The organism is Nonomuraea sp. NPDC001699, from assembly GCF_053596455.1.
The window spans coordinates 1-56,676 of sequence record NZ_JBSFGF010000005.1; the positions used below are offsets into that span (position 1 = coordinate 1).

Consider the following 56,676-nt stretch of genomic DNA (forward strand, 5'->3'; position numbering starts at 1 on the left):
CCTTGTTGCCGCCAGACGCTAAGCGCTTGTTGACGGCGCGAAAATACGTATGTTCATCGGTAGGCATACCGACATTTCCGTTACCGCTGGTCACATCAGTCCACGTGCGGGTAGTACGCGCGATGCTGGACAATCGAGCACGTGCAGTTCGGCATCCTGGGCCCCTTGGAGGTGCGGTCGTCCGGCGGCGACGCGATCGCCGTGGGCGGTCCGCGACCGCGTGCCCTGCTCGCCCTGCTGCTGCTGGAGGCCGGCCGCACGGTCGGCGTCGACCGGCTCATCGACGCCCAGTACGGCGAGAGCCCACCGGCGGGCGCGGCCAACGCCGTACAGGCGCAGATCTCCCGGCTGCGGCGCAACCTGCCGGCCGACCTGATCGAGTTCCACGGCGCCGGCTACCGGCTGGCGGTCCCGCCCGAGGACGTCGACGCCCACCGCTTCGAGCGCCTGGCCCGCGAGGGCCGACGGCTGCTCGCGGCGGGCCGGCACGCGGCGGCGGCGGACACGCTCAAGGAGTGCCTGGACCTGTGGCGCGGCCCGGCGCTCGCGGACGTGCGCGAGGCCGCGTACGCGCCGGGGCAGGCCGACCGGCTGGAGGAGCTGCGCCTGGCGGCCCAGGAGGACCTGTACGAGGCCGACCTCCACCTGCCCGAGGCCGAGCCCGCGGCGGGCCTGCGCGAGCTGGTCGCCGCCCACCCGCTCCGGGAGCGTCCGCGCGCGCTGCTGATGCGCGCCCTGCACGCGGCCGGACGGCAGGCCGAGGCGCTGGCCGTCTACGACGAGGCGCGGCGGCTGCTGGCCGACGAGCTGGGGGCCGACCCGTCGCCCGAGCTGGCGGCGCTGCACCTGGCGATCCTGCGGGGCGAGCAGCGGCGGGCCCGCCCCACGCGGTCGGCGCCGCCGCCCCAGCTCACCACGTTCGTGGGCCGGGAGGAGGAGCTGGCGCGCCTGGCCGCGCTGCGCGGGGAGCGTCTGGTGACGATCACCGGCCCCGGCGGCACCGGCAAGACCCGCCTCGCCGTCGAGGCCGCCACCCGCGACCAGGGGACGCAGACGTGCTTCGCGGACCTGTCGCCCGCCGGCGGCGAAGGGCAGGTGCCGCTGCTGGTGCTGAACGCGCTCGGGTTGCGCGAGTCGGCGCTCGGCCCGAGCGTCCCCGGCCTGGCCGACCCCGCCGAACGCCTGGTCGCCGCCCTGGCCGAGCAGGACCTGCTGCTCATCCTGGACAACTGCGAGCACGTCGTCGCCGAGGCCGCCACGCTGGCCCGCCGCCTCCTGGGCGGCTGCCCCGGCGTGCGCGTCCTGGCGACCAGCAGGGAGCCGTTGGGCATCACCGGCGAGCACCTGGTCCCGCTCCCGCCGCTCGGCACCCCGCCGCCGGGCGTCCCGGCCGGGGACGCGCTCGCCTACCCGGCGGTCAGGCTGTTCGCCGACCGCGCCGCCGCCGTACGACCGGGGCTGGAGCTCGACCTCGGCGCGACGCTGAGCATCTGCGCCGCGCTGGACGGCCTGCCGCTGGCCATCGAGCTGGCCGCGGCGCGAGTGCGCACGTTCCCCGTGGAGGAGATCGCCGCGCGGCTGGCCGAGCACGGCCGGTTCCGGCTGCTCTCGCGCGGCGACCGCACGGCCGCCGCCCGGCACCGGACACTGCACGCCGTCGTCGAGTGGAGCTGGGACCTGCTGGACGCCGAGGAGCAGGTGCTGGCCCGGCGGTTCTCGGTGTTCTCCGGCGGCGCCCGGCTGGAGGCGGTCGAGCGGGTGTGCGGCGAGGACAGCGCTGTGCTCCTGGCCGACCTGGTGGACAAGTCGCTCGTCGAGACCGCCGGCGACCGCTACCGCATGCTGGACACCATCCGGCTGTTCTGCGCCGAACGGCTGGCCGAGGCCGGCGAGGAGGAAGGGCTGCGCGCCGCGCACGCCGCCTGGCACCTGGAGCACGCCCAGCGCGCCGAACCCCACCTCTACCGGGCCGAGCAGCTCGAATGGCTGGCCGTGCTCAGGGCCGACGACGCCGACCTGCGGGCCGCGCTGCGCTGGGGCGTCGAGCACGACCCGCCGCTCGCGCTGCGGCTCATCGCCGCCCTGGCCATGTACTGGTGGCTGAGCGGGAGCCGCGGCCAGGCCGTCCAGCCGGCCAGGCGGCTGCTCGACGCGATCGGCCACGAGCCGCCCGCGGACCTGGCCGACGAGTACGTGCTCGCCGTCCTGCACGCCGCCCTCGACGCCGGGTCACCGCACTGGGCGCGGGCCCGCGCGATCATGTCGGAGACCGGCCGGCCGATGCGGCACCGGTTCGCCGCCGCGCTGTGGGGCATGACCGCGGGCCCGCCCGAGGCCGGCGCGGACGGTCCGCGGCGGCGCGGGCTCGGCGAGGACCCGTGGAGCGTGGCGCTCGGCCGGCTCAGCGAGGCGCTGCTCACGCTGCTGAACGGCGGGGTCGTGGCGGCCGAACGGGAGCTGGAGGCCGTGCTGGAGGCGTTCGGTGAGCTGGGCGAGCGCTGGGGCAAGGCGCAGGGGCTCGACTGGCTGGCGCTGGTCGCGGGCTGGCGCGGCGAATGGGCGCGGGCCATGGAGCTGTGGGAGGAGGCGGTCCGGCTGCTCGACGAGCTCGGGGCGCTGGACGAGCTGGCCGACGTGCTGTGCCGGCGGGCCGGCGCCCGGCTGCGCGCGGACGGCCCGGCGGCGGCCAGGGCCGACTACCTGCGGGCCCGCGACATCGCCCGCGAGGTGGGCCGTCCGGAGCTGACGGTGACCGTGCACGTGGGGCTGGCCGACCTGGCCAGGATCGAGGGGAACCTCGGCGAGGCCGCCGAACGGCTGCGGGACGCGCTGGCCGCCGCCGGTCAGGGCGGCCCGGCGGCCGGCGGCACCGGGTCGCAGGTGTCCACGGCGCTGGGCCGGCTGGCCCAGGCCAGAGGCGGGACGGTCGAGGCCGTGGCCCGGCACCGGGAGGCGGTGGCCGCCGCCCGGCGCTCGCCGATCGGCAGCGACCTCGCCGACGCCGCCGAGGGCCTGGCCGAGGCCGTCCTGCCCGACGCGCCGGAGCGGGCCGCGCTGCTGCTCGGCGTCGGCGTGGCGCTGCGCGGCATGGCGGTGACCGGCGACCCCGACGTGGCCGCCACGGCCGCCGCCGCCACGGCCGCGCTCGGCCCGGAGCGCTTCGCCGCCCTCTACGCCCGCGGCGCCGCGATGACCAGGGAAGAGGCCCTGTCCACGGCCCTGCTCTGAGGCGGCACTTCCCCTGACAGTCCGCGCGGCCCGGGACGGCGGTTGTCAGCCGGTCGTCGCCGGGCTGTCAGCGCTCCCGGCGAGGCTTGCCGACATGAGAGACCACCTGAAGAACACCAACATCCTCGTCTCCGGCGCCAGCATCGGCGGCCCCGCGCTCGCCCACCTGCTCGCCCGCCGCGGCTGCAACGTCACCGTCGTGGAGAGGGCGCCGGCCCTGCGCGAGGGCGGCCAGGCCGTGGACTTCAAGGGCGAGACCCACCGCACCGTCCTGACCCGCATGGGCATCCTGGACGACGTGCGCCGCCTCCAGACCGGCGGCACCGACCAGCATTTCGTGGACGCCTCCGGCCGCACGGTCGCGGTCATGCCCGGCGAGTTCAGCGGCGGCGACATCGAGATCCGCCGCGGCGACCTGGCCCGCCTGCTGTACGAGCGCACCGCCGGCTCCTGCGAGTACGTGTTCGGCGACTCCATCACCTCGCTCACCGAGACCCCGGGCGGCGTGCACGTCACCTTCGAGCGTTCGGCCCCCCGCACGTTCGACCTGGTCGTGGGCGCGGACGGCATCCACTCCAACGTCCGCAGGCTCGCCTTCGGCCCGGAGTCCGACTACGTGGACTTCCTCGGCCACTACTACGCCCTGGTGGAGCTGGACGCCGACTTCGGCCCCCACGGCCAGATGTACAACGAGCCCGGCAGGATGGTCGCGGTCGGCGGGCCGAAGGCGACGGCGTTCTTCGTCTTCGCCTCCGAGCGGCTCGACTACGACCGCTACGACACCGAGCAGCACAAGGCGATCCTGGCGCGGGCCTACGCCGGGATGGGCTGGCGCACCCCGCAGGTCCTCGACGCGCTGCGCGGCGCCAAGGAGGTCTACCTCGACTCGCTCAGCAGGGTGAACATCGACCGGTACTCGACGGGCCGGGTGGTGCTGCTGGGCGACGCGGCGTACGGCAACACGCTGGGCGGCTTCGGCACCGGGCTGGCGCTGGTGGGCGCGTACGTGCTGGCCGGGGAGCTGGCGGCGGCGGGCGGCGACCACCGCGCGGCCTTCGCCGAGTACGAGCGCCAGATGCGCGGCTACGCCAAGATCGCGAAGAGCGGCAACGCGGGCCCTTTCCTGGCTCCCGGCACCCCCGCCCGCATCCGCATGCGGAACTGGACCTTCAAGGTCGGCTTCCTGTTCCGCCTGATGATGAAGCTGACCGACAAGTTCGCCACGGACATCACGCTCAAGGACTACTGAGCGGCCACCCGGCCCACGCCGGCGTCGAGCCGGAGCCGGGGCGTGCCGTCCACCAGCGGGAGGTGGCCATCGTCGGCGAGCCGCCAGTCCTGGACGGGCACCAGGCCGGGCCCGATCAGCTCGAACCCGTCGAACAGCCGCAGCACTTCGCCGTGGCTGCGGAACACGCCCTGGGCGGGCGAGCCGGACGTGGCCAGGTGGAGCTGGGCGATGGCCTCGGGAGAGCTCTCGGCCATCGCGTGGGAGAGCACCAGATGGCTGCCGGGGGCCATGGGCTTCCTGAAGGCGGCCACGATGCCGGACGGGTCCTCGGCGTCCATGACGTAGTGCAGCACGCCGACCATCAGCACGCATACCGGCTGGTCGAAGTCGATCAGGCCGGTCACGTGCGGGTCGGCCAGGACGTCGGCCGGTCTGCGCAGGTCGGCCTGGATGCCGGCGACGCCCGGCTGGTCGGCGAGCAGCACCTGGGCGTGCAGGCGCACCATCGGATCGTGGTCCACGTAGATCACCCGGCAGGCCGGGCTCACCTCGCGGACGGCCTCGTGGATGCTGGGCGAGGTGGGGATGCCGGTGCCGAGGTCGATGAACTGGCGCACGCCCTGCCGGGCCACGTGGCGCACGGCCTCGATCTGGAAGCGGCGGTTGGCCCTGGCGACGGCGCGGGCGTCGGGCGCGACGGCCAGCAGCCTCTCGGCCACCGCGCGGTCAATGGCGACGTTGTCCTTGCCGCCGAGCAAATAGTCGTACACCCGGGCGGAGCTCGGTACGGTCGGGTCGACTCCGGGGGGAACGCGTTCCAGCTCAGACACGGCGGCTCATTTCCTCGCCTACCAATGTTCGACGGCCATACTACTCGGTAACTTCTGGCCCGGCCGGGAAGTTCCCGACATATCGGAACACGTTCTACTTCGCCGCGTAGCCGCAGGAGCGAGGGTCGTCGAGCTCGGGGTCCAGCTCGATCCGGCTCAGCACCGTCGCGTCGATCGGACGCCGGATCGTGCCGGCCGTGGCGCAGTCGTAGAACACGTACGCGCCGGAGTCCTGGCCGAGCACCAGCCAGCGTTCCCCCTTCGACAGGAGCCTGCCGCCGTCGTCGCGGACCTCGGCCCACTGGTTGGAGAAGCCGGTGAGCTGGAGCACGAGGTTGGCCTCGCCGCGGTCGTGCACCGCCTCGGCCCCCTGCGTCATCCAGCCCACGAGCACGAAGCCCAGGCCCACCCCCACCAGCGCGCCCGTCAGCACCCGCATCGCGGCCCGTCCCGTGGGCCTGGCCCGCAGCAGCCGGTACGGCACCAGCAGGCAGAACAGCCCGACCACCACGACCGTGATCAGCACCGGCGTGCCGGTGACGTCCAGGATGCCGAGCATCCCCCAGTACGCCACCCCCGACAGCGCCGCGCCGACCCCGGCGGCCAGCCACGGCTGCTCCCGTGCCCGGTCGAGGGCGCGTCCGGCCGCGCCGCGGGTGATCCGGTCGAGCAGCCACCAGACGCCCACGACCAGGCCGAGCAGCGGCAGCAGGGTCAGGAAGAGCAGCACCAGCGTCGCCACCAGATGGCCGAAGATGCTCGCCTGGGTGAGCCCGGCCTGCTCCGGGGTGATGCCGAAGGTGTCATAGACGCTCTCGAAGCCCAGGTAGAGCAGGGCGTACACGGCGACGGCGATCGGCACGACGACCGTACCGATCTTCTCCATCACCTCCAGCACGCTGCCCCTGGCGGGCGCGGTCTCCGGAGGCACGGTCCCGGAACGCGTCGCGGGCAACGTCTGATTCGTCATGGCACAAGAGGATGCATCAGGCGGGGACCGGCGTCATCCGTCGGGCGTGGCGAAGCGGCGCAGCAGCGTGGCCGCCTCGGCGAACCCGGCCACCACGTCGGCGGCCGTACGCTGCTCGCGCACCATCCCGACGGCCTGGCCCGCGTAGACGCAGGCGGTGTCGAAGTCGCCGTCGCGGCGGGCGGCGGCGATCCGCGCCGCGGCCTCCTCGTCGGCCGCCAGCTCCTCCTCGTGGCCGGCCCAGCGATCGAAGAAGGCGTTGCGCAGGGCCCGGCCGCCGTACTCCACCGGCCAGTCCAGACGCTGGGCCACGTCGAAGACGCGGCCGTAGACGGTGTCGGTCTCGGCCGCGGCCAGCACGCGGGCCGCCGCCGTCCCGGACAGGGTGGTCTCCGCGCAGCCCATGAACGCCGTGCCGGCCCACGCCCCCTCGGCCCCCGCCGCCAGCACGGCGGCCAGCCCGCGCGCGGTGGCGATGCCGCCGGCCGCCAGCACCGGGACGCGGACGGCGTCCAGCACGCTCTGGAGCAGCGGCAGCGTGCCCACGTCGGCGCGGCCGTGCCCGCCCGCCTCGGCCCCGCGCGCGACGACCGCGTCCACGCCGGCCTGCTCGGCGGCGCGGGCCTCGTCGGTGGTGCCCGCCTGGGTGACGACCGTGATGCCGGCCTGCCGCAGCTCCTCCACGTACCGCTCGTACGGCCCGAAGCTCACGGAGACGAGCCGGGGCCGGGCCGCGAGCACGGCCTCGAACTGGGCCGGGTTGCCGGGCAGCGCCCAGGCCATGAGCCCGATCCCGTACGGCCGCCCGCTCCCGGCGGCGACGGCGGCCTCGGCCTCGATCCAGGAGGCGGGCGCGGAGGAGGCGACCCCGATCACGCCGAGCGCGCCGGCCGCGGACACGGCGGCGGCCAGCCGGCCCGCCCCCACTCCGGCCATGGGCGCGCCCACCAGGGGCACCGTCAGCCCGAACCGCTCGGTCAACCACGTACGCACGCCGGTCCCCCTCCTCTGGCCCCTGCCGTTGCCAGTCTCGCAGCACGTCTTACGGAGGCTGGCGGGAGGGGGACAACGCAGGATCCGTACGAAAGTAGAGCCGGATGACCGATGCGCCGGAGGCGGAGGCTGTGCATCCTGGTGGGGACGGGTCCGGCGCGCGTGGCCTGTTGTGAACCCGAGAGGAGTCGCCAGCACATGGAAAGCGCTGCAACCCGCCCTACCGTGGTCCTGGACAACGGTGTCGTCGGCCGGATCATGCTGGCCCACCGGTCGAGGCGCGATCTCGTGCTCGTGATGGGCATGGACGGCACCCTGCTGAGCTGCGACCTCGACGGCATCGCCTGCGTGGTCGGCGGCCGCCCCCTGTGCCGCGACGGCTGATCCCCCGCTACGGTCAGGAGCGGGCCACCAGGGCGGCCAGTTCGCCGACGGCGGTGAAGTCGTTGGTGAGGCGGTTCTTGGTGAGGGCGACGGCGGTGCCGGTCGCCGTGTCGGCCCACGCGTAGCTGCCGCCCGCCCCGCCGATGCCGAACGCCGTCGCACCCTCCTCCGGCGAGCCGCCGGGAAGCCCGATGGTGAACCCCAGACCCCACGTCGAGGGCATGCCGAAGACCTCGTCCGGGCCGCTGTAGGCCACCGCGGTCGCCTCGCGCAGCCGCTCCGGCGAGATCAGCCGGACGCCGTCCACCTCGCCCAGCAGGGCGGCGTACATGCGCGCGACGGCCCTGGCCGAGGTCTTGCCGCCGGCCGGGATGTCGGCGGTCAGGTAGTCGGGCCTGCTGCCGAGGGCGGCGTTCGGCATCAGCTCCATCGGCCCGGCCTTGAACATCGGCAGGTCGGCCGGCATGTCCCCGAACGCCGACGGGTCCATCGGCACGTCCTCCAGCCGGGCCAGGCGGTGCTGCTCCTCCGGCGGCATCCCGAAGTAGAGCTCGCGGGCCACGCCCAGCGGGCCGGAGACCTCCTCCAGCAGCACCTGCGAGATGCGCTTGCCGGTGGTCCTGCGGACGATCTCGCCGACGAGGAAGCCGAAGGTGTAGGCGTGGTAGCCCATCTTCGTGCCGGGCTCCCACCACAGCTCGGCGTTCTCCAGGGCGGCGACCATCTTGTCCCAGTCGCAGACGTCCTCGGGGGTCGTGTCGAGCGGCACGCCGGGCACGCCGGCCGTGTGGGTCAGCACGTGGCGGACGGTCACGCCCTCCTTGCCGTGCCTGGCGAACTCGGGCCACAGGTCGGCGACCGGGGTGTCGTAGTCGTACAGGCCGCGCTCGGCCAGGATGTGGGCGACGGCCGAGGTGGCGCCCTTGCCGATGGAGAAGTTGTAGAACGGGGTGTCGGAGGTGACCGGCCGGCCGGTCTCGGGGTCGGCCACGCCCGCCACCACGTCGACGACCTGCGTGCCGTCCCGGTAGACGGCCACCTGCAACCCGCGCTCGACGCCCGACTCGACCAGCTTGTCGGCGGTCTCCTGCACCTGCTGCTGAAGATCTGTCATGAGGTCGTCACTCCTGTCGCTTTCGGGAACTAGACGGTACAGTACTCAGATCAGTACGGAACTGTCCAGTACTGTGGGAACACATGATCGAAAGATTGGTGGGTCAGTGCCGGAAGAGGACGGGCGGGCCGCCCGCAAACGCAGGCAGATCCTGGACGCGGCGCACGCCGTGTTCCTGCGCAACGGCTACGTGGGCGCCAGCATGGACGAGGTCGCCTCGATCGCCGCGGTCTCGAAACAGACGGTCTACAAGCACTTCAGCGACAAGGAACAGCTCTTCGCCACGATCGTCCTCGACACCGCGAACCAGATCCAGGGCCTGGCCGAGCTGATCGCGCAGTCGCTGGAGGGCAACCAGGACCTGGAGAAGGGGCTGCGCGAGCTGGCCCACGAGTTCCTCGACGCGATCATGCAGCCCGACGTGCTGCGGCTGCGGCGTCTGATCATCGCCGAGGCCGACCGGTTCCCCGACCTCGGCCGCACCTGGTACCGGCAGGGCTTCGAACGGTCGCTGGAGGCGATGGCCACCGCCTTCGGACGCCTGGCCGGGCACGGACTGCGTCCCGTGGACGATCCGCGGCTCGCCGCCGAGCACTTCGTCGGCCTGCTGCTGTGGATCCCGGTGAACAGGGTGATGTTCTCCGGGGGCGGCGACCACCACACCGAGGCCGAGCTCGACCGGCTCGCCGACGCCGCGGTGGAGGTGTTCCTGCGCGCCTACGGCGCCTAACCGGCCAGGAACTGCTTGAGCCCGGCGGCCAGCGCGCCGGCCATCTCCTCCCGGAACTCGCCGTCGGACATCTTGGCGGCGTCGCCCGGGTTGGCCATGTTGCCGCACTCGATGAACACCGCCGGGCGGGTGGACAGGTTGAGCCCGCCCAGGTCGGTGCGGGTCTGCAGGCCCTGCTCGCCGACGTAGGTGGCGTATGGGATGCCGGTGCCGTCGCGGAAGGCGTTCCGGACGGCCACGCCGAGCTTCCTGGACGGCTGGATGATCGCGTCGTTGTGCCCGGGCACCAGGCCCGGCATGATCACGTGGAAGCCGCGGCTGGCCGGCGGCGCGCCGTCGGCGTGGATCGACAGGACGGCGTCCGCCCGCGCCTTGTTGCCGATGGCCGCCCGCTCGTTGATGCAGGGGCCCACGCCGGTGTCGTCCGGTCGGGTCAGCACCACCTTGGCGCCCATGTCTTCGAGGCGCGGCTTCAGGCGGCGGGCGACGTCCCAGGTGAAGGCGTGCTCGGGGTAGCCGGCGGCGGTCTGGGTGCCGGTGGTGTTGCAGGGTTTGCGCCCGGTGATGATGTCGACCGGCCGGTTGATCTCCTTGGGGTGGGAGGCGTTGCCGCCGTTGTGTCCCGGATCGAGCACGACGGTCTTCCCGGCCAGCGCGTTCCGTGTCTCCTGCGACGGCGAGGCGGAGGTCACGACCACCCCCTGGGTGGTGCGTACGGGGCCGCCGCCGCAGGCCGCCGACAGCCCGGCCAGGGCGATCAGCACCACGGGGACGGCTGGGTGAACGCGCATGCGTCCGACCGTAACTCCGGCCGGCCCGTCGACCCCGTCACCCACTCTGACCTGCGGCAACCATGACCTCGATTTGGGTTTCACCGGCATGGACGCCCGAGCTAGTCGCGGTCCCAGGTCACGCCGGGGATCGGCGGCTCCTCGCGCTTGCGGATCAGGTAGGGCGGCATGACCAGGGCGTGCAGGTTCGTCGAGAGCAGGGTGTCGATCGACTGCTCGGGCGTCTCGGTCAGCGGGTCGCCGGGGCCGTTGAGCGAGGTGTTGATCAGCACCGGGGAGCCCGTGGCCTCGTGCCACCTGGTCAGCAGGGCGTGCAGGAACGGCGTGGCCGACTCCTCCACGGTCTGGAGCCTGGCCGTGCCGTCCACGTGCGTCACGCCGGGCAGGCTCGCGCGGTGCTCGGGGCGCACGTCGGCGGAGTACTGCATGAACGGGGCCGGGCGGTCGACGCCGAACAGGCGCCCGGCGTGCTCGGCCAGCACGAGCGGGGCCAGCGGGCGGAACCATTCGCGGCCCTTGATCTCGAAGTTGACGTAGTCCTGCATGTCCGGTCTGGCCGGGTCGGCGATGATGCTGCGGTTGCCGAGGGCGCGCGGGCCCGACTCGCTGCGGCCCTGGTGCAGGCCCACGACGCGGCCGCTCTCCAGCAGCGACACCATCGCGCCGACCAGGTCGTCCGGCTGCTCGGCCACCAGGCCGTCCGGCAGGCTGCGTACGGCGGCGGTGATCTCGCTCTCGTCCGGGTCGGGGCCGAGGAAGTCGTCGGTCCAGCGGAAGCGGCTCTCGACGCCGAGGCATTCGACGAGGCCGTACAGGGCGCAGCCCACGGCGGTGCCGCCGGCGTGCGGGCTCGGCGGGATGAACACCTCGCGGAACGGCGACTCGCGCACGATCCGGCCGTTGGCCGCGCAGTTGAGCGCGACGCCGCCGGCGAAGGCCAGGCTGTCCAGGCCGGTCTGCCCGTGCAGCCAGGCGACCACCTGGGCGAGGGCGTTCTCGAAGACCCGCTGGCCGGCCGCGGCCAGGTCCGCCGCGCGGGAGAAGCGCTCGCCGCCGGGCTCGTAGACGTAGGCGTCGTGCTGGCCGAACGTCTCGATCCACTCCTCGGGGATGAACACCTCGTGGCCGCGTACGTCGAGGTCGGGCAGGCCGTACACGTACGCGTCGCCGAAGGGGGCCAGGCCCGTCACCTTGCCTTCGTGGCCCTCGCCCTCGGGCCACAGCAGCCTGGTCAGCAGCGCGTAGAAGCAGCCGAGGCCGGCCGGTCGCGTCCAGTCGCCGTCCCAGAGCTGCTTGGCCAGGCACTCGATCTCGCCGCCGCGCTCGCAACGGTAGAACGAGGCCACCTCCAGCATGTCGTCGCGGGTGCCCTTCGGCAGCGGGACCGCCTCGGTGAAGTCCCTGACCCGGCTGCCGTGCGCGTCGATCACCAGGCCCGCCGCCCGGTCGAACGGCGAGGGCGGGAACGCGCTGTAGAGGTGGCTGAGATGGTGGGAGACCAGGACGACCCGGGCGTCCTCCTTGAGGTTCAGCGTCTCGCGCAGCTCCTCCTCGTAGGCGTCCTTGTGCTCGATCTCGGTGTCGGAGGAGTATCCCTCGACGACGAGGTCAACGGGCTCCTTGAGCAGCGGCATCTCGGGAAGGTACAGGTCCGGCAGGTCGCCGAGACGGCCCCAGTGATGCCTGCGCCGGCTGATGCGCTCCTTCTGCAGGCTGTACATGCCCGACTCGCCCACAGCGACAGCAACAGAACCATCCTGAGCGCGATTTATGCCGACAACGATGGGAACATCCGCCATCTCTGATGCCTCCTGGGCTGTGATCACCGGCATCAGTACCCGAGCTTCGGACAAGACCATCCCTCAACCGCGTAACGGACACGTCAGCCCGGACCCGCCCGCGAATCCGGCAGAACTTGTGGGCCGAGTGCGCAGTCAAACCCTGCATGACGACGAAGCACACAATCGCGGCCGTGACCCTCGCGGCGGGCGTCGCGCTGGCCGGGATCTCCTCGCCCGCGCTCGCCGCCCCGACCTTCGGCCCGCTCGGATACGGCGGGGTCACGCTGGGCATGACCGCAAAGGCCGCCCAGGCCACCGGGAAGATCGTCCACAAGCCCGCCCTCGACTCCGACAGCTGCTCCGGCTGGGACCTCAAGGCCCAGCGGACGGGCCGCGACGCGGTCGGCCTGTTCATCTCCAAGAAGCGGGGCGTGGCGATCATCTTCGCGCCGAAGGGCGTCAAGACGCCGCAGGGCATCGGCATCGGCTCGACGGACGCCCAGCTCAAGCGCGCGTACGCCAAGAAGCTGCGGACGGCCGAGAGCGGCTTCCCGTACGTCGCCGTGCCGGGCAACCCGAAGGCCCACTACTACTTCCTGCTCTCCAAGGGCAAGATCTACGAGATGGGCCTGGCCCTGGACAAGCAGGACTGCGCGAACTGAGCGACGACTCGTCCACAGGTGGACGAAGGGCCCGGCCGAAACCCTGGAGTGTGATCCACATCACTCCCCCTGGCCGAGCGGGCGCGGACACGATCCGGTCGCGGCAGCCCGCCCATCAGGCGATCATCGGCTTGAGGGCCCCCGAACGGACGGCACCGGCTTCTCCGTGAAGCCGGTGCTCTTTTATTTCCCGATAAATAGGGTCTAGCCCGGAGATGTGGTTCTTGGTAGAAATTGCCGCTGGCGGCTACACGCTGCTCCCTGAACCGGTCATCCACCAATTCCTATAGTGAGCGGGCCGATTTTTGCTTGCCGATGATTTCTTCTTCGTCTGCTGGGACGCGACGGGCTCGGGCAAGCCTCGGCTCCATGTCGCCGGCGTGGCGCTCGGCCTGGCCGGGGCGCTGCTCGCGGAGCTGGTGCTGGAGCAGCGGATCACCGTTGAGGGCGTCCGGCTGCGGGTGGTCGACCAGCGCCGGGTCCCGGACGAGCTGGCCGGAAAGGTGCTGACCGAAATCGGCAATTCCCCTCAGCACACCGATGTGCGAACCTGGTTGGCCTACCTCGCACAACGCTCGGTCACCGAAGTCACCGCCCGCCTGATGGGTAATGGTCTGCTCGAACGCGAATCCCCGAGGCTGCTCAAACGTAAACAATTCCGCTATTTCTCGCACGACTTCAACCGGGCCATGTGGCCCGCCGCGCGGCTGCGGCTGGCGCTGGTGAAGTGGCAGCCGCTGACCCCGCACGACATGGCGCTGGCGGCGCTGGCCGAGGCGTGCGACCTGACCGACGTCGTCGTCGAGGACCCGGCCGACCGGCGCGGCGCCCACCAGTACCTGACCACGGTGCTGGCCGCGATGCCGCAGCCGCTGAGCGACCTGGGCCGCCAGGTGAGCGCCGCCGTCGGCGACGCCGTCCTGACCTACCGGACGTGACCCCGGACCGCCCGCCCTGACCCCGCCTCACGGAACCCCCAGACCGCTGTCCTGACCGCACCGCACCTGAACCCCCCAGAAAGGAACGCGATGCCCTCCGCGAGATCCGGCGCCGCGCCCGACCCGATCGCCGGCGCCCTGGCCGCCGACCGGCTCGGCGCGCCCTCGGTCGTCTATTTCGTCCTGTCGGCCGCCGCGCCGCTCACCGTCGTCGCCGGTGTGATCACCACCGGGTACGCCGTCACCGGGATCACCGGGCTGCCGATCGCGTTCCTGGTCGTGGGCGTGGTGCTGGCGGTGTTCGCGGTCGGGTACGTGGCGATGGCCCGCCACATGGCCAACGCCGGCGCGTTCTACACCTACATCAGCCGTGGGTTGGGCCGTCCGGCGGGCATCGCGGCGGCCTGGGTGGCGCTCATCGCCTACAACGCGTTGCAGGTGGGCCTGTACGGCGCCTTCGGCGCGGCGGCCACCCCGCTGCTCGAACGGTGGTTCGGCGGCGCGCCGCCCTGGTGGGCGATCTCGCTGGTGGCCTGGGCGCTGGTGGGCGTCCTGGGCCTGATGCGGGTGGACGTCAACGGGCGGCTGCTGGCCGTCCTGCTCACCGCCGAGGTGGCGGTCATCCTGCTGTTCGACCTGGCGGACCTGGTGAACCCGGCGCCGTCCGGGTTCTCGGCCGAGACGTTGTCGCCCGCGGCGCTGTTCGTGCCGGGGGTGGGGGCGCTGCTGGTCATCGCGACGCTCGGGTTCGTCGGGTTCGAGTCCTCGGTGGTGTTCTCGGAGGAGAGCCGGGATCCGCGGCGTACCGTGCCGCTGGCCACGTACTCGTCGGTGGCGATCATCGCGGGGCTGTACGCGCTGTCGTCGTGGGCGATGACGGTCGCCACGGGACCGGCGGCCATCGTGGACGCCGCGCGCCGCGACCAGGCCGAGACGATCTTCATCATCGCGAACCAGCACCTCGGCGGCGCGGTCGTGGACGTCGCCCGGGTGCTCTTCGTCACCAGCGTGTTCGCCGCCATGATCTCCTTCCACAACACCACCGCCCGGTACTTCTTCGCGCTCGGACGCGAGCGGGTGCTGCCCGCCTTCTTCGGCCGCACCCGGCCGCGCAGCGGCGCGCCGCGGTCGGGCTCGATCGCGCAGACCGTGCTCGGGCTGGTCGTCATCGTCGTCTACGCGGTCCTCGGGCTCGACCCGCTGGTGCAGCTCTTCTTCTACGGCGGCTCGTTCGGCGGGTTCGGGGTGCTGCTGCTGGTGTTCGTCACCTCGATCGCGATCGTCGTGTTCTTCGCCCGGCAGCCGAGCGGGGAGAGCCTCGCGCGGCGCTTCGCGGCCCCCGTGCCCGCCGCGCTGGCGCTGGCCGTGATGGTGTGGCTGGCGCTGGACAACTTCTCGACGCTGCTCGGGGTGCCCGAGGGCGATCCGCTCGCCTGGATCCTGCCGGTCGTGTACGCGCTGGCGGCCCTGCTCGGCGTGGGCTGGGCGCTGGTCCTGCGCACGGGACAGCCGAGCGTGTACTCGCTGGTGGGCATGGGCGCCAAGGCCGCCGCCACGCCGGAGGCCGTCCGATGACGCGTTCACAGGACGTGGCGGCGCACGACGTCCGCCGGGCGACGGCCGCGGACGCCGGGACGGTCGCGGAGCTGGTGGCGACGGCGTTCGCGCGGCTGCCCGCGGTGTCGTACCTGGTGCCGGAGCCGGCCGGACGGCACGAGATCATGGTGGCGGACTTCCTGATCCTCGTCTCGCACGCCATCGAGCACGGCGAGGTCGACCTCCTCGACGAGGGCCGGGCGGTCGCGGTGTGGGTGCCGCACACCGCCGACGCGCCGCCGCCCGAGCCGCCCGACTACGACCGCCGCCTGGCCGCCGCCACCGGCAAGTGGGCCGACCGGTTCCGGGCCCTGGACGAGCTGTTCGAACGGCACCACCCGGAGCCGCCGTACCACCACCTGGCGTTCCTGGCCGTGCACCCCGACCACCAGGGCCGGGGCCTCGGGTCGGCGCTGCTCCGCCGCCACCACGCCCTGCTGGACGGCGCGCCCGCCTACCTGGAGGCCAGCAGCGCCCGCAGCCGCGACCTGTACGCCCGGCACGGCTACCAGGCCGAGGAGCCGTTCGCGCTGCCCGACGGCACCCTCTTCTGGCCCATGTGGCGGCCCGGCGTCACTGGGTGAGACAGGGGCCGTCGCAGACGTCGGCGACCACGCCGGTCTTGAGGAACACCGACTTCTGAAGCTGGGCGGCGGGGGTCCTGCGCGGCTTCTCGTGCGGGTCCTCGCCCTGCGTGGGCGGGGTGTTGGTGAGCGGTGGCGCGGGGGCGCCGCCGTCCCACATCACCAGGGCCGAGCCGGCGTGGGCCCGGCCGCGGATCGCGGGGATGCCCCAGAACGGCACGGCGTCCGGGCTGCGTCCCGGCGCGAGGGCCGGGGTCAGCAGCCGGGCGCCGACGGTACGGGCCTCGACCTCGGCGGTGACCGTGGCCACCTGGTGGTCGCCGAAGGCCACGTGCATGAGCACCCGGTGCCGCGGCGTCCCCGGGTAGGGGCGGTCGGTCAGGTGGGCGGCGTAGCCGTCGGCCTCGCCGCGGTCCCACAACATCTGCATGAGGGCCAGGATGAGCTGCTGGTCCAGCTTGTCGGGGTAGGCCCGGTCGAGGGCGGCCTGGAAGGGCGCGGCGTCGGCGCTGCGGTTGAACAGGGTGCTGTAGTTCATGCCGGTCACGCCGAGCACGCCGCGCTCGATGTCCTTCGACAGCGCGACCAGCGCGCCGCCCAGGATGCCGCCCTGGCTGTTGCCGTCGTACACCAGGCCCGCGCGCAGGTCGATCAGCGGGCGGCCGCGGTCGGTGCGGAAGGCGGGGTGGGCGGCGAAGCCGTCCGGGCTGGTCATGGCGCGGCCCAGGAACATGAAGTTGAGGAACCCCTGGAGGGTCCGGTCGGGGACCGTGCCGAACCTGGAGATGTCGGTGAAAACGGTGACGACGTGCGGGATGTCCTCGTCGGCCATGCCGATCCACTTGGTGGCGCAGAAGAGGAACCCGTGTTCCTGCGCCATGGTCCTCACGTTCGCCGCGCCCACCTCGGAGTGCCTGCCGAGCAGGCCGTGGCCGTACAGGGAGGGCCGGGCGGGGCGGTCGAAGGCGACGCGGGGGATCTCACAGCGGAAGGGCGCCACCTGCTCGTTGCCGGGCAGTCGGGCCGGCAGGCCGTCGGGGCCGCGGTTGAGCGCCGAACCGGGCGGACCGCCCGGCCGGTCGAGGTAGCTCGGCACGCGGAAGGTGCCCTCGACCCGGCGGGCGATCTGGGCGTCCTGCTCGGGGGTGAGGTCGGTGACCGAGGTGACCTCGAAGGCGGGCGCGCGGCCGCGCAGCGTGCGCAGGGCGTCGTCGCGCATGGCCAGCGCCGGGCCGGCCAGGCTGCGCGCGCTGGCGACGGTGAAGTCCCAGGCCAGATGGAGGCCGCCGGTCCTGACGCCGGCGCGGCGCAGCGCGGACAGGGCAGGTTGGAGGCGGCGCTGCCGCTCGTACAGGTCGTGGCCGGGCGGCAGGGGCGGGCCGGCCACCGCGGCGAAGGCGGGGTTCGGCGGGATCGGGTCGCCGGCCGCGTCGCGCAGGTCGCGAAGGGCGACCGCGTACCGGTGGCCCTCGCGCAGGTTGCGGGCCGGGCGGATGATCAGGGCCTGACGGTCGGCGGGCGCGTTCGCGTCGAGCTCGGCCCAGTACGGCCACCGCTCCCCCGTCACGGTGTCCAGGAGCACGACGGGCGCGTCCCGGTCCAGCGACCTGCCGATGTCGGTGATCGGCGCGATCCCCGTCCTGGCCGGGTCCAGCCCCGGCACCCTGGCCAGCAGCATCGAGCCCGGCGAGAAGCCGTCGTTCCTGTTCCACTCGGCGGGCGCGATCGGCACGCCCGCGGCCGAGATCGGCGTGGACCCGGCCGCGAAGGCCACCCTGCGGCCCGTGTCGGTGGCCCGGTCGGCGACGGTGAACCAGTCGTTCGGGAACGGCAGCAGGCAGGCCGCCGGGTCGATCGGGTCGCAGCCGGACGGGTCGGAGGCCGCCGAGGCCGGTGACGCCGGTGACGCCGGAAGCGTCACGGAGACCAGGGCGAGGGCGATGAGGAGACGGGGAAGCACGCGCACGGGCACCTCGGGAGCTGATCGAGGCCGGGGGTTCGGGCCATGGTGGATCGCGCCGGGGCCGCCGTCAATGGATTCGCGGAATGCCGTTCAGATTTGTGAGGCGTCACAGATTTGACCGTCCGGATTTACTGCCCTGTCCAGTTCACAGAAGGACGGGCAGGGCTCATCGTCATGTCTGCGAATCCAACCGACATCAGCCGACGCGAGACGACGTGGAGACAGGATGCGCCGCCGTACCTTCATCAGGACCGTCTCCGCGGCGGTCGCGTTCTCCGGGGCGATGTGGCACGACGCCGTGGCCTCCGCGGCGGGTGCGGGCGTGAGCCCGTACGGGCCGCTCGGCGCCCCGGACGCCAACGGCATGGCGCTGCCCGCCGGATTCACCAGCCGGGTGGTGGCCAGGTCGGGCCGGGTCGTCGGCGGCACGCTGTGGCACCCCGCTCCTGACGGCGGCGCGTGCTTCGCCGACGGCTCCGGCTGGATCTACGTGTCCAACTCCGAGGTGCCGCTCGTGGGCGGGACCTCGGCGATCAGGTTCAGGGCCGACGGCTCGATCGACCGGGCGTACCGCATCCTGAGCGGCACGAACCTCAACTGCGCGGGCGGCGCGACCCCGTGGGGCACCTGGCTGTCCTGCGAGGAGATCTTCCGCGGCAAGGTCTACGAGACCGACCCGTACGGCAACCGCTCCGCCCAGCAGCGCCCCGCGATGGGCAAGTTCAAGCACGAGGCCGCCGCCTGCGACCCCGACCACAAGGTCGTCTACCTGACCGAGGACGAGGGCGACGGCTGCTTCTACCGCTTCACCCCGAACACCTGGGGCGACCTGTCCAGCGGCCGGCTCGACGTGCTGTGCGGGCTCGGCGGCGACAGCGTCGAGTGGCGGCCGGTGCCCGACGCGACGCCCGGCGTCTTCGACACGCAGACCAGGAACCAGGTCTCCGCGGCCCGCCGCTTCAGCGGCGGCGAGGGCTGCCACTACGCCGCCGGGATCTGCTACTTCACCGCCAAGGGTGACCGCAAGGTCTGGGCCTACGACACCGCCAGGCAGACGGTCACCGCGATCTACGAGGGCGGCGGCACCCTCGACGGCGTCGACAACATCACCGGCCGCCCGTCCGGCGACCTGTACGTGGCCGAGGACGGCGGCAACATGGAGATCAACATCATCACGCCCGACCGGGTGGTCGCCCCCGTCATGCGCCTCGACGGCCAGGCCAAGTCGGAGATCACCGGCCCCGCGTTCTCCCCCGACGGCACCCGGCTCTACTTCTCCTCCCAGCGCGGCACCAGCGGCGAGACCGCCGGCACCGGGGGGATCACGTACGAGGTGACCGGGCCCTTCCGCCGCTGACCAGCACGGCTTCCCCCGCCGGAACCACCGAACCGGCACGACTTCCACCCCCGCCGGAGCCACTGAGCCGGCACGACTTCCACCCCCCGCCGGAGCCGCCGGACCAGTGCGGCCTCCACACCCCCACCCCGCCGAAGGAGTCCTCAATGGTCCGACGGTTGCTCGTCCTGCTCTCCGCGACCGCCCTGGCGCTCGGCGTCGCGCCGCCCGCACACGCCGCCCAGGGCGAGGTGTACGTGGCGCTCGGCGACTCCGCCGCGTCGGGTCCCCTGGTGCCCAACCAGGTCGTTCCCGACCTCGGCTGCTGGCGTTCCGACCGCAACTACGCCCACCTGACCGCCCAGGCCATCGGCGCCGCCACCTTCAGGGACGTCACCTGCTCCGGCGCCAAGACCCGTGACATGTACAACTCCCAGGGCACCGACCTGGGCAGCGTCGCACCCCAGCTCGACGCGCTCAGCGCGGACACCACCCTGGTCACGGTGCAGATCGGCGCCAACGACGTCGGCCTGACCGGCTTCATCGAGGACTGCCTGAACCTGCTGCCCCCGCCCGTCGGCGACGCCTGCAACGACGACTACATCGTCGACGGCCAGGACTCCTGGCGGGTCAAGACCGACGCGCTGCGGCCCAAGCTGACCACGCTGGTGAACGACATCCGCGCCCGCTCCCCGCGCGCCCGGATCTTCATGGTCGGCTACGCCACCTACGCGCCGCCGAACGGCTGCTACCCGACCGTCCCGATCATCAAGGCCGACGCCAACTACATCCGCGCGACGCTCCAGTACTTCAACCGGATGCTGGCCGAGCAGGCCGCCGCCGCGGGAGCGGCGTTCGTCGACCTCCAGACGCCGAGCGTGGGCCACGACCCGTGCAAGGCCCCGGGCGTGCGCTGGATCGAGCCGTACGTGCCCGCCTCGCCGGCCGCCCCCTTCCACCCCAACGGTCTCGGGATGCGGAACTTCGCCACCGTGGTGACCGCCGCGGTGTCCGCGGTCTGAACGCTCCGAATCGCGCGACGGGAGCCGTCCCTGCCGGGGGCGGCTCCCGTTCACTTGCCGTGCTGGCGCCTGGCGGCCAGCGCCGCGCCGATGCGTTGCAGGTGGGCCGGGTCCACGGGGTCGAGGCCGGTCAGGCTGACGGCCCTGCGCAGACGGTAGTCGACCGTGTTGGGGTGCACGTGCAGCAGCTCGGCCGTACGGCGGCGGTCGAGGCCGGTGTCCAGGTAGACCGTGAGCGTCCTGAGCAGGTCGGGGTTGTCGAGCAGCGGGTCGAGCAGGCCGGCGAGCACGGCGGTGGCCTGGCTCGGCCGGGTGAGCTGGTACTCCAGCAGGACGTCGGCCAGCCGGTAGGCGCCCGGCGGCTGCTCGAAGACCCGCACCACGTCCAGGACCTCCTCGGCCAGCTTGACGGCCTCCGGCACCCCGTCGGGCGGGGCGATCTCGGCCGCCGCCCACACCGGCACGCCGGCCGCCTTGGCCATCCCCGCGACCGTCTCGCCGACCTCGTACCAGTCGGGGTCATCGCCCGTGATCGGCACGAACACCAGGCCGCCCGTCGTGTCCAGCACCGACAGCACCGGCTCGGCCGCGGCCCGCTGGAGCGCCGTCCTGATCCGGTGCAGCTTGCGGCGGCCCGCGATCGACCCGCCCGGCTCGTCGCTCTCCTCGTCGGGATGCCGGTCCACCGCGAGCGCCAGCACCAGGTAGCGCGGGGCCAGCCGCACCCCGGCCAGCGCCGCCCGGTCGCCGCCGAGCAGCGCGGACACGGCGGCGTGCAGCGCGTGCTGCTCGTGGCTGAGCATGCCCTCGCGCTCCTCCAGGTACGCGGTGCACACGGCGGCCGTCACCGACTCGGTGTAGAGCAGGATGAGACGGTTGGCCGCCAGGACGTCCTCGAAGTCGGCGGGCGTGGCTTTGGCGAACAGGTGCTCCCACACCTTGCGCGCGCCCAGGTGGTAGGCGGCCAGCAGGGCCTCCAGCGGCACGCCCTCCTGGGCGCGGCGGGCCGCCGACGAGCGCAGCGGGGCCAGCTCGGCCCTGGTGGGCGGGCGGCGGTCGCGGAACATGCGGGCGATCAGCCGCAGGTTGTGCTCGGTGATGACGGTGATCTCGCCGTCGAGCTCCTCCTTCGGCAGCCGCCGGTAGAGGGGGATCTCCTCGGCGAAGCCGCGTACGAGCTGCCTGGCCAGCTTGGCGGTCTGGCGTTCGAGCAACTCGTGCGCGGCGCACCCGGCCAGGGTGAGGGCAGGGACCACGTTCCGAACCCTCCCAGAACATGAGCCGTCAGTGAAGGGCGGCCGACAGGCTCGGTCCGGGCCGGGGCGTGAAAGTTTCAGCGTCTTCCAGCGCCGATGGCGGGCACCCGTTGACGGGGCAGCGGTGGGCAAGGAGGATCGGGGTCGCTCTATTGGGAGCGCTCCCAACCCCCCGAAGGACCTCCATGACCCGATGCCGGGCCGCGTTACTGGCCCTCCTCACCATGGTCGCCCTGTCCCCCGCCGCGCCCGCCCGCGCGGCCGACGAGGGACCCGAGCAGATCGTGAACGGCACCTTCGACGCCGGCACCGCCCCCTGGTGGAGCACCGGCAACACCACCCTGTCCGTGGACGGCGGCAGGCTGTGCGCCGACATCCCCGGCGGCACCGCCAACCCCTGGGACGTCATCATCGGCCAGGACGGCGTCCCGCTGGTCGCCGGCGACACCTACGCCTACCGGTTCACGGCCTCCGCCACCCCCGCCAAGGTCGGCAAGGCCCTGATCCAGCTCCCCGTGGACCCGTGGACGCAGTACCTGTCGGCCGCCCCGGCACTGGATGCCCCGGGCGACGGCTACTCCTACACCTTCACCGCCCCGGTCTCGCTGCCGAACGCCCAGGTGGCGTTCCAGCTGGGCGGCAGCGCCGAGCCCTGGAGGTTCTGCATGGACGACGTGTCGCTGAAGGGCGGCGCCGAACCCGAGGTCTACGAGCCGGACACCGGCCCGCGCGTCCGGGTGAACATGGTCGGCTACCTCCCGTCGGGCCCCAAGAAGGCCACCCTGGTCACCGAGGCCACCACGCCCCTGGACTGGGAGCTGCGCGACGCGGCCCGGAAGCGGGTGGCGAACGGCCGTACCAGCCCCAAGGGCGTGGACGCGAGCTCCGGGCAGAACGTGCACACCATCGACTTCGGCGCCTACGCCAAACCCGGCGAGGGCTACACGCTGACCGCCGACGGCGAGACGAGCAGGCCGTTCGACATCGGCGCGAACGTGTACGACTCCCTGCCCACGGACGCGCTGAAGTTCTACTACACCCAGCGCAGCGGCATCGAGATCCTCGACAGCCTGCGTCCCGGCTACGGGCGTCCGGCCGGTCACGCGGGCGCGTCCCCGAACCAGGGCGACACGGATGTCCCCTGCCAACCGGGCGTCTGCGACTACACCCTGAACGTCAAGGGCGGCTGGTACGACGCCGGCGACCACGGCAAGTACGTGGTCAACGGCGGCATCTCGGTCCACCAGCTCATGTCGGCCTACGAGCGCGACCGGGCCGCCTTCACCGACGGCCAGCTCCGCATCCCCGAGAGCGGCAACGGCGTGCCCGACGTGCTGGACGAGGCCCGCTGGGAGCAGGAGTTCATCCTGAGCATGCAGGTGCCGGACGGCAAGCCGTACGCGGGGATGGCCCACCACAAGGTGCACGACCAGAACTGGACCGGCCTGCCGCTGCTGCCGCACCTCGACCCGCAGAAGCGCGAGCTGCACCCGCCGTCCACGGCCGCGACGCTCAACCTGGCCGCGACGGCGGCGCAGGCGGCCCGGCTGTTCGCGCCCTACGACGCGGCGTTCGCGGTCAGGAACCTCAAGGCGGCGCGCAGGGCGTGGGCGGCGGCGAAGGCCGATCCGGCCAGGTACGCCGCCCCCGACGACGGCGTGGGCGGCGGCGCCTACGACGACGCCGACGTGAGCGACGAGTTCTACTGGGCGGCGGCCGAGCTGTACCTCACCACGGGCGAGAAGGAGTTCGCGGACTTCGTGCTGGCCTCGCCGCACCACACCGGCGACATCTGGCGCGAGCGCGGCTTCGACTGGGGCAACACCGCCCAGCTCGGCCGCCTCGACCTGGCGACCGTGCCCAACGCGCTGCCGGGCCGGGACAAGGTGCGGCAGTCGGTGGTCGCGGGGGCGGACAAGTACCTGGCGGTCCAGCGGGCACACCCGTACGGGCTGCCGTACGCGCCGGCGGACTTCGACTGGGGCTCCAACAACCTGGTGCTCAACAACCTGGTCGTCCTGGCCACCGCCTACGACCTGACCGGCCAGGAGAAGTACCGGGCCGCCGTGCGGGAGGGCATGGACTACCTGCTCGGCCGCAACGCGCTCAACCGCTCGTACGTCACCGGCTACGGGGAGGTCTCCGCCCAGAACCAGCACAGCCGCTGGTACGCCTATCAACTGGACCACTCGCTGCCCCACCCGCCGCGCGGCTCGCTGGCCGGCGGCCCCAACTCCGCGATCCAGGACCCGGTCGCCCAGCGGCTGCTGCGCGGCTGCAAGCCGCAGTTCTGCTACATCGACGACATCGAGTCCTGGTCCACCAACGAGCTGACCATCAACTGGAACTCGCCGCTGGCGTGGGTGTCGGCGTTCCTGGCGGACAAGGGCGAGCAGTCGGCCTGCCGGGTCCGCTACTCGGCGCACGGCTCGTGGCCCGGCGGCTTCACCAGCCAGATCGTGATCGAGAACACCGGCAGGGAGAGCGTGGACGGCTGGACCCTGAGCTGGTCGTTCCCCGGCGGCCAGCGGATCAGGCAGGGCTGGGAGGCGGAGTTCGCCCAGTCCGGCGCGGTGGTGACGGCCACGAGCCTCGGCCACAACGACCGGATCAGGCCCGGCGGGTCCGTGACGTTCGGCTTCGTCGGCACGCACACCTCGGGGCCGAACCCAGCCCCCGAGACCTTCCGCCTCAACGGCGACCGCTGCCGGTGACGCGCGGCGCGGGCGGCCCGCGCGTCGCGGTGAGACGCGACGCGGGCGGTCCTTCCGGTCCGGTGGCCGTCCGCGTTGCCCACACTTCGTTGAACGGAATAATGTCTCCCCCATGCCCAGGGGAACCTCAGAAGTCAGCGAGCCGATGTACTTCGTGCTCGCCGCGCTGCGTGCCGGCCCGCTGCACGGCCACGCGATCAGCAAGTCGGTCAAGGAGCTGTCCGGCGGCCGGGTCCAGCCCTCCGTCGGCACGCTCTACGGCATCCTGGAACGCCTGAACGAGCGCGGCGTCATCACCGTCGACCGCGAGGAGACGGTCAACGGGCGCAACCGGCGCTACTTCCGCATCACCGACGAGGGCCAGGCGCTGGTGGAGGCCGAGGCCAGGCGGATGCAGGCGGCCGCCTCGCTCGTCCTGCGGCCGTCGGCCGGATGACGGCCCTCGGGTCGGCGCCGGCCGCGACCCCGCTCGAACGGCGCTACCGCAAGCTCATGCTCGCCTACCCCAGGCCCTACCGCGCGGCCCACGGCGACGAGCTGCTCGACGTGCTCCTCGAATCGGCCGCCCCGGGACGCCGGATCCCGGTGCCGCGCGAGGCGTGGGGGCTGCTCACGGGCGGCGTGCGCAGCCGGATCGTCCACCTGGCGAGCGGCAGCCCCTGGCGGGACGGCGTGCACCTCGCCGTCACCGCCGTCGCGGCGGCGAACCTGGCCGCGCTGCTGCCCTACGCCGGCACGCTGCCGTTGTGGACGCTGCTGTCGGCGCTCACGCTGCTGGCGACCGTACGGGGATGGCTGCGTACGGCGGCCGTGCTGACGCTCCTCACCGGGGTCAAGGCGGTGGCGCTGGCCGGCGGGTGGCAGCCGTTCGACGCGACCCTGTTGCCGGTCTATCCGACGTTCCTGCAGGACCGGCCGCTGTTCATGGACAGCGACCCCTACCTGGTCGCGGGCGGTTACGCGGTGGCGCTGGCCGGGCTGCTCGTGCTGCGGCGGGCGCCGCGCAGGAGGTCGTGGTGGTGGTGGGCGGCGGTCGTGGCGGCGGCGTGGGCGGGTCCCGAGTGGATGGAGGGCGGCGGCACGTTCCCGATCAGCCTGAGCAGGATGGCCGTGGAGGTGCTGGCGTTGGGGCTGGCGGCGGGGAGCGCCTACCTGGCCCGCGACCATCGCTGGACGCTCGCGGCGGGAATCTACATGACGATGGCGTCCGGCGGGCTGGCGCTGCACTCCGATGTGCTGACCAGGCAACACCTGGCCTACTGGGGGGTGCTCGTGCTGTTGCTCGTGGGGGCCGCGTTCGCACCCTTCCGCCAGCGGCGGCACTGCCTGGATTGACCATGCTTCGTTAAACGGAGTATGGTCTGCCGCCATGATGAGGAAGACACTGCCCGTCGCGCTGCTCGCGCTCGCCGTCCTCTGCGGCTGCGGGGGCGCCACCGAGAGCGCCGCGCCCTCGGCCGGCTCGACCGCCGAGGGCAAGGAGGTTCAGCTCGAGGCGGCCAAGGCGGACTGCATGAAGCAGAAGGGCTTCAAGTACGTCGCGTACGTGACGCCGCACAAGCCGGGCACCGAGGACGACAAGAGCCGCATGCGCGGCAATTACCCGGCGATGAAGAAATATCGCGAAAAATACGGCTTCGGGGTCTTCGCCCAGCACGTCTATCCCAAGGAGATGGGAAGCACGACCAGCCTCGACAACGAGCCCAACCCCAATATGAAGATCCAGTCCGCGCTCTCCAAGGCGCAGCTGCAGGCGTACCGGAAGGCGCTGGACGCCTGCCAGGTCTCGGCGGCCAACAAGGTCCTCGGCCTGAAGCTGAAGTCGGCGGAAGACTTCTACGACGCGCAGTTCAAGGCCTCCGTCCGGGCCCGCAAGGGCAAGCTGAACACCTACCCCGAGCTGGTCGAGCTGGCCACGGCCATGGCCACCTGCCTGAAGGGCAAGGGCTACGCCGTCGGCGACACCGCGCCGGTCGCCGTGGCCGAGCTGGGGCAGAAGACGTGGCTCGGCAACGAGGACAAGCTGGGCCGCGAGCAGATGGACGATGTGCCCGACGTGGCTCCCCCCGCCACGGACGACAAGATGCCGATGTACTATGCGCCGACGCTCACTCCCGAGCAGGCCAAGCCATATCTGGCCAAGGAGATCAGGGCGGCGCTCGACGACCTGGAGTGCGGCAAGGACTTCTACCCGGCCTTCCTGCCGAAGGAGCAGGCGGTCCAGGGGCAGGTCAGCGCCCAGTTCGGCATGTGACCACCTCATGAAGTCACCGCGCAAGCTCCTCGCCGGCATCGTCGCCGGAGTGGTGATCATCGCGGGCGCCGGCTGGGCCGTGGGCTCCCGGCTGCGCTCCCCCGCCGACGAGGCGGCGCGCCGCGCCGCGCCGCGGGCCTCGCTCGTCACCGCCGCCGTCGAGCGCCGCAAACTCGTCAGCACCGTCGTGGTCAGCGGCACGCTGGAGTACGGCTCGCCCCTGCCGGTCAGCCTGGCCGGAGCGGTCGGCGGCACGGCCGAGCAGCAGCGGGCCACCCGGGCGCCGCGCCAGGGCCGGCTCACGGAGGGCGCGGTCTTCCTGGAGGTAAACGGCCGCCCGGTGTTCGCGCTGCGCGGCTCCGTGCCGATGCACCGCACGATCGCCCCCGGCGGCAAGGGGGACGACGTCAAGCAGCTCCAGCGGGCGCTGCGCAGGCTGGGGTACGGCGGTCCCGTCTCCGGCGTGTTCGACCAGGCCACGATCGCCGCCGTCACCCGCATGTACACGAAGAAGGGGTACGAGGTGCAGCAGCCGACGCTGACCGACCGGCAGGCGTACGACACGCTGCGCAAGGCCGTACAGACTGCCCAGGAGACCCTCGCCGCCGAGAAGAAGGCGCTGGACCAGGGGCGCGACGTGCTGCCGCTCAAGATGAGGCTGGCCAACGCCAAGGCGGACCTGAAGACGGCGGAGCGCGCCCTCCAGGAGGCCGAGGCCCGGGTGGTGACGCCGGAGGACGAGACCAGGATGGCGACGGCGGAGGCGGCCGTGCGCGCGGCGCAGGAGAAGCTGGCCGAGGCCGAGCAGGCGCTGGCCGAGGCCAGGAAACAGCCCACGCCGGCGGCCACCGCCACCCCGCAGCCCACGGCCTCGACCGACACGAGCCTGCTGGAGCTGCGGGTCCGGAACGCCCAGGCCGATCTGGCGGCGGCTCTGGAGGCGCGCGAGCGGGTCGCGGAGGAGGCGCGGCAGGCCAGGGAGAAGAGCCTGGTGGAGCTGCGCAAGGCCGTACGGACCGCGAAGGAGGCCAAGGCCACCGCCGAGCAGGCGCTGCGCCAGGCCAGGCAGCTCTCCCCGACCAAGCTCAAGGTGACCAACGCCGGTAAGGACGTGGCGGCGGCCAAGGGGATGCTGGCGGAGTTCGTGCGTACGTACGGGACCTCCATCCCGCCCGGCGAGGTGGTGTTCCTGCCGAAGCTGCCCGCCCGGGTGCGCAAGGTCTCGGTCAAGCAGGGGCAGCAGGTCGAGAAGGAGGTCGCCACGGTGACCAGCTCGGCGCTCACGGTGACGGGGTCGGTGGAGGCGACGGAGGCCGAGCTGCTGCGCACGGGCATGGAGGCGGCCATCGAGCTCGACACGGGCAAGACGTACGAAGCGCGCCTCACCGCGGTCGGCGACCAGGCCAAGGTGCCCGGCGCCGAGGAGGCCAAGGACGGGTCGGAGCCCGTCCTGATCACGCCCGCCTCGATGAAGGGGCTCAGGCCGGGGACCGCCGTCACGGCGCGGGTGACGGTGGGGGAGACCAAGGAGCCGGTGCTGGTCGTGCCGGTGGCGGCCGTGATCACGGGGGCCGACGGGAGGGCCCGGGTGCGGGTCGAGTACGCCACGGACCAGACCAGGGACGTCGAGGTGCGTACGGGCCTGACCGCCGACGGGAACGTCCAGGTCGCCGGGGCGCTCAAGGAGGGCGACCGGGTGGTGGTCAGCGGTGCCTGAGCCGGTGATCTCGCTGGCGGAGGTCAGCAGGGAGTTCGCCGCCGAACCGCCGGTCCGGGCGCTCGACCGCGTCACGCTCCGGGTGGACAGGGGCGACTACCTGGCCATCGTCGGCCCGTCGGGCTCGGGCAAGTCGACCCTCCTGAACGTGCTCGGCCTGCTCGACCGCCCCAGCTCGGGCAGCTACCGCCTCGACGGCACGGAGACCACCACCCTGCGCGACGGGGCCAGGACCAGGTTGCGCGGCGACCGGATCGGCTTCGTCTTCCAGTCCTTCCACCTGCTCTCCCACCGCAGCGTGGTCGAGAACGTCATGCTCGCCGAAACCTACGGCGGGCAGGCGCGTAAGGGCAGGCGGGAGCGGGCCATGGCGGCGTTGGAACGAGTCGGCCTCGGCCACCGGACCGGGTTCGCGCCCGACCGGCTGTCCGGGGGCGAGCGCCAGCGTACGGCCATCGCCAGGGCCCTCATGGGCGCGCCGTCCCTGCTGCTGTGCGACGAGCCCACGGGCAACCTCGACAGCCGCAACACCGAATCGGTGCTCGGCCTGTTCGACGAGCTGCGGGGGCAGGGGATGACGCTCGTGGTCATCACCCACGAGCAGGAGGTCAGCAAGCGGGCCGGGCGCCGGGTGCGGATCACCGACGGCATCCTGGTGGAGGAGGAGTGATGCACGTACGCGACCTGTTCGGGGAGGCCATGGCCGGCATGCTCGCCCGGCCGGTGCGCTCGGCGCTCACCACGCTCGGGACCGTGCTCGGCATCACCACGCTGGTCATCACGCTCGGCGTGGCCGCCACCGCGGGCAACCAGATCGTCGGCCGCTTCGACGCGCTGGTGGCCACGGCCATCACGGTGGAGGTGCCGGAGTCGCCGAACACGCCGCTCGTGGAGTGGGACTCGATCGACCGGCTGACCAGGCTGCGCGGCGTCGAGTCCGCCGCCGCGCTGGCCGAGTCGGAGGACAGCGCGAACCTGTCCGTGCGCTCCAACGACATCGTGGACCCCACCAGGGTCACCGCGCAGTCGTTGACCGTGCTGGCGGCGACGACCGGGCTGCCCGAGGCGGCGCGCGGCAGGATGGTGCAGGGCAGGTTCTACGACCGAGGGCACATCGAGCGGCGCGACCGGGTGGCGGTGATCGGCGACCAGGCGGCCAAGCTGCTCGGCGTCGGCCGCCTCGACCGGGCACCGGCCATCTTCATCGGCAAGCACGCGTACACGGTCATCGGCATCCTGGGCAACCTGCGCCGCGAGCGGAACCTGAGCACCGCCGTGTTCGTGCCGCCCTCGGTGGGCAGGCAGTTCGGGCTGCGGGACGTCACCAGGGTGCTGGTCAACACGAGTCTGGGCGCGGCGGACCTGGTGGCCCGGCAGGCGCCCACCGCGCTCAGCCCGGGGAACGGCGACATGCTGCAGGTGATGGCCCCGCCCAGCCCCACCAGGGCGCGCGACCAGGCGCAGGACGACGTCAACGCGCTCTTCCTGATCCTCGGCCTGGTCTCGCTCGTGGTCGGCGCGGTCGGCATCGCGAACGTCACGCTCGTCACCGTGATGGAACGCGTGCCGGAGATCGGCCTGCGCCGCTCGCTCGGGGCGGCCAGGCGGCACATCGCCGCCCAGTTCCTGCTGGAGTCGACGCTGGTCGGGCTGGCGGGAGGCGTGATCGGCACGAGCCTCGGGGTGGTCACCGTCGTCGCCGTCTCGGCCGCCCGGGAGTGGACGCCGCTGCTCGACGTGCGGCTCGCGCTGGCCGCACCGGTGGCCGGGGCGGTGGTGGGTCTGCTGGCCGGGCTCTACCCCGCGCTGCGGGCGGCGAAAATGCAGCCGGTGGACGCTCTGCGATAAGGGTCCCGCCACTTTATGATGTGCCGGACATATGGGGAAAAACGTCCGGCTGGTGCTGCTCAGGGCGGCCAGACCGCTGCTCGTCAAGGCCGCGGTCCTGTCCGGGCTGCGCGGACGCGAGCGGACCCTCGTCCTGCTCAACCGCGCCCTGGTCTACCTCGGGCTGACCGCCGTGGTCGGCGCCGTCTACTTCGGGGTCGGCGCGCTCGACGGCCTGCTCGGCTCGTGGTCCGACCTGATCGCCGCGCTGGCCGCGGGCGCGCTGTTCCAGCCCGTACGGCTGCGCCTGCAGAGCGCGGTGGACCGGCTGTTCAAGTGGGAGCGTGACCCGTATCGGCTGGCCGACCGGGTGAGCCGGAGCGTGCAGGAGGCCAGGGGGCCGGCCGAGGCCCTGGCGTCGGCGGCCCACGCGGTCCGGCTGGCCCTGGGGGCGCGCGGCGTCGGGGTCGAGGTCGTCCTGCCCGGCGGGCGGGTGCGCAGCGTCGTCGCGGGCGAGCTCGGCCCGTCCCCCTCGGTCGAACGCCTGGTCTGGCAGGGCAAGTCGATGGGCTGGCTGTCGGTCGCCGGCGAGCCGCGCGACCGGGCGCTGCTGGACATGCTGGCCAGGCAGCTCGCCGAGGTCGCCCACGCCGTACGGCTCAGCGCCGACCTGCAACGCTCGCGCGAGCGCATGATGGCCACCCGCGAGGAGGAACGCCGCGCACTCCGCCGCAACCTGCACGACGGCCTCGGCCCGACGCTGACGAACCTGGCGATCAGCGTCGACCAGGCCCGGCTCAGCCTGGCCAGCGACCCCGGCTCGGTCGAACCGCTGCTCAGCACGGCACGCAGGCAGATGACCGAGGCCATCGTGGACGTCCGCGACCTGGTCTACGGCCTGCGCCCGCCCGCCCTCGACGGCGCCGGCCTGGACGAGCTGGGCCTGGAGAGCGCCCTGCGGCTGCTCGCCGACGCCCCCGGCCCGAGGGTGGACGTGGTGGTCTCCGGCTCGCTGGCCACCCTGCCCGCGGCGGTGGAGGTGGCGGCCTACAAGATCGCGCACGAGGCGGTGGCGAACGTGCGCAGGCACGCCCGCGCCACCACCGCCCTGATCAGGGTGGAGCGGCGGGACGCGCTCTGGCTGACGGTGTCCGACGACGGGATCGGGCTGCCCGAGCAGCGCCGCCAGGGTGCCGCCCTGATGCGCGGACGGGCCGAGGAGGTGGGCGGCGTCTGCGAGCTGGACGTGCGCCCGGGCGGCGGCACCGAGGTCGTCGCGAGACTGCCGATCAGGGAGCCGCGATGACCCCCACACCCCACAACGACCCGCCCCCCACCCCCACCGGTTCCGCGGCCTCCGGGCGGGAAGGCCGGGGTGGTCGGGCGAGGGGATGGCGGCGGGCCGTGCTGGCGGTGGTGTGGGCGTCGGCGGCCGCCTCGTTGACGGCCGTGCTGGCGGCGGCGGTGCTGGCGGCGCAGATCGAGGGGCTGGCCGAGACGCAGGGGCTCGACCCGATCGGGCTGCTGTTCCCGCTCGCCGGCGCATTCCTGATCTCCCAGCGGCCCAGGCTGCTGTTCCCGTGGCTCATGTGGGCCACCGGCGTCGTCTGGTCGGCGTACTCGCTGCTGTTCTCGCTGACCGGCTGGATGTACTTCCACGCGCCCGGCCCGCTGCTGCCCTACGTCGCCTGGCCGGCCATCTGGTTGTGGCTGCTGGCGGTGCCCACGTTCACGGGGATCATGCCGCTGCTCTTCCCCGACGGGCGGCTGCCGTCCAGGCGCTGGCGGCCGGTGCTCTACGGCAACCTGACGCTCATGGTCGGGCACTCGCTGCTGCTCGGCCTGTCCCCCGACCCGTCGTTCGAGCTGGACGTGCCCGTGGGCAACCCGTTCGGGGTGGCGGCGCTGGGGAGGATCCCCGAGGTCGTGGAGTCGTGGATCGGGCCGCCGATGATCCTGTTATGCCTGCTCGGCGTGGTCTCGCTGCGCTACCGGTACAGGGCGGCGACGCCCGAGGTACGCCGCCAGATCACGTGGTACTTCTACGCCATGGCGATCTTCGTCGTCTACTGGATCGTCAGCGCGGGCACCCAGGACACCTTCATCCTCGCCGTACGGATCTTCCTGGCCGCGGGCATCCCCATCTCGATCATCGCCGCCGTCCTGCGCCACCAGCTCTACGGCATCCGGCTCATCCTCAACCGCACGCTGGTGTACGGCACGCTCGCGGTCGGCGCCGGTGTCACGTACTCGGTGCTCATCTGGGCGTCCAACAGCGTGGCGGGCGACTACGGCGCGGTGGCCGGGCTCGCCTCCGCGATGGTCACCGGCGCGGCCTTCCATCCCGTACGCCTGCGGCTCCAGCGCTCGGTGGACCGGCTGTTCAACGTGGAACGCGACCCGTACCGGGCGGCCGACCTGCTCAGCCGTACCGTCCAGCGGGCCGGCGACCCGGCGGGGGCGCTGGCCGAGGCCATCTCCGTCGTGCGCACGTCGCTGGGCGCCCGCGGGGTGGGCGTGGAGGTGCCGGGCGAGCCCGCGCTGTCGTTCGTGGACGGCGAGCTGGGCGCCCGCCCTCGGACCGTCGAGCTGACCTGGCACGGCGAGCCGGTCGGGCGGCTGCGGATCGCCGGGACGCGGCCGGGCCGCGAGCCGCTGGACGTCATGGCCAAGCACCTGGCCGAGCTGGCGCACGCCGTACGGCTGAGCACCGACCTGCGGGACTCGCACGAGCGGATCAGCGCGACCCGCGACGAGGAGCGGCGCCGGCTGGGCAGGGAGTTGCACGACGGCCTCGGCCCCACGCTGACCAGCGTGACGATGACCCTGGACGAGGCCCGGCGGCGGCTGGAGCGCGACCCCGGGGCGGTGGAGGAGCTGCTGGTCCGGGTGCGTGAGGAGATGACCAGCACGCTGATGTCGGTGCGCGAGCTGGTGGACGGCCTCCGGCCGCCGGTCCTGGACGAGCTGGGCCTCGCGGGCGCCCTCCGCGCCTTCGGTCAGGCCCCGGGCCCCAGCGTCGAGGTCACCGTGCCCCCGGCCGCCGACGGGTCCGAGGGGCTGCTCGGCGGGTTGCCGGCGGCGGTGGAGACGGCCGCGTACCGGATCGTGCAGGAGGCGCTGACGAACGCGCGCCGCCATGCCCAGGCCACCTCGGTGCTGGTCACGCTGCGGCGGGAGGCCGGGGAGCTGCGGGTGTCGGTCGCCGACGACGGGACCGGGCTGCCCGACGAGCCGTCGCCGGGCGTGGGGCTGACGTCGATGCGCGAGCGCGCGGCCGAGATCGGCGGCACCTGCGCCATCGCCTCCCGCCCAGGCGGCGGCACCGAGGTCACCGCCGTCCTGCCGTTCACACCACCGGCCTAGTCGGTCAGGCCGGGGCGCAGCGCGAGGAGCGCGCCGAGGGTGGCGTACCCGATGACCAGGTGGAAGCCGCCGACCCAGTTCGAGACCGAGTCGCCGAACAGGATGTACGTCGGCACCGTCACCACGGCCCAGCTCTCGGCGATGAGCGGCCACCACCGCAGGGACCCGCGCCAGCGCCCGGTGAAGGCGATCTTGATGCCGATGGCCATCATGCCCAGCATGGACACCGGCCAGAACACGTCGAGCGCCTGCATCACCGGCCCGTCCTGGGCGCTGTCGGGCAGGACGCCGTGCAGGAGCGACCAGACGGCGGCCAGCCCGAGCAGGACCAGCTCGACCTTGAGCATGACCCTGGCGAGGCGGGACGTGCCCGTCGCGCGGGTCCGGATCTGCACGGCGAGCAGGGCGAAGATGCCGAGCTGGAAGAGCAGCCCGGTCAGGTCGCCGACCCGCTCGCCGAAGCCCTGGGCCTGGCTGCCGTAGACGAAGATGCTGGCGGCCCAGGACAGCGTGCCGACGGCGAGCGCGACGCCGAGCCTGCGCACGGTGACGGGGGCGATGGCGGGGGCGCCGGAGGGCGCCGGGCCGGCGGGCACGTCGGTGCGCGCCCTGGCGGGGGTGGTGCTGATCTTGGCGTCCACGGGAGGTCCTTCTCTTCGTTCAGGGGATGTCGTGCCTCCAGGTTTCCGGCGGGCCGCCCCGGGCCGGCAGAGCCGCCGGTCCCGCCGCCGACGGGACCCCTGTCCCGGGACATGAGGACACAACCTCGGGTGTAATACGTCCCGTGACAGAAACCGGACCTTCCACCCCTCTGGCGGCGGCGCGCGGGTGGTGGGCCGTCGGGGTGGCCGCGGCCGGGGTCGGGATGGCGGTGGCCACGGTGGCGCTGGACGTGGCCGCCGGGGACGTGCGGTTGCCGCCCGCCTCGGATCTGGAACCCGGGTGGCCGGCCGCGCTGACCGGGCTCGCGCAGCTCGTCCCCGGCGCGCTGCTGCTGCGCAGGCTGCCGCGGCATCCGGTGGCCTGGGTGCTGGCGGTGTTCGGGCTGTTGTGGCTGCTGGACGGGCTCCTGGGAAGCTGGGCGACCCACGCCGCCTACGTCTCGCCCGGCCTGCCGGGGGCCGCGGTGGCGTACTGGTCGTACTCGCGGTTCGGGGCGTCGTTGCTGCTCGGGCTGCCGCTGCTGATCCTGCTGTTCCCGGACGGCCGGCTGCCGCCGGGGCGGGTGTGGCGGGCGCTGTCGGTGACGAGCCTCGTCCTGACCGGGCTGCTCACGGCGCTGCTGGTGACCGCGCCGACGGCGGTCATGGAGCGCTACCACGACCAGGCGATGCCGCCGGAGATCGCGCGGCTCGGCCTCGACTTCCTGTCCCTGGACCTGCCGTACGCGTTCTGGGAGCCGGCGCTGGCGCTGGCGTACGCGTCCGTCCTGGTGAGCCTGGTGGTGCCGTTCGCGTCGATGGTACGCAGGTACGTGCTCGCCGACGCCGAGCGGCGGGCCCAGATCCGCTGGCTGATGTGGGCCGCGCTGGTCGACATGATCGTGCTCCTGCTCCCGCTGTCGTTGTCCCCGCAGATCCCGGCGGCGCTGCTGACGCTGGCCATCGCGTTCACCGCCGCGGCCGTGGTGGTGGCGGTGACCAAGTACCGCCTGTACGACATCGACCGGCTGCTGTCGGCCACCGTCGCCTACGGCCTGCTCGCCGCGCTCGTGGTGCTCATGGACGTGCTGGTGTTCACGCTGGTCGGCAGCGTCCTCGGCGAACGGGACTCGGCCCTGGCCGCCATCGCGATCGTCGCCGTCCTGTACGCCCCCCTGCGCACCTGGCTCTGGCGGGCGGTCCGCAGGCTGGTGCGCGGCTCCCGGGACGCCCCGTACGCGGCGGTCTCGACGCTGGCCGAACGGCTGGAGCTGGCCACGGACCCGGACGAGCAGTTGCTCGCGGTGGCCACGACGCTGGCGGAGGCGTTCCGGCTGGCCTACGTCCGGGTGGAGATCGAGCGGCCGGGCGGCGAACGTTCCGTGGTGGAGCACGGGTCGCCGCGCGGGCCGTCGGTGTCACTGCCCGTGGCCTACCGGGGCGAGACCGTGGGGCGGCTCGTGCTGTGCCGTACCGACCTGACGGAACGGGACCAGCGGCTGCTCGGCGACCTCGTGCGCCAGGCCGCCGCCGCGGCGCGGGCCGTCGAGCTGAGCACCGACCTGCAACGCATCCGCGCCCGGCTCGTGCTGGCCCGCGAGGAGGAGCGCCGCAGGCTCCGCCGCGACCTGCACGACGGGCTCGGCCCGAGCCTGGGCGCGGTGGCGCTGCGCATCGAGGCGGCCCGCAACCTGGCCGGCAGCGCGCCCGAGCAGGCCGACCGCATCCTGGAGCAGACGGCCGCCGAGGTCGGCGGGGTGCTGGCGGACGTCCGCAGGCTGGTCCACGACCTGCGCCCGCCCGCGCTGGACGAGCTGGGCCTGCTGCGCGCGATCGAGCAGCAGGCCGGACGGTTCCGCACCACCGCCCTGGACGTGCGCGTCACCGGCGACGGCCCGCTGGACGCGCTGCCCGCGGCGGTGGAGGTGGCGGCCTACCGTATCGTGTCCGAAGCCCTGGCCAACGCGGCCAGGCACGCGGGCGCGGCACGCTGCGACATCACGCTCACCGTGCGGGAAGGGACGCTTGAGGTGGCGGTACGCGACGACGGCGCGGGCATCGGCCCCGAGGTGGCGGCGGGGGTGGGCATGCTCTCGCTGCGCGAGCGCGCGGCCGAGCTGGGCGGCGACTGCCAGGTGACCTGCCCGCCCGGCGGCGGCACCCTGGTCCTGGCCCGGCTGCCGATGCGGGTGGAGGCCGCCGATGTCTAGCCAGGAGCCGAGACGGGTGGAGGCCGCCGATGTCTGACCAGGAGCCGATCAGGGTCCTGCTGGCCGACGACCACCCGGTCTACCGGGACGGGCTCGCGCTGCTGCTCGGCTCGATCCCCGGCATCGAGGTGGCCGGCACCGCCGCCGACGGCCCCGAGGCGGTCGAGCGCGCCGCCGACCTCCAGCCGGACGTGGTGGTGATGGACGTGCGCATGCCGGGGCTCGACGGCATCGAGGCCACCCGGCGCATCGTGGCCGACAGCCCGCACGTCGCCGTCGTCGTGCTGACCATGTCGGAGGAGGACGCCACGCTGTTCGCGGCGATGCGCGCGGGGGCACGCGGCTACCTGCTCAAGGGCGCCGGCCAGGGCGAGATCGTACGGGCGATCACCGCCGTGGCGCACGGCGAGGCGATCTTCGGCCCGGCGGTGGCGCTGCGGGTCGCCGAGTTCTTTCAGGGGGCCGCCTCGACGCCCGGCGACCCGGTCTTCCCGCAGCTCACGCCGCGCGAGCGGGAGATCCTCTCGCTGGTGGCGGCGGGCCGTTCGAACGCGCAGATCGCCTCGGCCCTGTTCCTGTCGCCGAAGACCGTACGCAACAACGTCTCCAACATCTTCGCCAAGCTGCACGTCGCCGACCGCGCCGAGGCCATCGTCCGCGCCCGCGACGCCGGCCTCGGAAGGTGAGCCGTTCGGGTCCTGGGTACGTCATAGAGGGTATGAAGATCTGGCGAATCGTACTGCTGCCCGCGCTCGCGCTGGCCGTCACCGCCTCCGCGCTGCCCGCCGAGGCGGTGACCACGCAGAAGAAGGTGCTGGTCGACCTGCGCGAGGAGGGCGGCTTCGCGGGGCTGCAGAACCGCGTGACGGTCTACACCGACGGCTGCGTGCGGCTCAGCCGCCGTACCGGGCCCGTGGTGGCCAAGTGCCTCACGGCCAAGGAGGAGCGCCAACTGCGCGGCTACCTCAAGGAACTGAAGATCGGCCGGTCCGAACGCCCGCCGCAGGGCGCGGACTTCCTCAGCTACACGCTGGCGTACAAGGGGCATCGCGCCACCCGCTACACGCTGCCCCGCACCTGGAAGCCGGTCGTGGCGCACCTGGACAAGGCCCTCGTCAAGTACTGGGCGCCGGACTGACCCGAAAGCCTCTCCATCAAGCGATTGACCAATAGGTGCGGGCGGAACTACGGTCGGTCGTATGAGACCTGCCGACGGCGGACAGCCGGCCGTGATCCTCAAGGCGGCCACGCAGCTGTTCGCCGCGCTCGGCTACGACGGCACCTCGACGCGCCAGATCGCCGACGCGGCGGGGATGAACATCGCCACCGTCAACTACCACGTGGGCGGCAAGCGGGAGCTGTACCTGGCCGTCATGGAACGGGCGCACCGGGCGGAGAAGGCGGCGCTGGACAAGGCGCTCGCCCGCCTGCCCGGTGGCGACCCGGTCGCCTCCATCCACGGCCTGGTGGACGACTACCTCGACTTCTGCGTGGACAACCCGGAGATCCCCGCGCTGTGGATGCACCGCTGGCTCTCCGACGCGAGCGACATCACCGAGCTGGAACGCCAGTACGTCCAGCCGCTGGTCTCCGCCGTGACCGGCGCGCTGCGCCCGGCGGTCGAGGCCGGCGTGATCGACGGCACGGTCGACCTGGAGTACGCCATGTGGACGGTCATCTGGTCGATCCACGGCTTCGCCAAGGGCGGCGTGCTCGACGCCGAGGGCTGCCGCCGGGGCGCGGGCGACCGGGCCGCGCTCCGCCGCTTCCGCGCCCACCTCCACCTCACCCTCCACCGCACCCTCGCCCTCCCCGGCGACCCGCGATGACGGCGACCGACGTCGGCCGGCTCGGGCGTGGCCGGCTGCTCGGCTACGGCGTCGGCTCGGTCGGCACCGGCGTGTTCTCCGCCGTCCCCGGCCTGCTGCTGCTCTACTACCTCACCGACATGCTCGGCGTGCCCGCCGCCGTCGCGGGCGCCGTGCTGGTCGCGCCGAAGATCTGGGACGTGCTGCTCAACCCGCTCGTCGGCGCCGCCAGCGACCGGGAAGCCGTGCGCACCGGCCGCCGGACGCGGCTGCTGGCGGTGGGCGCGGCCACGCTGCCGGTGGCGTTCGCGCTGATGTTCGCCGTGCCCGGCGGCGTCTCCGGCGGCGTCTCCGGCGGCATGGCGGGGGCGGTGTGGCCGGGCGTGGCGTTCCTGCTGGCCGCGACCGCGTTCGCGTGCTTCCAGGTGCCGTACGTGGCGCTGCCTGCGGAGATGTCGGCGAGCCCGGCCGAGCGGACCCGGGTCATGTCGTGGCGGGTGGTCTGCCTGACCGTCGGCATCCTGGTCGCGGGCGGCCTGGCCCCCGCCGTCGTGGACCTGGCGGGCGGCGGCCGGCCGGGGTACGCGGTCATGGGCGTCGCGATCGGCGCCGTGATGGCCGCCGCCCTCGTGGCCGCCACGCTGGGCACGCGGTGGGTGTCGTCGCGTCCCGGCCCCCGGCAGCTCGGCCCGGCGGCGGCCTTCCGCCTGGCCCGGGGTAATCGCCCGTTCTTCGCGCTGCTGGCGGCGTTCGTCACGCAGGCGCTCGGGGTGGCGGTGATGCTGGCGGGCGCGCCGTACGTGGCCTCGTACCGGCTGGGCGACTACGGGCTGACCTCGGTGATGTTCGTCTGCCTGGTGGGCCCGAGCATGCTCGCGGTGCCCGGCTGGGCCCGGCTGGCCCGCGTGTACGGGACCGTGCGCTGCTACCTGGTCGCCTCGGCCGGGTTCGCCGTCGTGGCGCTGGCCCTGGTCCCCGCCATCGCGGCAGGCAGCCTGGCCGCCACGCTCGCGCTGACGGCGCTGGCCGGGGTCTGCTACGCCGCGCTGCAACTGCTGCCGCTGTCGCTGCTGCCGGACACCGTGCACGCCGACGCCGCCCGTACCGGCCACGCGCAGGCCGGGGCGTTCACCGGGCTGTGGACGGCGGGCGAGACCGCCGGGCTCGCCCTCGGCCCTGGCCTGTTCGCGCTGGTCCTGGCCCTGTCGGGGTTCGTCTCCGCGCCCGTGGAGGCGCCCGTCGCCCAGCCGTCCGGCGCGCTGACCGGGCTGCTGCTCGGCTTCACCGCGCTGCCCGCCGTACTCATGCTGATCAGCCTGCCGTTCGTCGTCCGGTACGGACGGCTCGCCCTCGCCCCCGCGCTCGCCAAGGAGACCGTGTGACCCTCCCCCTGTCCGGAAGAACCACCGAGGACCTGCTGGCCGAGGTCGCCAGGATGAAACAGCACGACCTGCCGGTGCGGGGCGGGCAGGTGACCGCGTACGTGTACGACACCGGCCGGGCGGAGGTGCACGAGGCGGCGGCCCGCGCGTACTTCGAGATGCTGGAGGTCAACTGCCTGGACCCGACGGCGTTCCCCAGCATCGTCGAGATGGAGAAGCAGGTCGTGGGCGCGGTCGCCGAGCTGCTCGGCGGCGGCCACGGCATCTTCACCAGCGGCGGCACCGAGTCCATCATGCTGGCCGTCAAGGCCGCCCGGGACGCCGCCGGACGGGCCGCCCCCAACCTCGTGCTGCCGGTGACCGCACATCCGGCCTTCCACAAAGCGGCCCACTACCTGGGCCTGCGGGTCAAGGCCGTGCCGGTGGACCTGGAGACGTACAAGGTGCGGGTGGAGGACGTCGCGGCGGCGATCGACGAGGACACGGTCCTGGTGGTGGTCTCGGCGCCGTCGTACCCGCAGGGCGTGATCGACCCGGTCGCGGAGGTCGCCGCCGTGGCGGCCGAGGCGGGCGTGGCCTGCCACGTGGACGCGTGCGTGGGCGGCTGGCTGCTGCCGTGGCTGCGGGAGGCGGGGGCCGACGTGCCGCCGTTCGACCTGTCGGTGCCGGGGGTCACGTCCCTCTCCTGCGACCTGCACAAGTTCGGCTACGCGCCGAAGGGCGCCTCGGTGGTGCTGTTCGCCGACCCGGCGACGCGGCGCAGGGCGTACTTCGCCTCGGCCGCCTGGCCCGGCTACACGATCATCAACGCCACCGTGCAGAGCTCCAGGTCGGCCGGGCCGCTCGGCGGCGCGTGGGCCACCCTCCAGGCGCTCGGCCGGGAGGGGTACGTCGAGCTCGGCCGCGCCACCCTCAAGGCGGCGGCCCGGCTGCGGGAGGGCATCGCCGCGATCCCCGGACTGCGCGTCCTGGGCGCGCCCGAGTCCTCACTGGTGGCCTTCGCCGGGGACGACCTCGACGTGTTCGTCCTGGCCGACGCGGCCCGCGAGCGCGGCTGGTTCCTGCAACCGCAGCTCTCCTACGCAGGGATCCCCGCGAACCTGCACGTCACGGTCACCGGCGTGACGCTGACCGGCGTGGAGGCGATGCTCAGGGTGATCGCCGACGCGGCGGAGGCGGCCCGGCTGCGCGGCCCGGCCGTGGTGCCGGACGGCCTGGTCGAACTGATCGCCGACCTCGACCTGGACGCCCTGGACGACGCGACGTTCGCCGAACTGGCCGCCTCGGTGGGTGTGGACCTGCGTCCGGGCGCGGGCCAGCCGGGGATGGCGGTGGTCAACGCCGTCCTGGACGCCCTGCCCGCCGAGACCAGGGAAGCCCTTCTCCTCCGCTTCCTGTCGGTGATGTACGCCTCCTGACGGGCTCAGGACAGGTCGAACTCCCCCTTGGCGGCACCGTCGAGGAAGGCGAGCCATTCGTCCCGGGTGAAGGCCAGCGTCGGGCCTTCACCCCGGTCCTTGGTGTCCCTGACGAGAACGCCGTCATCCGGTTGCCGCATCACCTCGACACAGCTCCCACCGTTTCCCCCCGACGCCGTCGCCTTGACCCATACGCCCGTACGGAGACCGCTCACATCACTCATAGCTCTCCATCACCTCACGGATGATCTCGCGGCTCCTGTCCACGGGATACGCCATGCCGGACAGTGCCTCCCATCGCACGATAAGCGCTTGAACCGTCCTGGCGCGATTGGTCACCCGCCCCTCCTCGGCGCTTTCCAGGTAGGCGTGATCGGGGCCTCCCTCCAGGAGGGTGGCCACCTCGAAGGCTCCGAGACACCCCACGGTGAGCCCCGCCCTGAGAGGGATGATCCTGAGCGTGACGTAGGGCGGGTTGAGCACGTCGAGCAGCTTGGCAAGCTGCTCTCTCATCACTTCCGGGCCGCCGACCGGCCGATGCAGGACGCTCTCGTCCACGAGGGCCGAGTACACGGGCGGGGACGCGCGGCTGAAGACGGATTGCCGGTGCAGCCGGAACTGTACGGCCTCCTCGGCCTCCTGCTCCACGACCCCTGGCTCGCCCAGGAACACATGTCTGGCGTAATTCTCCGTCTGGAGCAGGCCGGGGATCAGCAGGGGTTCGGACGTCCTGATGGTGTGGGCCGCCGCCTCGACCTTCGGCCACTCGCGGAACCAGCGCGGGCCCAGCGCGCCGTGGATCTGGGGCAGCAACTCCGTCAACTGGCCCTTGAGGCCGAGCGCCTTCTCCACTTCGCGGGTGAAGTCCTCGCTCGGCTTGCGCAGCAGGCGTTCCACGTGCCCGACCGCGCTCTCGCTGTAGGCCAGCCGGTCCGCCAGACGCTCCTGGCTCAAGCCGTGGTCCGTACGGAAGGCACGCAGGCGTCTGGCGTACTCGGCCCACGCTTCCGCTTCTTCTTCCTTCGGCATGTCACGCCCTTCCCACAACTGTTCACGCAGAGGCATGGCGTACTCACTGTAAGGAACTGTACGGCCGATCCCAGAGGCCGGTCAGCCGAATCAACCGCATCCTGAGAACCCGCGTACACGCGACCTCGGCCTGTACGCCCATCCCGGAGGTGATCATGTCCAGTTCCCTGCATGCGGGCGTCAAGGTGTGGACGGTCGGCGAGCTCGACGACCCGGCGATGCTGCCCCGGCTGGCGCGTACCGAACTGGCGTCGTGGCTGGGAGCGGATCACCAGGCCCTGGACGACCTGCGGCTGATCGCCTCGGAGCTGGTCACGAACGCGTTGCAGCACGCGGCGGCACAGTGGGTCCGGCTGTCCCTCGCCCCGGAGGCGGGGTTCTGGCGGCTGGCCGTGACTGATCCGGGCCGGAACGGCCTGGTTCCGCGTCCCCGGGTGCCGGCGGACGCGGACGAGTCGGGACGCGGACTCCGGCTGGTGCACGAGCTGACCGCAGGACTCTGGGGGACCTATCAGGACAGGTCCGGCGAGCGGGTGGTGTGGGCGCTGCTACCCCGATAAACGGAGTTTCGATACCTGGGTTGCGAAATGCCGCCCTCCGGGATTACGCTACTCAGGTAGCGAAAAGGAGGCAGGGCATGGTGGGACGGCCGCGCAGGAGCGACGTCGACGAGAGCGTGATCAAGGCCGCCACCGAGCTGCTGCTCACCCGCGGCTACGCCGGCCTGTCGCCCGACGAGGTCGCCGAGCGGGCCGGCATCGCCAAGACCACGCTCTACCGCCGCTGGCCGACCAAGGACCACCTGGCCCTGGCCGTCGTCAACCGGCTCCAGGACCATGACGAGATCACCGACACCGGCGACATCCGGCGCGACCTGCCCGCGTACCTGGAGAAGATCGCGGCCGGGCTCAACCGGATGCGTGCGGCGGGCCGCGCGCCCGGTGACGAGGACGCGTCGGCGGGCACGGTGGCCGAGCTCGTGGCCGCCGCCGCCCGCCACCCGGACGTCGGCGAGCTGGAACGCCAGATGTACGCCCGCCGCAACACCCTGGCCCGCGCCCTGCTCGAAAAGGCCAGGGACCGCGGCCAGCTACGCGCCGACCTCGACGTCGAGGCCCTGTTCGACCAGCTCGCCGGGGCCCTGTACTACCGCGTCCTGATCATCGGCCTGCCCGTCGACCGCGCCTACGCCGAACGCCTCGTGGACACCGCCCTCCGCGGCGCCACCCCTGAGAACGGATAACACCATGTCGCTCATCGACCCCCGCACCACCGCCGTCATCCGCTCCGTCGACGCCGAGATCATCGGCGGCCCGCCCAGTACGGGCCGCATGCTCCTCGACTCCAGCGCCACCGGCGGCGCCCTGAGCACCATGCGCATCACGCTCGGCGAGGGCGCCGACGGCGCGGTCCCGCACACGCACACCACCGCCTCCGAGATGTTCTACGTCCTGGACGGCCGGGTGCAGGTGCTGTCCGGCGACGAGGTGATCACCCTGGAGCAGGGCGACGTGGCCGTCGTGCCGCCGGACGTCGCCCACGCCTTCGGCGCGGCCCCCGGCGCCGAGGCGGACCTGCTGATCGTCATCACGCCGGGCGTCGAGCGGTTCGAGTACTTCCGCCTGCTGGCCCGGCTGAAGACCGGCGAGGCCACGCTCGAAGAGCTGCTGGCCTCGCAGGACCGCTTCGACAACCACTTCCTCGACAGCCCGGCGTGGACGAAGGCCCGCTCCTGAGGGTCAGACCTTCGTGATCCGGACGGCGTCGGCGATCACGTAGCCGGTCGCCGAGGTCCACCGGCTCACCCCGACCACGTTGTACGTCCCGGCCGCCAGCGTGTACGTCCCCAGCACCCGCCATGCCCCGCCGCCGGTGCGCTGGTCCACATTCACGGTCTGGTTGCCGCCCGAGGCCGCCACGATGTGCGGCGCGGAGCCGTTGTACCCCGCGTTGGCCGGATACCAGACCTCCACCCGGTAGCTGCCCGCGCTCGGGATCGACGCCCGGAACCAGGCCGGATCGCTGGCCGCGACCGGGTCGGCGAAGCGGTAGTCGGCGCCGTGCGCCTGCGTGGAGTAGGACGAGGTGCCCCAGGACGCGGAGGCCGTGAAGCCCGCGTCGGCGTTGTCGATCACGACGCTGAAGCCGCCCGTGCCGCCCGTCGCCCGGCCCGCGCTCGGCGCGCTCTCCTGGTGGGTCCTGCTCAGCGCGGTCACGTAGTAGGTGGACGCGCCGCCGCCGGGGTCGGTGTAGGACGTCTGCCTGGTGGTGGCGATCAGGTTGCGGGCGTCGGCGAAGAAGCACGGATCGACCGAGGGCGGCGCGCCGGCCACGCGGTAGACCGCGTACGCCGTGCCGGAGCCGGTCCAGGCGAGCTGGACGCCGTTCGAGCCCGTGGTGGCCGAGGTGATCGTGGGCGCGGCGGGCGCGGCCCCGGAGCCCCGGGCGGGGAGCAGGGCGGGCTTGGCGTAGTGGTCGGTGACGAGCTTGGTGATCGCCCCGATCCGGTCGGCCTTGACGTCCTTGGCGCTGAAGTAGACGTCACCGGCGATCTCAGGATGTTTCCTGTTGTCGTACAGGTGGTCGCTCAGCTCGGCCGGGTCCTGCCAGGCGGCCTCCTGCCCCGAGGCGCCGGCCCGGTACGCGGCCTGCCCCACGACGAGCTGCACGCCGGTGCCGCGCACGACGTCCGACCACCACGCGGTCAGCACCTCATAGGCGGCCGTGGAGAAGCCGATGTGCCAGTAGATCTGCGGCGCCAGGTAGTCGATCCAGCCCTGCTTGACCCATTGGCGGCTGTCGGCGTAGATCGCGTCGTACGACTGGAGACCCGACGTACGCGAGCCGAGCGGGTCGGTCGAGGAGTTGCGCCAGATCCCGAACGGGCTGATCCCGAACGACACCCACGACTTGGCGGTGTGGATGCGCTGGCCGAGCTCGCGGACGAGCAGGTTGACGTTGTCGCGCCGCCAGTCGGCGATGTTCGGGAACGCGCCGCCGTACTGGGCGTAGGCGGCCGAGTCGGGGATGGCCTGGCCGCTGACCGGATAGGGGTAGAAGTAGTCGTCGAGGTGCACGCCGTCCACGTCGTAGCGGGTGACGGCGTCCATGATCGCGTCCTCGATGAAGTCGCGTACCGCCGGGATGCCGGGGTTGTAGTAGAGCTTGCCGCCGTAGGCGAAACGCCAGTCGGGGTGCTGCCGCGCGGGGTGCGTGGAGATCAGCTTGGACGGGTCGTCGTTGTTGGCCACCCGGTACGGGTTGAACCAGGCGTGGAACTCCAGGTTCCGCGCGTGGGCCTCGCTGACCATGAACGCCAGCGGGTCGTAGCCGGGGTTCGTCCCCTGGGTGCCGGTCAGCCATTGCGACCACGGCTCGTACGGGGAGGGCCAGAACGCGTCCGCCGTGGGCCTGACCTGCACGATCACGGCGTTCATGCGCTTGGCGACGGCCAGGTCGAGCCAGGCCCGGAACTCGGCCTGCTGGGCGGAGACGCTGAGCCCGGTACGGCTCGGCCAGTCGATGTTGGCGACCGACGAGATCCACATGGCCCGGAGCTGCCGCTTGGGCGTCGCGGGATCGGTCGCGCAGGCGGCTGCGGAGGCGACTGCGGAGTCGGAGGTGAGGGCTGCGGAGGCGGGGGCGGGAGCCACGGCGGCGACGACGGCGGCGGCGGTGAGCGCCGCCAGGACGGTACGCAGGAGCGCGGTCACGAAAGGAAGTTTCAGTCCCCCGACCGCAGAGCGCAATAGTTTTCAGGGGCCCAACTTTCCCGCCACCCCTTGGATGGCGGGCGGAAAGTTTTACCTAACACGTCTGTAATGTCAATTATCGACATTGTGTCAGAGGTGACATACGTTGGGCCGCATTCGGCGGCCAAACGCGGGCCGCGGACACGCGCCCGCGTTCCACCCGTCACCCCCCAACGAGGAGCATCCCCATGATTCTCGCCCGCACGCGATTAGCTGCCCTCGCCACCTCCGCCCTGACCGTCGCCCTGATCACCGCAGGCCAGCCCGCCGCCCAGGCCGCCCGGGAACCCGCGCTGCCGGCGGCGTTCGCCAAGGCCGCCTCGGCCAGCGACGTCCCCCGCGACCTGCTGGTCGCGCTCGCCTACGCCGAGACCCACCTCGACGACCACCAGGGCAAGCCCAGCGCCAGCGGCGGCTACGGCCTGATGCACCTGGTCAGCAACCCCACGGCGCACGCGCTGGAGAAGGCCGCCGAGCTCACCAGCCTGCCGGTCGAGAAGCTGCGCTCCGACAACGAGTCCAACATCCTCGGCGGCGCCGCCGTCCTCCGCTCCTACGCCGACGAGCTCGGCCTGGACGACGCCGCCCGCAAGGACGCCGGCCGCTGGTACCAGGCCGTCGCCAAGTACGGCAACGCCTCCTCGCCGGAGACCGCCCGCCTGTACGCCGACGCGGTCTACGAGCAGCTCGGCCTGGGCATCAAGGCCAGGGGCGTGACCGTCAAGCCCCAGGAGGTCACCGCCGACCGCGGCGAGTACGCCAACGCCCGCGACCTGAACGCCCGCTCCGACGTAGGCGTGCTCAGCACCGACTATGGCCCGGCCGCCTGGGTCGCGGCCAGCTCCAGCAACTACACCGCCTCCAGCCGGCCGTCGAGCTACGCCATCGACCGCGTGGTCATCCACGTGACGCAGGGCTCGTACGCCGGGACGATCTCCTGGTTCCAGAACTCCGCCGCGCAGGTCTCGGCGCACTACGTCGTCAAGTCCTCCAACGGCGCCATCACCCAGATGGTGCGCGAGAAGGACGTCGCCTGGCACGCCGGCAACTGGACGTACAACACCAGGTCGATCGGCATCGAGCACGAGGGCTACGTCAGCGAGGCCTCGTGGTTCACCGACGCCATGTACCGCGCGTCGGCGGCCCTGACCAAGGCCATCTGCGACAAGTACGGCATCCCGAAGGACCGCGCCCACATCATCGGGCACAACGAGGTTCCCGGCGCCGACCACACCGACCCGGGGTCGTACTGGAACTGGACCACGTACATGAACTACGTGACCGGCGGCGGCACGCCCTCGTGGTCCACCACGGTGGACAACGCCACCTCCGGCAAGTTCACCGCCAGCGCCAACTGGGGCACCTCCGCCTACTCCGCCCAGCGTTACGGCGCCGACTACCGCTTCGCCGACCCGGTCGCCTCCAGCGACCCGGCCTGGTACCAGGCCGCGATCCCCAGCGCGGGCACGTACAAGGTGGAGGTCTGGTATCCGTCCGATCCCGGTTACAACAGCTCGGCGCCGTACATCGTGGCGGCCTCGGGCGGTAACCAGACCGTCTACGTCGACCAGCGTTCCGGCGGCGGAGGGTGGCGCAGCATCGGCACCTTCTCACTGAACGCCGGCACCTACAACGTCGTCGGCATCAGCCGGTGGACCGCCGGCACGGGTCTCGTCATCGCCGACGCGGTCCGGATCAGCAAGGTCTGACCCCCCGAACCCGCGAAGCCGGCTCACACCCTCTCCCCCGGGGGTGTGAGCCATTTCACTTTGCCAATCATGTAATCGATTTCATAAGCTGCCGTGTAATCGATTACACGGAGGAACGATGGCAAGGATCAAGGATGTCGCCGCGCAGGCCGGTGTCTCCGTCGCCACGGTCTCCCGCGTGCTCAACGACAACCCCTCGGTCAACGAGGAGACCCGGCGCCGAGTTTACGACGCGATGAACGCGCTCAACTACGTGCCCAACGCCGTCGCCCGCTCCCTGCGCACGACCGCGACCAGGACGATCGGCCTGATCATCGGCGACGTCCTGAACCCGTTCTTCACCGAGCTGGCCAGAAGCGTCGAGGACGAGGCCAGGCGCGAGGGCTTCACGGTCGTCATGGGCAACGCCGACGAACGCGCCGACCAGCAGGACCACTACGTGCGCACGCTGCTGGAGCAGCGCGTGGACGGGCTGCTGATCTGCCCGACCGCCGAGGTCACGCCGCTGGTGCAGCAGCTCGCCGAGGCCGGCCGGCCGGTGGTCTTCCTCGACCGCACGATCGCCGGGCTCGACGTGCCCTCCGTGCGCTCCGACGGCGCCGCCGCCATCGCCGAGCTGGTCCGCCACCTGCGCGAGCAGGGCCACCGCCGGATCGCCCTGGCCTCCGGCCCGGCCACCCTGTCCACCGGACGCGAGCGCACGGACGCCTTCGCCACCGCGATGGCCGCCGAGGGCCTGGAGGTGCGCCCCGAGTACGTGCGCCCCGGCGACTTCCGCGAGGGCAGCGGCCGGCGCATCACCGCCGAGCTGCTCGACCTGCCCGAGCCGCCCGAGGCCATCTTCTTCGGTGACAACCTGATGACGCTGGGCGGGCTGGAGGAGATCCAGGCCAGGAGCCTGCGCATCCCCGCCGACGTCGCCGTCGCCTCCTTCGACGACGTGACCTGGTTCAAGCACACCGCCCCGCCGATCACCGCCATCGCCCAGCCGACCGCCGAGATGGGGCGCCTGGCCGTGCGGCTCGTGATCGGCCGGATCCAGAGCGGGCAGGCGGCCGACTCGCACGTCCTGCCTGCTCACCTGGTGATTCGCCGATCTTGTGAGCGGAAAGGGATCATGGAGTGAGCGCGGAGATACTCAAGGCCGAGGGCCTGCGCAAGGTCTTCCCCGGTGTCGTGGCACTCGACGGCGTCGATCTCAGCCTGCGCGCCGGCGAGGTGCACGTCCTGCTCGGCGAGAACGGCGCGGGCAAGAGCACGCTGATCAAGATCCTGTCGGGCGCGTACCGGCCGGACGGCGGGCGCGTCACCGTCGACGGGCAGCCGGTGGACATCCGGTCGGCGGGCGACGCCCAGCGGCTCGGCATCGCCACCATCTACCAGGAGTTCAACCTGGTCCCCCAGCTCACCGTCGCGGAGAACCTGGCGCTCGGCCGCCCGCCGCGCCGCTTCGGGCTGGTGGACAAGAAGCGCATGGAACGGCAGGCCAAGGCGCTGCTCGACCGCGTCGGCGTGGACGTCGACCCGGCGACCCCGATCTCCCGGCTCGGCATCGCCCGCATGCAGATGGTGGAGATCGCCAAGGCGCTCGCGCTCGACGCCCGCGTGCTCATCATGGACGAGCCCACCGCCGTGCTCACCTCCGGCGAGGTCGCCAAGCTGTTCACGATCGTCCGCCAGCTCCGCGACGAGGGCGTGTCGATCGTGTTCATCACCCACCACCTGGAGGAGATCGCCGAGATCGGCGACCGGGTGACCGTGCTGCGCGACGGCAGGTCGGTCACCGAGATCCCGGCCGACACCCCGCAGGACGAGCTGGTCAGGCTCATGGTGGGCCGCCCGATCGACCAGCAGTTCCCGCGCCAGGCCGCCGAACGCGGCGAGGCCCTGCTCAAGGTCTCCGGCCTCGGCCGCAGGGGCGTCTTCGACGACGTGTCGTTCGAGGTGCGCGCGGGTGAGGTGGTCGGGGTCGCCGGGCTGGTGGGCGCCGGCCGCACCGAGGTCGCGCGGGCCGTCTTCGGCGCCGACCGCTACGACGCCGGCGAGGTGGTCGTGCGCGGCAGGCGCCTGGCCCCCGGCGACGTGCACGCCGCCATGGAGGCCGGGCTCGGGCTCGTCCCCGAGGACCGCAAGGGCCAGGGCCTGGTGCTCGGCGCGGACGTGGCCGAGAACCTGGGCCTGGTCACCATGCGCGCCGCCACCCGCGCCGGCTTCGTCGACCGCGCCGGCCAGCGCAAGGCCGCCGGGAAGGTGGCCGAGCAGCTCGGCATCCGGATGACCGGCCTGGACCAGGAGGTCCGCACGCTGTCCGGCGGCAACCAGCAGAAGGTCGTCATCGGCAAGTGGCTGGTCGCCGACGCGGGCGTGCTCATCCTCGACGAGCCGACCCGCGGCATCGACGTCGGGGCCAAGGTCGAGATCTACCAGCTCATCAACGCGCTCACCGCCTCCGGGCACGCCGTGCTCATGATCTCCAGCGATCTGCCGGAGGTGCTCGGCATGAGCGACCGCATTCTGGTCATGGCCCGCGGCAGGCTCGTCGGCGAGCTGCCCGCGACCGGGACCACGCAAGACGACGTCATGGCCCTCGCGGTCACGGATGTGGAGGGTCCCCGTGCCAAGTAGCACCGTTCCGAACAAGCTCACCGGCCGCCGGTCGCCCGCCGCGGCCTGGTTCGCCGAGAACGGCGCGCTCGCCGCGCTCGTCGTGCTGGTCGTGGCGCTGTCGTTGTTGTCGTCCGACTTCCTCAGCGTGACGAACCTGCTCAACGTCGGCGTCCAGGCGGCCGTCACCGCGATCCTGGCCTTCGGCGCCACGTTCGTGATCGTCACCGGCGGCATCGACCTGTCCGTCGGCTCGGTCGCCGCGCTGTCGGCGATCGTGCTGGCCTGGACGGCCACCAGCGCCGGGCTGCCGTGGCCGGTCGCCGTGGTGGTCTCGCTGGCCGTCGGCGTCGTGTGCGGCCTGGTCAACGCGGCCCTGATCGCGTACGGGAAGCTGCCGCCGTTCATCGCCACGCTGGCCATGCTCGGCATCGCCCGCGGCCTGGCCCTGGTCATCTCGCAGGGCAGCCCGATCGCGATGCCCGACTCGGTCTCGCATCTGGGCGACACCCTCGGCGACTACCTGCCGATCCCGGTGCTGGTGATGCTGGTCATGGGCGTGATCGCGGCCGTGGTGCTCAACCGCACGTACCCGGGCCGGGCCATGTACGCCATCGGCGGCAACGAGGAGGCCGCCCGGCTGTCCGGCATCAAGGTCAACCGGCAGAAGCTCATCACGTACGCGCTGTCCGGCGTCTTCGCGGCGGTGGCCGGGATCGTCCTGGCCAGCCGCCTGGCCTCGGCCCAGCCGCAGGCCGCGGCGGGCTACGAACTGGACGCGATCGCGGCCGTCGTCATCGGCGGCGCGAGCCTGTCCGGCGGCAAGGGCAGGGCGCTCGGCACCTTCGTCGGCGCGCTCATCCTCGCCGTGCTGCGCAACGGGTTGAACCTGCTGTCCGTCTCGGCGTTCTGGCAGCAGGTCGTGATCGGCGTGGTGATCGCGCTCGCGGTCCTCGTCGACACCCTGCGGCGCAGGGGAACGAACTAGGAAAAGGAAGTAAAGATCATGCGGATTCCCGCGATTGTCATGGCCGGCGCCGCGCTCACGCTCGGCCTGGCCGCCTGCGGCTCCTCCGGCGACGGCGGCTCCGGAGGCACGTCCTCGGGGGGCGGGGACATCAAGATCGGCATGTCGGTGTCGACCCTGAACAACCCCTACTTCGTGCAGCTGCGCAGCGGCGCGGAGGCGGAGGCCAAGAAGGAGGGCGTCACGCTGACCGTCACCGACGCCCAGAACGACGCCTCCCAGCAGGTGAACCAGGTCCAGAACTTCACCAGCCAGAACATGAAGGCGATCATCGTCAACCCGGTCGACTCCGACGCGGCGGCCCCGGCGGTCAAGGCGGCGGACCGGGTCAAGATCCCGGTGATCGCGGCCGACCGCGGCGTCAACGGCGCCGAGGTGGCCCAGACGGTGGCCTCCGACAACGTGGCCGGCGGCAAGCTGGCCGCCCAGGAGCTGGCCAAGCAGCTCGGCGAGAAGGGCAGCGTGGTCGTGCTGCAGGGCACGGCGGGCACGTCCGCCTCGCGCGACCGGGGCCAGGGCTTCGCCGACGGCATCGCCGCGTACCCGAACATCAAGGTCGTCGCCAAGCAGCCGGCCGACTTCGACCGCACCAAGGGCCTGGACGTCATGACCAACATGCTCCAGTCGAACCCCGGCATCACCGGCGTCTTCGCCGAGAACGACGAGATGGCGCTCGGCGCGATCAAGGCCCTGGGCGCCAAGGCGGGCCAGCAGGTCAAGGTCGTCGGCTTCGACGGCACCCCCGACGGCCTGAAGGCCGTGCAGGCGGGCACGCTGGCCGCCAGCGTCGCCCAGCAGCCGTCGCTGCTCGGCCAGCAGGCGGTGCAGGCCGCGGTCAAGGCCGCCAAGGGCGAGACCATCGAGAAGACGGTGGCCGTGCCCGTCAAGGTGGCGACCAAGGAGAACGTCGCGGACTTCCAGTGAAGCGCGCGGGGATACTGAACGCCGAGCTGGCGGGGGCCATGGCCCGGCTCGGCCACACCGACCAGGTGCTGGTCTGTGACAGCGGGATGCCCGTGCCGCCCGGCGTCCGGGTCGTCGACCTGGCGTTCCTGCCGGGCATCCCGGCCTTCGCCGACGTGCTCGACGGGCTGCTGGCCGAGCTCGTCGTCGAGGGGGCCACGGCGGCCGAGGAGGTGCGCGCGGGCAACCCGGGCTGCGCCGAGCTGCTCTCGGCCCGGCTGCCGGGGCTGGCGTACGTGCCGCACGAGGAGCTGAAGCTGCTGTCGGCGGGGGTGCGGCTGGCCGTCCGTACCGGGGAGGCCACGCCGTACTCGAACGTGATCCTGCGGTGCGGGGTGGCGTTCTAGGGACGCCTGCCCCGGGGCGCTGGGAAGCGGGCGGAGGAAGATCTACTCTGGCGTCGAGGGAGGCGCCATGACCCACGAGGCAGCAGAGCCGGACCCCGCCCAACTCCGTCGCGTCGCCATGGCGAGCGCGGTCGGCACCACGATCGAGTGGTACGACTACTTCATCTACTCCACGGCCGCCGCGCTGGTCTTCGGCTCCCAGTTCTTCTCACCGCTCTCGCCCGCCTCGGGCACGCTGGCCGCGTTCGCCACGCTCGGCGTCGGGTTCCTGGCCCGGCCCGTGGGCGGCCTGGTGTGGGGCCACTTCGGCGACCGGCTCGGGCGCAAGGCGATGCTGATCGCGTCCCTGCTGCTGATGGGCGCGGCCACGGTCGGCGTCGGGCTGCTGCCCACCTATGACCAGATCGGGGTGCTGGCCCCGATCCTGCTCCTGGCCCTGCGGTTGCTCCAGGGGCTCAGCGCCGGCGGTGAGTGGGGCGGCGCGGCTCTGCTCGCCGTCGAGCACGCCCCGCCCGGCCGACGGGGCCGCTACGGGCTGTACTCCCAGGTGGGCGTGCCCGCCGGACTGATCCTGGCGCAACTGGTGTACGTCGCGGTGACGGCCAGGCTGTCGGAGGCGCAGTTCACGAGCTGGGGCTGGCGGCTGCCGTTCCTGTTCAGCATCGTGCTGGTCGGGGTCGGGCTGTTCATCAGGCTGCGGGTGGCCGAGACGCCGGTGTTCCGGGCGCTGGCCGCCGAGCAGGCCCGCAGCAGGCGGCCCGTCCTCGACGTCTTCCGCGAGCGGCCGCGGGCGCTGCTGATCGCCTCGGCCAGCTTCATCGCCAACACCGCGATCGGCTACGTGTTCCTCGCCTACCTCCTGTCCTACGGCACCCAGGTGCTGAAGGTCGGCAGGAACGTCATGCTGGTCGTGGTGATCATCGGCAGCCTGACCTGGCTGGCCGGGATCGTGGCCTCGGCGATCTGGTCCGACCGGATCGGCCGCAAGCCGGTCTACCTGGCCGGCTCGGTGCTCCTCGTGGTCTGGGCCGTGCCGTTCTTCCTGCTGGTGGACACCAAGGTCGCCGCGCTGATGGTGGTCGCCGTGGTGGTGCTCAACGTGGGGCTCGCCGCGACGTACGGGCCCCAGTCGGCGTTGTTCGCCGAGATGTTCGAGGCCCGCTACCGCTACAGCGGGGTCTCCTTCTCGTACGCGGTCGGCGCGCTGCTCGGCGGCGGGTTCGCCCCGCTGGTCGCGACGGCGCTGCACGAGGCGACCGGCACGTCGTTGTCGGTGTCGGCGTACATGGCCGGGGTCGGGCTGATCAGCCTGGTGGCGGTGCTGGCCATGAAGGAGACCCGTACGCCGCGGGCGGCCGGCTGAGTCAGGCCGTGGCGCCGCCGTCGATCACGTGGTCCTGCCCGACGACGAAGCTGGACTCCGGCGAGGACAACCACAGCGCGGCCGCGGCGATCTCCTCCGGGGTGGCGACGCGGCCGATCGGCAGGGCGTCGCGCATGCGCTCGTCGCGCTCGGCGGGCGTCTCGCCGGGCCGCATGGACATGGGCGAGTCGATCGGGCCGGGGCTGACGGCGTTGACGCGGACGCCGTCGGCGATGTGGTCGCGGGCGGCGGTGCGGGTCAGGTGGCTCACCCCGGCCTTCGAGGCGGCGTAGGCGGCGGCCCCGGGCAGGCGCCAGTGGGCGCCCAGGTTGCTGGCCACGTTGACGATCGTCCCGCCGCCATGTTCGCGCATGTACGCGATCTCGTGCTTCATCGACAGGAACACGCCCTTGAGGTTCACCGCGAGCACGGTGTCCCAGGTGTCCTCGTCGTAGTCGGCCACCGGGGCCAGCATGCCGAAGACGCCCGCGGCGTTGAGCGCCATGTCGAGCCCCCCGTAGCGGGTGACGGCGGCCTCCACCATGGCGGCGACGGAGGCCGAGTCGGTCACGTCCACGGTGAAGCCGGCGGCCCGCCCGCCCTCGGCCTCGATCTCCTTGACCACCTCGCCGAGCCGTCCGGTGTCCCGCCCGGCGGCCAGAACGGACGCGCCCTTCCTGGCGTACGCCAGCGCGGCGGCCCGTCCCACGACCCCGGTGGCCCCGGTGACCACCACGACTTTTCCTTCAAACACCAAGAACTCCTAGAACGATCGGTCTTAAATTTGGACGGCCACCATGGCCTGCTCGACCGCGTCGCGCAGGCGGCGCGGGTCAGGATCGGCGCGCCCGAGCACGCGCAGCCCCTGCAGCAGCACGAGCAGGAACCTGGCCAGCGCGTAAGGGTCCTTCGACTCCGGGATCTCCCCCTGGGCGCGGGCGCGGACCAGCGCGGCGGCCAGCGCCGTCTCCAGCTCGGCCCAGCTCGCCGTCACCCGGCGCGACAGCTCGGCGTCCCGCGAGGCGAACTCCACGGCCGTGTTGACGACCATGCAGCCGCGCCGCAGCTCGTCGGCGAGGATCTCGGCCACGTACGCGTCGAGGAAGGCGCGTACGGCCGGCACCGCGGGCCCCGGCTGGGCCAGCGGCTCGACCACGTTGCGCCGGGCCAGGTAGCGCTCCAGCGCCTTGACGTAGAGCTCCCGCTTGCCGCCGAAGGTGCCGTAGATGCTGGCCCGCGCCAGCCCCAGCCGCTCCACCAGGTCGGCCATCGAGGTCGCCTCGTAACCGCGCTCCCAGAACAGGTCGAGCGCCCGGTCGAGCGCGACCTCGGGATCGAACTCCTTGCTCCGTGCCACGCGGTGAAGCTACCACATTCAAGAACGAGCGGTCTAATTTGTTCGGCGTCTACGCACCCGGCTCACGGAACTCCGGGGCCTGGCCGTCGTCCGGCCGGTCCAGGTTCGGGTTGAGGGATTCGAGCGGCGTGTCGTCCGCGACGGCCCGCTCGGCGGCGGCGCTCTCCTCCACCGGCCGCTGCCGCGGGATGCTCAGCAGGCCGAGGCTGTCCTGCTCGCCCCGCCGCCTGATGACGTCGTTGATCGCCTCGGCCATCTCCTCCCTGGAGTAGCTGCCCTCCGGCAGCTCGTTGAGATGGGCCAGCATGTCGGCGGGGATGCGCACGTGCGCGGAGACCCGCGCGTACACCTCGCGGACCGCCACCCGGTCCCGCCCCTGGAACGCCTCGTCCAGGGCCTCCTGGAGCTCGTCCAGCACAGCGTGATCAGCCATTTCCTTACCCCTTCAGTAGGTCTTCGGCTTGCTCGGTCACGTCGTCCACCGAGACGTCCGCGACCCACGTCCCGTCGTGCTCGCAGCGTTCGGCCTCCACGTCCACGCCGCTCGCGCCGCAGGACGGGCACCGGGTGGTCCAGGAGACCAGCGGCCGGTGCGCGGTCCTGGTGAGCGGCCCCGCGTTGATGAGGTTGCCGCACCAGTAGACGGCGACCGTGGGGGTGCCGACGGCCGCGGCCAGGTGGCGCGGGCCGGTGTCGTTGGCGATCACCAGGTCGCAGCGCTCGTACAGGGCGGCCAGGCCGCCGAGGGTCAGCGTGCCGACGACGGGGATCACCGGATACCCGCGCCCGCGCATGGCCGCGATCGTCGCCTCCACCAGGTCCTTCTCGGCCGAGTTCCCGGTCACCGCGACGGGCCGGCCGAGCCGGTCGGCCACCTCGGCGAAGCGTTCGGCGGGCCAGCGCCGCCGCGGGTCCGTCGCCCCCGGATGCAGCGCGATCAGCCGGGACGGCGGCTCGCCGAACGACTCGGCCAGCTCCGCCCGGTCGCGGCCGGTGACGGGTACCTGCGCTTCGAGCCGCTCGGCGAGCCCGCCGACCAGCTCGGCCACCTGGAGGAAGCGCAGCGTCTCGTGCTGGAAGTACGTGTAGGGCACCCACCGGTCCAGTTCCTCGGCGTCCGGGGAGCGCAGCCCGGCGGTCACCCGCGCCCCGAGCGACCGCAGGAACGGGTTGGTGAAGCGCCCGCCGCCGTGGATCTGCACCGCCAGGTCGAACGACCGCTCCCGCAGCTCGGCGCGGGTCTCGTCGGGCACCGGGTAACCGTGCTCCGGCGTCGAGACCCCCGAGATCGGCGGCAGCGCCACCACGTCGTCCACCGGGCCCGGCCGCCCGGACAGGAACTCGGCGTGCCACGGCGTGCCGAGCAGGGTGAGCCTGGCCTCGGGGTAGGCCCGCTTGATCGCGTCGATGGCCGGCAGCGCGACCAGGTAGTCGCCGATGGCGTTGGCCCGCAGGACGGCGACGCTCCGCACGTCCCCCACCAGGCCTGGCCGGGCCGTCATCGGGTCTCCGGCATGTAGTCGTAGCATTCCGCGCTCCTGTCCACAACGGTGGTCGGCAGCCCGCAGCCCAGCTCTCCCATGGCCGGCTGGTCCTTGGCCGGGCTACCCGGCAGGGATGGCCCATAACTTCGGTTATGGGACGAACCTATTTGAACCGATATGCGTTTGAGCTGGGCTTTCGCAGGTATTCGCCCTCTATGGGCACCCTGAGGGAAGAGACGGTCAGCGCGGTCGTCGTCGGCGACGTCATGCTCGACTCGTGGCTGCACGGGTCGGC

At 72.6% G+C, this 56,676-nt stretch carries 52 protein-coding genes (1 of these 52 only partly in view); 36 read left to right on the forward strand and 16 right to left on the reverse strand.

Annotated elements, in window-relative coordinates; translation table 11 throughout:
• The first annotated feature begins 141 nt into the window (after positions 1-141).
• Both ACWCSU_RS16635 and ACWCSU_RS16640 read left to right on the forward strand, forming a co-directional pair.
• Entirely contained in the window at positions 142-3,228 is a 3,087-nt protein-coding gene (locus ACWCSU_RS16635; protein WP_449935794.1) for a BTAD domain-containing putative transcriptional regulator, read from the forward strand.
• Positions 3,229-3,322: 94 nt separating this feature from the next.
• Positions 3,323-4,477 carry an FAD-dependent monooxygenase gene (locus ACWCSU_RS16640; protein WP_449935795.1) on the forward strand — a complete coding sequence of 385 codons (1,155 nt, stop codon included), beginning with the start codon at positions 3,323-3,325 and terminating at the stop codon, positions 4,475-4,477.
• Here the strand turns inward: ACWCSU_RS16640 and ACWCSU_RS16645 are convergent.
• The 3 genes from ACWCSU_RS16645 to ACWCSU_RS16655 form a co-directional block, all read right to left on the reverse strand.
• A complete protein-coding gene (locus ACWCSU_RS16645; RefSeq protein ID WP_449935796.1) occupies positions 4,471-5,289 on the reverse strand; it encodes an SAM-dependent methyltransferase in 819 nt (272 codons plus the stop codon). The two genes, ACWCSU_RS16640 and ACWCSU_RS16645, sit on opposite strands and share 7 nt — an antisense overlap.
• A 94-nt stretch (positions 5,290-5,383) precedes the next feature.
• Complete coding sequence (locus ACWCSU_RS16650; protein WP_357707015.1) at positions 5,384-6,259, reverse strand: hypothetical protein; 876 nt, start codon at positions 6,257-6,259, stop codon at positions 5,384-5,386.
• Between the two features lie 33 nt (positions 6,260-6,292).
• A complete protein-coding gene (locus ACWCSU_RS16655) occupies positions 6,293-7,252 on the reverse strand; it encodes an NAD(P)H-dependent flavin oxidoreductase (protein WP_449935799.1) in 960 nt (319 codons plus the stop codon).
• Positions 7,253-7,450: 198 nt separating this feature from the next.
• On the opposite strand from ACWCSU_RS16655, the gene ACWCSU_RS16660 reads away from it, so the two are divergent.
• Complete coding sequence (locus tag ACWCSU_RS16660) at positions 7,451-7,636, forward strand: hypothetical protein (RefSeq protein ID WP_357707017.1); 186 nt, start codon at positions 7,451-7,453, stop codon at positions 7,634-7,636.
• Positions 7,637-7,649: 13 nt separating this feature from the next.
• Here ACWCSU_RS16660 and ACWCSU_RS16665 read toward each other — a convergent pair whose 3' ends face one another.
• A complete protein-coding gene (locus ACWCSU_RS16665) occupies positions 7,650-8,750 on the reverse strand; it encodes a serine hydrolase domain-containing protein (RefSeq protein WP_357707018.1) in 1,101 nt (366 codons plus the stop codon).
• A gap of 106 nt (positions 8,751-8,856) precedes the next feature.
• On the opposite strand from ACWCSU_RS16665, the gene ACWCSU_RS16670 reads away from it, so the two are divergent.
• Positions 8,857-9,480 carry a TetR/AcrR family transcriptional regulator gene (locus tag ACWCSU_RS16670; protein ID WP_449935801.1) on the forward strand — a complete coding sequence of 208 codons (624 nt, stop codon included), beginning with the start codon at positions 8,857-8,859 and terminating at the stop codon, positions 9,478-9,480.
• Here the strand turns inward: ACWCSU_RS16670 and ACWCSU_RS16675 are convergent.
• Positions 9,477-10,271, reverse strand: coding sequence for an N-acetylmuramoyl-L-alanine amidase (locus ACWCSU_RS16675; RefSeq protein ID WP_449935802.1), 795 nt, complete (start codon positions 10,269-10,271; stop codon positions 9,477-9,479). The genes ACWCSU_RS16670 and ACWCSU_RS16675 overlap by 4 nt on opposite strands.
• A gap of 101 nt (positions 10,272-10,372) precedes the next feature.
• Positions 10,373-11,992, reverse strand: a complete 1,620-nt coding sequence (locus ACWCSU_RS16680) for a carbamoyltransferase family protein (RefSeq protein WP_449935804.1) — start codon at positions 11,990-11,992, stop codon at positions 10,373-10,375.
• A gap of 251 nt (positions 11,993-12,243) precedes the next feature.
• On the opposite strand from ACWCSU_RS16680, the gene ACWCSU_RS16685 reads away from it, so the two are divergent.
• From ACWCSU_RS16685 to ACWCSU_RS16700, 4 genes are all read left to right on the forward strand, one after another.
• Positions 12,244-12,714, forward strand: a complete 471-nt coding sequence (locus ACWCSU_RS16685; RefSeq protein WP_364100023.1) for a hypothetical protein — start codon at positions 12,244-12,246, stop codon at positions 12,712-12,714.
• A gap of 305 nt (positions 12,715-13,019) precedes the next feature.
• Positions 13,020-13,652, forward strand: a complete 633-nt coding sequence (locus tag ACWCSU_RS16690; RefSeq protein ID WP_357707023.1) for a GOLPH3/VPS74 family protein — start codon at positions 13,020-13,022, stop codon at positions 13,650-13,652.
• Between the two features lie 90 nt (positions 13,653-13,742).
• Positions 13,743-15,227, forward strand: a complete 1,485-nt coding sequence (locus ACWCSU_RS16695; RefSeq protein ID WP_364100020.1) for an APC family permease — start codon at positions 13,743-13,745, stop codon at positions 15,225-15,227.
• Positions 15,224-15,832 (forward strand): GNAT family N-acetyltransferase, encoded by a 609-nt coding sequence (locus ACWCSU_RS16700; RefSeq protein WP_449935806.1) that lies wholly within the window; start codon positions 15,224-15,226, stop codon positions 15,830-15,832. The genes ACWCSU_RS16695 and ACWCSU_RS16700 overlap by 4 nt, the downstream gene beginning before the upstream one ends.
• Here ACWCSU_RS16700 and ACWCSU_RS16705 read toward each other — a convergent pair.
• Positions 15,822-17,792: a hypothetical protein gene (locus ACWCSU_RS16705; protein WP_449935808.1), complete on the reverse strand. Its 1,971-nt coding sequence runs from the start codon at positions 17,790-17,792 to the stop codon at positions 15,822-15,824. The two genes, ACWCSU_RS16700 and ACWCSU_RS16705, sit on opposite strands and share 11 nt — an antisense overlap.
• A gap of 229 nt (positions 17,793-18,021) precedes the next feature.
• On the opposite strand from ACWCSU_RS16705, the gene ACWCSU_RS16710 reads away from it, so the two are divergent.
• Both ACWCSU_RS16710 and ACWCSU_RS16715 read left to right on the forward strand, forming a co-directional pair.
• Positions 18,022-19,152 carry an alkaline phosphatase PhoX gene (locus ACWCSU_RS16710; protein ID WP_357707028.1) on the forward strand — a complete coding sequence of 377 codons (1,131 nt, stop codon included), beginning with the start codon at positions 18,022-18,024 and terminating at the stop codon, positions 19,150-19,152.
• Between the two features lie 146 nt (positions 19,153-19,298).
• Entirely contained in the window at positions 19,299-20,153 is an 855-nt protein-coding gene (locus ACWCSU_RS16715) for an SGNH/GDSL hydrolase family protein (protein ID WP_449935811.1), read from the forward strand.
• A 50-nt stretch (positions 20,154-20,203) separates the two neighbouring features.
• Here the strand turns inward: ACWCSU_RS16715 and ACWCSU_RS16720 are convergent, their stop codons facing one another.
• Positions 20,204-21,409 (reverse strand): PucR family transcriptional regulator, encoded by a 1,206-nt coding sequence (locus ACWCSU_RS16720; RefSeq protein WP_357707031.1) that lies wholly within the window; start codon positions 21,407-21,409, stop codon positions 20,204-20,206.
• 185 nt (positions 21,410-21,594) lie between these two features.
• On the opposite strand from ACWCSU_RS16720, the gene ACWCSU_RS16725 reads away from it, so the two are divergent.
• The 9 genes from ACWCSU_RS16725 to ACWCSU_RS16765 all read left to right on the forward strand — a co-directional run bounded on the left by ACWCSU_RS16725 (position 21,595) and on the right by ACWCSU_RS16765 (position 33,287).
• Positions 21,595-24,123, forward strand: coding sequence for a glycoside hydrolase family 9 protein (locus ACWCSU_RS16725; protein ID WP_449935814.1), 2,529 nt, complete (start codon positions 21,595-21,597; stop codon positions 24,121-24,123).
• Between the two features lie 112 nt (positions 24,124-24,235).
• Positions 24,236-24,559, forward strand: a complete 324-nt coding sequence (locus tag ACWCSU_RS16730; RefSeq protein WP_189651648.1) for a PadR family transcriptional regulator — start codon at positions 24,236-24,238, stop codon at positions 24,557-24,559.
• Positions 24,556-25,458: a hypothetical protein gene (locus tag ACWCSU_RS16735; RefSeq protein WP_189651649.1), complete on the forward strand. Its 903-nt coding sequence runs from the start codon at positions 24,556-24,558 to the stop codon at positions 25,456-25,458. The genes ACWCSU_RS16730 and ACWCSU_RS16735 overlap by 4 nt, the downstream gene beginning before the upstream one ends.
• A 34-nt stretch (positions 25,459-25,492) precedes the next feature.
• Positions 25,493-26,377 (forward strand): hypothetical protein, encoded by an 885-nt coding sequence (locus ACWCSU_RS16740; RefSeq protein WP_449935817.1) that lies wholly within the window; start codon positions 25,493-25,495, stop codon positions 26,375-26,377.
• 7 nt (positions 26,378-26,384) lie between these two features.
• Complete coding sequence (locus ACWCSU_RS16745; protein ID WP_449935819.1) at positions 26,385-28,094, forward strand: peptidoglycan-binding protein; 1,710 nt, start codon at positions 26,385-26,387, stop codon at positions 28,092-28,094.
• Positions 28,087-28,764 carry an ABC transporter ATP-binding protein gene (locus ACWCSU_RS16750; protein WP_449935820.1) on the forward strand — a complete coding sequence of 226 codons (678 nt, stop codon included), beginning with the start codon at positions 28,087-28,089 and terminating at the stop codon, positions 28,762-28,764. Before ACWCSU_RS16745 ends, ACWCSU_RS16750 begins: the two co-directional genes overlap by 8 nt.
• Entirely contained in the window at positions 28,764-29,942 is a 1,179-nt protein-coding gene (locus ACWCSU_RS16755; RefSeq protein ID WP_449935822.1) for an ABC transporter permease, read from the forward strand. Before ACWCSU_RS16750 ends, ACWCSU_RS16755 begins: the two co-directional genes overlap by 1 nt.
• A gap of 31 nt (positions 29,943-29,973) precedes the next feature.
• Positions 29,974-31,227 carry a sensor histidine kinase gene (locus tag ACWCSU_RS16760; protein ID WP_357707037.1) on the forward strand — a complete coding sequence of 418 codons (1,254 nt, stop codon included), beginning with the start codon at positions 29,974-29,976 and terminating at the stop codon, positions 31,225-31,227.
• Positions 31,224-33,287: a sensor histidine kinase gene (locus ACWCSU_RS16765; RefSeq protein ID WP_449935824.1), complete on the forward strand. Its 2,064-nt coding sequence runs from the start codon at positions 31,224-31,226 to the stop codon at positions 33,285-33,287. The genes ACWCSU_RS16760 and ACWCSU_RS16765 overlap by 4 nt, the downstream gene beginning before the upstream one ends.
• Here the strand turns inward: ACWCSU_RS16765 and ACWCSU_RS16770 are convergent.
• The gene (locus ACWCSU_RS16770; RefSeq protein ID WP_449935827.1) at positions 33,284-33,928 is read right to left on the reverse strand and encodes a hypothetical protein; all 645 of its coding nucleotides are present in this window, start codon (positions 33,926-33,928) and stop codon (positions 33,284-33,286) included. The genes ACWCSU_RS16765 and ACWCSU_RS16770 overlap by 4 nt on opposite strands.
• Positions 33,929-34,071: 143 nt before the next feature.
• Between ACWCSU_RS16770 and ACWCSU_RS16775 the strand changes: the two genes are divergently transcribed.
• The 6 genes from ACWCSU_RS16775 to ACWCSU_RS16800 all read left to right on the forward strand — a co-directional run bounded on the left by ACWCSU_RS16775 (position 34,072) and on the right by ACWCSU_RS16800 (position 40,746).
• On the forward strand, positions 34,072-36,138 hold the full coding sequence (locus tag ACWCSU_RS16775) for a sensor histidine kinase (RefSeq protein WP_449935828.1): 2,067 nt from the start codon (positions 34,072-34,074) through the stop codon (positions 36,136-36,138).
• 29 nt (positions 36,139-36,167) lie between these two features.
• Entirely contained in the window at positions 36,168-36,824 is a 657-nt protein-coding gene (locus ACWCSU_RS16780) for a response regulator transcription factor (protein ID WP_357707043.1), read from the forward strand.
• Positions 36,825-36,856: 32 nt separating this feature from the next.
• Positions 36,857-37,276, forward strand: coding sequence for a hypothetical protein (locus tag ACWCSU_RS16785; RefSeq protein WP_357707044.1), 420 nt, complete (start codon positions 36,857-36,859; stop codon positions 37,274-37,276).
• A 61-nt stretch (positions 37,277-37,337) separates the two neighbouring features.
• Complete coding sequence (locus ACWCSU_RS16790) at positions 37,338-37,967, forward strand: TetR/AcrR family transcriptional regulator (protein ID WP_449935830.1); 630 nt, start codon at positions 37,338-37,340, stop codon at positions 37,965-37,967.
• Positions 37,964-39,328 (forward strand): MFS transporter, encoded by a 1,365-nt coding sequence (locus ACWCSU_RS16795; RefSeq protein WP_449935832.1) that lies wholly within the window; start codon positions 37,964-37,966, stop codon positions 39,326-39,328. The genes ACWCSU_RS16790 and ACWCSU_RS16795 overlap by 4 nt, the downstream gene beginning before the upstream one ends.
• Positions 39,325-40,746: a pyridoxal phosphate-dependent decarboxylase family protein gene (locus ACWCSU_RS16800; protein WP_449935833.1), complete on the forward strand. Its 1,422-nt coding sequence runs from the start codon at positions 39,325-39,327 to the stop codon at positions 40,744-40,746. The genes ACWCSU_RS16795 and ACWCSU_RS16800 overlap by 4 nt, the downstream gene beginning before the upstream one ends.
• A gap of 5 nt (positions 40,747-40,751) precedes the next feature.
• Here the strand turns inward: ACWCSU_RS16800 and ACWCSU_RS16805 are convergent, their stop codons facing one another.
• A complete protein-coding gene (locus tag ACWCSU_RS16805) occupies positions 40,752-40,970 on the reverse strand; it encodes a DUF397 domain-containing protein (protein ID WP_449935834.1) in 219 nt (72 codons plus the stop codon).
• Entirely contained in the window at positions 40,963-41,811 is an 849-nt protein-coding gene (locus tag ACWCSU_RS16810) for a helix-turn-helix domain-containing protein (protein WP_449935837.1), read from the reverse strand. The genes ACWCSU_RS16805 and ACWCSU_RS16810 overlap by 8 nt, the downstream gene beginning before the upstream one ends.
• Positions 41,812-41,930: 119 nt before the next feature.
• Here ACWCSU_RS16810 and ACWCSU_RS16815 point away from each other — a divergent pair, with 119 nt between their 5' ends.
• From ACWCSU_RS16815 to ACWCSU_RS16825, 3 genes are all read left to right on the forward strand, one after another.
• On the forward strand, positions 41,931-42,335 hold the full coding sequence (locus ACWCSU_RS16815; protein WP_449935838.1) for an ATP-binding protein: 405 nt from the start codon (positions 41,931-41,933) through the stop codon (positions 42,333-42,335).
• A gap of 77 nt (positions 42,336-42,412) precedes the next feature.
• A complete protein-coding gene (locus ACWCSU_RS16820) occupies positions 42,413-43,018 on the forward strand; it encodes a TetR/AcrR family transcriptional regulator (protein ID WP_449935839.1) in 606 nt (201 codons plus the stop codon).
• Between the two features lie 4 nt (positions 43,019-43,022).
• Positions 43,023-43,511 carry a cupin domain-containing protein gene (locus ACWCSU_RS16825; RefSeq protein WP_189651663.1) on the forward strand — a complete coding sequence of 163 codons (489 nt, stop codon included), beginning with the start codon at positions 43,023-43,025 and terminating at the stop codon, positions 43,509-43,511.
• A 3-nt stretch (positions 43,512-43,514) separates the two neighbouring features.
• Here the strand turns inward: ACWCSU_RS16825 and ACWCSU_RS16830 are convergent, their stop codons facing one another.
• Complete coding sequence (locus ACWCSU_RS16830) at positions 43,515-45,488, reverse strand: family 10 glycosylhydrolase (protein WP_449935841.1); 1,974 nt, start codon at positions 45,486-45,488, stop codon at positions 43,515-43,517.
• Between the two features lie 227 nt (positions 45,489-45,715).
• Between ACWCSU_RS16830 and ACWCSU_RS16835 the strand changes: the two genes are divergently transcribed.
• The 7 genes from ACWCSU_RS16835 to ACWCSU_RS16865 all read left to right on the forward strand — a co-directional run bounded on the left by ACWCSU_RS16835 (position 45,716) and on the right by ACWCSU_RS16865 (position 53,540).
• Positions 45,716-47,236 (forward strand): golvesin C-terminal-like domain-containing protein, encoded by a 1,521-nt coding sequence (locus ACWCSU_RS16835; protein WP_364099963.1) that lies wholly within the window; start codon positions 45,716-45,718, stop codon positions 47,234-47,236.
• 118 nt (positions 47,237-47,354) lie between these two features.
• Positions 47,355-48,362, forward strand: coding sequence for a LacI family DNA-binding transcriptional regulator (locus ACWCSU_RS16840; protein ID WP_449935844.1), 1,008 nt, complete (start codon positions 47,355-47,357; stop codon positions 48,360-48,362).
• Positions 48,359-49,861: a sugar ABC transporter ATP-binding protein gene (locus ACWCSU_RS16845; protein ID WP_449935845.1), complete on the forward strand. Its 1,503-nt coding sequence runs from the start codon at positions 48,359-48,361 to the stop codon at positions 49,859-49,861. The genes ACWCSU_RS16840 and ACWCSU_RS16845 overlap by 4 nt, the downstream gene beginning before the upstream one ends.
• Positions 49,851-50,828, forward strand: a complete 978-nt coding sequence (locus tag ACWCSU_RS16850; RefSeq protein WP_352358766.1) for an ABC transporter permease — start codon at positions 49,851-49,853, stop codon at positions 50,826-50,828. The genes ACWCSU_RS16845 and ACWCSU_RS16850 overlap by 11 nt, the downstream gene beginning before the upstream one ends.
• Positions 50,829-50,846: 18 nt before the next feature.
• Positions 50,847-51,791 carry a substrate-binding domain-containing protein gene (locus tag ACWCSU_RS16855; RefSeq protein ID WP_364099954.1) on the forward strand — a complete coding sequence of 315 codons (945 nt, stop codon included), beginning with the start codon at positions 50,847-50,849 and terminating at the stop codon, positions 51,789-51,791.
• Positions 51,788-52,177: a D-ribose pyranase gene (rbsD, locus tag ACWCSU_RS16860; protein ID WP_357707062.1), complete on the forward strand. Its 390-nt coding sequence runs from the start codon at positions 51,788-51,790 to the stop codon at positions 52,175-52,177. The genes ACWCSU_RS16855 and rbsD overlap by 4 nt, the downstream gene beginning before the upstream one ends.
• Positions 52,178-52,244: 67 nt before the next feature.
• Complete coding sequence (locus ACWCSU_RS16865; RefSeq protein WP_449935849.1) at positions 52,245-53,540, forward strand: MFS transporter; 1,296 nt, start codon at positions 52,245-52,247, stop codon at positions 53,538-53,540.
• A gap of 1 nt (position 53,541) precedes the next feature.
• Here the strand turns inward: ACWCSU_RS16865 and ACWCSU_RS16870 are convergent, their stop codons facing one another.
• From ACWCSU_RS16870 to ACWCSU_RS16885, 4 genes are read right to left on the reverse strand one after another with little or no spacing between them, the layout of a single operon-like run.
• Positions 53,542-54,294 (reverse strand): SDR family NAD(P)-dependent oxidoreductase, encoded by a 753-nt coding sequence (locus ACWCSU_RS16870; RefSeq protein WP_449935852.1) that lies wholly within the window; start codon positions 54,292-54,294, stop codon positions 53,542-53,544.
• 24 nt (positions 54,295-54,318) lie between these two features.
• Positions 54,319-54,897 carry a TetR/AcrR family transcriptional regulator gene (locus tag ACWCSU_RS16875; RefSeq protein ID WP_357707065.1) on the reverse strand — a complete coding sequence of 193 codons (579 nt, stop codon included), beginning with the start codon at positions 54,895-54,897 and terminating at the stop codon, positions 54,319-54,321.
• Between the two features lie 49 nt (positions 54,898-54,946).
• Entirely contained in the window at positions 54,947-55,330 is a 384-nt protein-coding gene (locus ACWCSU_RS16880; protein ID WP_357707066.1) for a hypothetical protein, read from the reverse strand.
• A gap of 4 nt (positions 55,331-55,334) precedes the next feature.
• Positions 55,335-56,399, reverse strand: a complete 1,065-nt coding sequence (locus tag ACWCSU_RS16885) for a glycosyltransferase family 9 protein (protein WP_449935854.1) — start codon at positions 56,397-56,399, stop codon at positions 55,335-55,337.
• 197 nt (positions 56,400-56,596) lie between these two features.
• On the opposite strand from ACWCSU_RS16885, the gene rfaE2 reads away from it, so the two are divergent.
• Positions 56,597-56,676, forward strand: the start of a protein-coding gene (gene rfaE2, locus ACWCSU_RS16890; protein WP_449935856.1) for a D-glycero-beta-D-manno-heptose 1-phosphate adenylyltransferase. It continues 1,402 nt past the right edge of the window; 80 of the gene's 1,482 nt are visible here — the first part of the coding sequence; its start codon is at positions 56,597-56,599; its stop codon lies off the right edge, out of view.

Bases quoted from the DNA above. Each gene is read 5' to 3' on its own strand.
- ACWCSU_RS16640 (WP_449935795.1), top strand. From the start codon at position 3,323: ATGAGAGACCACCTGAAGAACACCAACATCCTCGTCTCCGGCGCCAGC.
- ACWCSU_RS16650 (WP_357707015.1), bottom strand. From the start codon at position 6,259: ATGACGAATCAGACGTTGCCCGCGACGCGTTCCGGGACCGTGCCTCCG.
- ACWCSU_RS16660 (WP_357707017.1), top strand. From the start codon at position 7,451: ATGGAAAGCGCTGCAACCCGCCCTACCGTGGTCCTGGACAACGGTGTC.
- ACWCSU_RS16665 (WP_357707018.1), bottom strand. From the start codon at position 8,750: ATGACAGATCTTCAGCAGCAGGTGCAGGAGACCGCCGACAAGCTGGTC.
- ACWCSU_RS16675 (WP_449935802.1), bottom strand. From the start codon at position 10,271: ATGCGCGTTCACCCAGCCGTCCCCGTGGTGCTGATCGCCCTGGCCGGG.
- ACWCSU_RS16680 (WP_449935804.1), bottom strand. From the start codon at position 11,992: ATGTACAGCCTGCAGAAGGAGCGCATCAGCCGGCGCAGGCATCACTGG.
- ACWCSU_RS16695 (WP_364100020.1), top strand. From the start codon at position 13,743: ATGCCCTCCGCGAGATCCGGCGCCGCGCCCGACCCGATCGCCGGCGCC.
- ACWCSU_RS16700 (WP_449935806.1), top strand. From the start codon at position 15,224: ATGACGCGTTCACAGGACGTGGCGGCGCACGACGTCCGCCGGGCGACG.
- ACWCSU_RS16710 (WP_357707028.1), top strand. From the start codon at position 18,022: ATGCGCCGCCGTACCTTCATCAGGACCGTCTCCGCGGCGGTCGCGTTC.
- ACWCSU_RS16715 (WP_449935811.1), top strand. From the start codon at position 19,299: ATGGTCCGACGGTTGCTCGTCCTGCTCTCCGCGACCGCCCTGGCGCTC.
- ACWCSU_RS16725 (WP_449935814.1), top strand. From the start codon at position 21,595: ATGACCCGATGCCGGGCCGCGTTACTGGCCCTCCTCACCATGGTCGCC.
- ACWCSU_RS16730 (WP_189651648.1), top strand. From the start codon at position 24,236: ATGCCCAGGGGAACCTCAGAAGTCAGCGAGCCGATGTACTTCGTGCTC.
- ACWCSU_RS16735 (WP_189651649.1), top strand. From the start codon at position 24,556: ATGACGGCCCTCGGGTCGGCGCCGGCCGCGACCCCGCTCGAACGGCGC.
- ACWCSU_RS16740 (WP_449935817.1), top strand. From the start codon at position 25,493: ATGATGAGGAAGACACTGCCCGTCGCGCTGCTCGCGCTCGCCGTCCTC.
- ACWCSU_RS16745 (WP_449935819.1), top strand. From the start codon at position 26,385: ATGAAGTCACCGCGCAAGCTCCTCGCCGGCATCGTCGCCGGAGTGGTG.
- ACWCSU_RS16755 (WP_449935822.1), top strand. From the start codon at position 28,764: ATGCACGTACGCGACCTGTTCGGGGAGGCCATGGCCGGCATGCTCGCC.
- ACWCSU_RS16760 (WP_357707037.1), top strand. From the start codon at position 29,974: ATGGGGAAAAACGTCCGGCTGGTGCTGCTCAGGGCGGCCAGACCGCTG.
- ACWCSU_RS16765 (WP_449935824.1), top strand. From the start codon at position 31,224: ATGACCCCCACACCCCACAACGACCCGCCCCCCACCCCCACCGGTTCC.
- ACWCSU_RS16780 (WP_357707043.1), top strand. From the start codon at position 36,168: ATGTCTGACCAGGAGCCGATCAGGGTCCTGCTGGCCGACGACCACCCG.
- ACWCSU_RS16785 (WP_357707044.1), top strand. From the start codon at position 36,857: ATGAAGATCTGGCGAATCGTACTGCTGCCCGCGCTCGCGCTGGCCGTC.
- ACWCSU_RS16790 (WP_449935830.1), top strand. From the start codon at position 37,338: ATGAGACCTGCCGACGGCGGACAGCCGGCCGTGATCCTCAAGGCGGCC.
- ACWCSU_RS16795 (WP_449935832.1), top strand. From the start codon at position 37,964: ATGACGGCGACCGACGTCGGCCGGCTCGGGCGTGGCCGGCTGCTCGGC.
- ACWCSU_RS16805 (WP_449935834.1), bottom strand. From the start codon at position 40,970: ATGAGTGATGTGAGCGGTCTCCGTACGGGCGTATGGGTCAAGGCGACG.
- ACWCSU_RS16810 (WP_449935837.1), bottom strand. From the start codon at position 41,811: ATGCCTCTGCGTGAACAGTTGTGGGAAGGGCGTGACATGCCGAAGGAA.
- ACWCSU_RS16815 (WP_449935838.1), top strand. From the start codon at position 41,931: ATGTCCAGTTCCCTGCATGCGGGCGTCAAGGTGTGGACGGTCGGCGAG.
- ACWCSU_RS16820 (WP_449935839.1), top strand. From the start codon at position 42,413: ATGGTGGGACGGCCGCGCAGGAGCGACGTCGACGAGAGCGTGATCAAG.
- ACWCSU_RS16825 (WP_189651663.1), top strand. From the start codon at position 43,023: ATGTCGCTCATCGACCCCCGCACCACCGCCGTCATCCGCTCCGTCGAC.
- ACWCSU_RS16835 (WP_364099963.1), top strand. From the start codon at position 45,716: ATGATTCTCGCCCGCACGCGATTAGCTGCCCTCGCCACCTCCGCCCTG.
- ACWCSU_RS16840 (WP_449935844.1), top strand. From the start codon at position 47,355: ATGGCAAGGATCAAGGATGTCGCCGCGCAGGCCGGTGTCTCCGTCGCC.
- ACWCSU_RS16855 (WP_364099954.1), top strand. From the start codon at position 50,847: ATGCGGATTCCCGCGATTGTCATGGCCGGCGCCGCGCTCACGCTCGGC.
- ACWCSU_RS16865 (WP_449935849.1), top strand. From the start codon at position 52,245: ATGACCCACGAGGCAGCAGAGCCGGACCCCGCCCAACTCCGTCGCGTC.
- ACWCSU_RS16880 (WP_357707066.1), bottom strand. From the start codon at position 55,330: ATGGCTGATCACGCTGTGCTGGACGAGCTCCAGGAGGCCCTGGACGAG.
- ACWCSU_RS16885 (WP_449935854.1), bottom strand. From the start codon at position 56,399: ATGACGGCCCGGCCAGGCCTGGTGGGGGACGTGCGGAGCGTCGCCGTC.